Source organism: Bradyrhizobium shewense (assembly GCF_900094605.1).
Classification (GTDB): domain Bacteria; phylum Pseudomonadota; class Alphaproteobacteria; order Rhizobiales; family Xanthobacteraceae; genus Bradyrhizobium; species Bradyrhizobium shewense.
This window is the reverse complement of the sequence record NZ_FMAI01000021.1, coordinates 54,554-110,548: the sequence shown is the minus strand read 5'-3', so window position 1 is coordinate 110,548 and position 55,995 is coordinate 54,554. Positions and strand designations below refer to the sequence as shown.

Here is a 55,995-nt window from a genome sequence, read left to right as displayed (position 1 = left end):
GGCCGTTGCCGTAGGTCGCGATGAGATATTCGATGATCGCGCCCGACTCGGCGATGGTGTTGCCGTTGTCGGTGATGACGGGCGACTTGCCGAGCGGATGAATGGCGCGCAGCTCCTTCGGCGCGCGCATGTCCGGCTGGCGCTGATAGCGCACGATCTCGTAGGGCACGCCCAACTCTTCGAGCAACCACAGCACGCGCTGCGAGCGGGAATTGTTGAGGTGGTGAACGGTCAGCATCGGCGAGGTCCCCAAGTCAAGGCGTGGTGGCAAGGCGTAGTGGCTAGGCGTGCTCAGTCGCGGCGCCGTTCGTGCCAGCCCGGGATCACAATGTCGAGCCATCAGGACGGATGTTTTCACCCGGGTATATTGACGCCGGCAATTTACCCGGGTATTAAATGACCCAACGTCGTCAAAATGGCAATGATTCCAATGCAGAAGATTTTCACCGCCTTCCAGGGGCAGCGCCGCCTGGTGTCTGGGCCGGCCGGCGAGGTCGCGCTGGTCGTCAAGCGGGTGGCGCACCGGCCGGACGAGCCAATCATCATCTTCGAGGACGGCACGGGCCGATCGATCGACTTCGATCTGCGCGGCGGGGATCGCGAGGTGCTGGCGCGGTTGGCCAAGCTCGTGCCGCCCCCGGTCGAGGAGAGCACGCCACCGAGCGAGCCGCGCGGGCGCGGCCGGCCGAAGCTCGGTGTGGTCGCGCGCGAGGTGACGCTGCTGCCGCGACACTGGGAGTGGCTCGGCACGCAGCCGGGCGGCGCCTCGGTCGCGCTGCGCAAGCTCGTCGACGAGGCCAGGCGCGCTAGCGGCGACAAGGACCGCGAGCGGCAGGCGCGCGATGCGGCCTATCACTTCATGTCGACCATCGCGGGCAACCTGCCGCAGTTCGAGGAAGCCTCGCGCGCATTGTTTGCCGATGATCGGCGACGCTTCACCGGGCTGATCGCGGACTGGCCGACCGATATCCGCGACCACATCGTCAAGCTCGCCTACAGCGACCGCGCTTAAGGCGCGCGCTCTCTCACGTTCCCATCGACGGCCGGGCCGCGCATTGCGCGGCAACGGCTTCGCACGCCCTGATGAAAGGCCAATCCATGTCTGTCCCCAAGCCGCTCTGGACAACATTCCTCCGCTTCCTCGCACCCCTGATGCTGAGCAACGCGCTGCAATCGCTGTTCGGCACCGTCAGCAACGTCTATCTCGGCCAGATGATCGGCATTGACGCGCTTGCGGCGGCCTCAGTGTTCTTCCCGGTGATGTTCTTCCTGTTCGCCTTCGTCATGGGTCTGAGCACCGGCGCGACCGTGCTGATCGGTCAGGCCTTTGGCGCGGGCGAGCACGGCCGGATCAGGAGCGTCGTAGGCACGACGCTCGCGGTCGGCCTTCTGCTTTCAATCTCAGTGGCGCTGACCGGCGGGCTCTTCAGCCGTCAGCTGATGATGGCGCTCGCCACGCCCGCGGACATTCTCGACCAGGCCAGCGCCTATGCGCGCATCATGCTGCTGACGATGCCGCTCGGCTTCGTCTTCCTGCTGATGACGGCTATGATCCGCGGCGTCGGCGATGCGCTGACGCCGCTGCTGGCGCTGGCGCTGTCAACTGCGATCGGGCTGATCCTAACGCCGATGTTGATCCGTGGGTCGTTCGGACTGCCGGCGGCCGGCATCACCAGCCCGGCGTGGGCGGCTGCGATCTCGAACGCGCTCACGCTGATCGTCCTGGCGTTCTATCTGCTACGGAAGAAGCACGCGCTCGCGCCGAATGCGGCGCTTCTGGGTCACCTGCGGTTCAACGGCGCCATGCTCGGAAAAATTCTCGGCATCGGATTGCCGAGCGCTATCGGCATGGTGGTGATGGCGATCGCAGAGCTGGTGCTGCTCGGCCTCGTCAACCGCTTTGGATCGGAGGCCACTGCGGCCTATGGCGCCGTCAACCAGGTAATGGGCTACACCCAGTTCACGGCGATGTCGATTTCGATCGCGGTCTCGATCCTCGGTGCACAGGCTGTCGGCAGCGGCGACAGAGCCCGGCTCGACGGCATCGTGCGGACCGGGCTCGCTTTCAACCTCGTTTTGACCGGCGGGCTCGTGGCGCTGATCTATCTCGCGCCGCGCGCAATCCTCGGCATCTTCATCACCGATGCCGCCGTGCTCGATCTGGCAAAAGGCCTGCTCGATATCGCCCTGTGGAGCTCGGTGCCGTTTGGCCTCGCCACAGTGTTCTCAGGTGCCATGCGGGCGGCCGGCGTCGCGCTGATGCCAATGCTGCTCTCGATCTTCGCGATCCTCGCGATCGAGCTGCCGGCCGCGGTGATCCTGAGCCACACGATCGGCCTTGCGGGCGTGTGGGCCGCCTATCCCATCGTGTTCTGCGCCATGTTCGCCTTGCAGATGGGCTATTACCTCCTGGTCTGGCGCAAGCGGGCGATCCGGCGGCTGGTCTGATTTCCAGAGTATTATGCTCATCATTAAACGGTGGACCCGCAGGGCACGCTGCGTCACAATACAGGAAAAGCTAGATCAAATAGTTAGGTCACGGAGAACGATTTGACCCGCACAGCCCCGCAATTCCTGTTCGATTTCGGCAGCCCTAATGCCTATCTCAGCCACCTCGCGATCCCCGCGATCGAGCAGCGCATCGGCGTCAAGTTCGAATATGTGCCGATCCTGCTCGGTGGCATCTTCAAGTCGACCAACAACAAGTCGCCGGCCGAGACGCTCGCGGGCATCAAGAACAAGCGTGAATTCCATCAGGTCGAGACCGAGCGCTTCATCAAGCGCTTCCATGTCCAGCCCTATGTCTGGAATCCGCACTTCCCCATCAACACGCTGAACCTGATGCGCACGGCGATCGCAGCTCAGCTCGAGGGCGTATTCGAAAAATACGTCGAGGCGGCCTTTCACCACATGTGGCGCGAGCCGAAGAAGATGGACGATCCCGAGATCGCGGCGAAGGCGCTGGCCTCATCCGGGCTCGACGCCCAGAAGCTGTTCGCCCGCGCCGGGGAACCCGAGGTGAAGGGCAGGCTGATCAAGAACACCGAGGAAGCGGTCGCCCGCGGCGCGTTCGGCTCGCCGACCTTCTTCGTCGGCAACGAGATGTTCTTCGGCAAGGAGCAGCTGCGCGAGGTCGAGGAGATGGTGTCGGGAAAGTGAAGCGCGCGAATGGCGAGTAGCGAATAGCGAGTGGAAATCGTGCTCACTATTCGCTACTCCCTATTCGCCATTCGCCAAGAAAAGAACGGAGCATCCCATGCGTATCCTCGTGGTCGGCGCCGGCGCCATCGGCGGCTATTTTGGTGGCAGGCTGTTGCAAGCCGGCCGCGACGTCACCTTCCTGGTCCGGCCGCGCCGCGCCGGCGAGCTCGCAAGCGCCGGCCTCATCATCAAGAGCCCGAATGGCGATGTGACCTTGAAGAATCCGCCGACCGTGCAAGCCGACGCTCTCAAGGACAAGTTCGACGTCGTGCTCTTGAGCTGCAAGGCGTTCGATCTCGACGACGCCATCAAATCGTTTGCGCCGGCGGTCGGACCTGATACGGCGATCATCCCGATGCTCAACGGCATGAAGCATCTCGATATCCTCGATGCCAAATTCGGCAAGGAGCGCGTGCTCGGCGGCCTCTGCGCCATCGCGGCGACCCTGAACGAGAAACGCGAGGTGGTGCAGCTCCAACCGATGCAGTCGCTGAACTACGGCGAGCGCGACGGCAAGCTTTCAGATCGCGTCAAGGCGATCGACGAGGCCTTCAAGAGCGGCATCACGGGCACCGCCACCAGCCAGAACATCATGCAGGACATGTGGGAGAAGTGGGTGTTCCTGTCCTCGCTCGCGGCTTCCACCAGCCTGATGCGCACCTCCGTCGGCAACATCCTCGCCGCGCCCGGCGGCCGCGACTTCCTGCTCGGCATGCTCGATGAGACCAGCGCGATCGCCACCGCGTCGGGCTATACGCCGGGCGGGCCGTTCTTCGAGCGGGTGAAGGGCAACCTCACCGCCGAAGGCTCGCCGATGACGGCCTCGATGTTCCGCGACATCAAGGCCGGCCTGCCGGTCGAAGCCGATCACGTCATCGGCGATCTCATCGCACGCGCCGATGCCGCCAAGGTGCCGGTGCCCAAGCTGCGCATCGCCTACACGCATTTGAAGGCGTATGAGAAGCAGCGGGCGGGGTAGGCACACTCGTGTTCCACTGTCGTCCCGGACAAGCGCAGCGCAGATCCGGGACGACAAGCTGTGTCTGCGGCGACAGCTCCGCTGCTATTTCAAATGCGCGAGGTAGTGCGAGACCGCGGTGATTTCCTCGTCGCTCATGTGATAGGCGACATCGGCCATCGCGGCGACGCCGCCGCCGACCCGCTGGCCCGCTTTGTAGTCGCGCAACGCCTTGACCAGATATTCCTCGCGCTGGCCAGCCAGTCGCGCCACTCCCTTGGTGCCGGCGAAGCTGTCCGTATGGCATGAGGCGCAGCGGCGGCCGGCGGCAACTTGCGCGCCCTTTTTCGACAGGTCGGGATCTCCGTCCTCCGGTCCCTTCGGCGGCGTCAGTTGCGAGAAATAGGCGCCGAGATTGCGGATGTCCTCATTGGTGATCTCCTCGACGATCGGCTGCATCTGGTCGTTCTTGCGCGAGCCCGCGCGGAAGAACACGAGCTGCCACTGGATGAACTGATCAGGCTGGCCGGCCAGCGAGGGGATATTCTCCGTCTGCGAAATGCCGTTCTCGCCGTGACAGCCGGAGCAGACGGCAGCCTTCTCCTTGATCGCGGCATTGTCCGCAGCCTGAGCCGGGACGAATGCGAGCGCTGCAAGCGAAAGCGCGCCGATGACGTATGAAGAAAACTGGCGGCGCATCGCGGGAATTCCGATCTATCTAGCTCATTCTAGGGCGTGCGAAGCACGAGCTAAGATGCGCAATTGCGCATCCGAGAAACCATAACCCCGATTCGCGGTTATGGGTTCCGGGCTTGCGCTGGCGCGCAATCCGGAACGACAACGTGGCTTTGAAATAAAAGAGGCTGCGGCACCTTCCGGCCACCGCAGCCTCTTTCTCTTGTCGCGCTACTTCTTGCTGTAGCTGATGCGATAGATCGCGCCGGCCCAGTCGTCGGCGACGAGGATCGATCCGTCCTTGGCGAGGATGATGTCGTCAGGACGGCCGAGATAGCCCTGGTCGCCCTCGATCCAGCCGGAGGCGAAGACCTCCCGCTTGGGGTTCTTCCCGTCGGGCCCGACGATCACACGTACGATGCGCGCGCCCTGGTACTTGTGACGATTCCAGGAGCCGTGCTCGGCGATCAGGATGTTGTTCTTGTACTCGGCGGGAAACTGGTCGCCGGTATAGAACTTCATGCCGAGCGGAGCGACATGCGCGCCGAGGTTCAGCACGGGCGGCGTGAACTCGGAGCACTTGTGGCCCATCGCGAACTTGTCGTCAGGCAGATTGCCCTGATGGCAGTAGGGATAGCCGAAATGCTCGCCCATTTTGTTGATCATGTTCAGCTTGTCTGAGGGCAGATCGTCGCTGATCCAGTCGCGGGCATTCTCGGTGAACCAGAGCTTGCCGGTGCGCGGATCGACGTCGCCGCCGACCGAGTTGCGGACGCCCAGCGCCCAGATTTCGGCGTTGCCGGTCTTGGGATCGACGCGCCGGATCTGCGACACGCTGGTCGGCGGAATGCCGACATTGAAGGGAGGTCCGAACGGCAGGAAGAACCAGCCTTCCTTGTCGACCGCGATGTATTTCCAGCCATGCGCGGCATAGGACGGCATGTCGTCATAGACGACTTTGCCGTCGCCGAGCTTGTCGAGATTGGCCTCCGCATTGTCGTAGCGGATCAGCTTGTCGACCGCGATGACGTAGAGCGCGCCGTCCCTGAAGGCGAGACCGGTGGGCATGTTGAGGCCCTTGAGGACGGTCTTGACCTCCTTCTTTCCGTTGTTGTCCTTGATGGCATAGACGTTGCCGAGGCCGAACGAGCCGACGAACAGCGTGCCCTTGTCACCCCAGGCCATCTGCCGCGCGGCCAGCACGCCGGAGGCGTAGACCTCGATCTTGAACCCCGCCGGCAGCTTGATCTTCTTGACGATGTTGGCGAGCTCGGCATCGGACGCGCCGGTCGGCGGCCCCGAGGGCGGCGCGAGGCCCTTCTGCGCCTCGGTCTCGTCGCCGAGGAACCAGTCATCCGGCGGATGGGTCCAGAACTCCTTGGTGCCGGATTCGTATTTCTTCAGCGCCCGGTTCTTGTCCTGCTGCTGCGCATTACCAGCGCTGGTCCCCGCGAGAAAGGCAACCGCTGCAAGCGCCAGAACGGATTGAAAGACGGATCGATGGAATTTCATCGCGTCACTCCCCTAAGGCAGCCGTCAGGGCTGCGCATTATTTTATTTTGCTAGTCGAGAGGCGAAGTTTTAGGTCCGTCGGGACGACAGACGCAAAAAGGTTAGCACATCTGCGAACGGTGAGAAGCCGGCCGCGTGCGCCGCCGTTACGCTCCGGAAAAATTGAGACGGAATGTCAACGAACGAACGCCGCTCTCGCTGCAGCGCGGAATCAATTGGGGCGCGGATCGTTTCGCAGGCGGCAGGAGGGGGATGGTTATACAAAAACGCGAAAACAACCCCATTCACAGTAGAACGGCTCGAGCCGGCTCGCTCCCGGCGAGACTGGACAGACATCTGACGCGTCGAGCAAAACAGCAAATCCGGCGCCTACGAGGCGACCGGGTAGGGCCCGTCGTCGAACACCCCGTCATGATAGCCCTTCGAGCCGATCTCGCGTGCCAGCGGGCTGCGGAAATCGCGCTCAGTGCGCAGGCTGTCCAACACATGCGCGAAGTCGAATTCCGGCCGCCAGCCCAGCTCGCGCCGCGCGCGCTCGTTGACATAGACACGGTCGATCTCGGGGAGGAGGTTCCAGCCTCGCGCCGCATACAGCTGCGCGCAATCCGGATAGAGCTCGCGCACGACACCGGCCGCATTGCGCGCGAGCGCAGTGAGATGGCGCGGCTCAAACGGGCTGGTGGCGGAGACGATGTAGCGGGCGAAACCGATCTTCGGGGCGCGTTCGACAGCGAGCAGATGCGCGCTCACGGCGTCCGCGATGTCCAGCCGGCGATAGAGCAGCTCGTTGGCCTGCGCGTTCTCCAGCGTGTAAGCCGAGCGCATCACCGGATCGTCATCGTCTTCCGGAAAGAAGCGCGAGGTCCGCAAAACGACGACCGGCAGAGCGCGCTCGCGATAGAACAGCTCGCACAGCGTCTCCGCCATCAGCTTGGTCGTGCCGTAGATGTTCTTCGGCACCGGCGGCAGATCCTCGATGACCCAGACCGCCGCCTGTCCCGCCCCGGAGCGAAGCTGCGAGCCGAACGCGCTGGTGGTGCTGGTGAAGACGAAACTGCGCACGCTGGCGGCCGCCCCCGCCTCGAGCAGGTTGAGCGTGCCGGTAACGTTGGTGTCGACAAAATCCTGCTTGCCGTGGGTCGCCACATGCGGCTTGTGCAGCGTCGCGGTGTGGATCACGGCGGAGACGCCGTCCATCTGCGGCCGGACGAAGTCCGGGTCGACGATCGAGCCGACCGCGTCTGTGAAGGGCGATGGCTTCAGATCGATCCCGCGCACTGGGGAACCGCGAGCCCGGAGGGTCCGGAGGATGGCTTCCCCGAGGTGGCCTGCGCTGCCGGTGACCAGAATTGTCATTGCGAACCCAGGACAGCCGCCAGCGGCGTGGCCAACCACGTTTCCGTCCGGATCGGCTGGATGCTTTGGGAAAAATTGGAGCGGGCGAAGGGGCTCGAACCCTCGACCCCGACCTTGGCAAGGTCGTGCTCTACCACTGAGCTACACCCGCATCCTGTGTCGGTCGCGTGACGCGCCGGCAACGGCTGTCGTATGCCAAAACCGGGAGGGGAATGCAACAGCTACCGGCGATCTAGATTCGGTTCTTGGGGCCCCATATGGAGCCTGAATGCGGCGAAATGGCCCGAAAGTGCCCCGGAACTGGCGAATCGGCCTCGGTGGATTGAAATTCGGCCGTCGCGGCCCAATTTAGGAGCCGACAGCGAGCATAAGGTGTGGCGGCGTGCTAAAGACCCGCCATTCCGGACATAGACGAGGGGATCCCCGTGACGATCATCGACCAGGGTAATGGAGCGGCGGGCCCGGCTGCGGCCGATCTGATCAAGGACACCACCACCCAGACCTTCGTGAAGGACGTCATCGAGGAATCGAAGCGCCAGCCGGTGCTGATCGATTTCTGGGCGGAGTGGTGCGGCCCCTGCAAGCAACTCACCCCTCTGCTCGAAAAGGCGGTCAAGGCGGCCAAGGGCAAGGTCAAGCTGGTCAAGATGAACATCGACCAGCACCCGGCGATCCCGGGCCAGATGGGTATCCAGTCGATCCCGGCCGTAATCGCCTTCGTCAACGGCCAGCCGGCCGACGGCTTCATGGGCGCGGTGCCCGAGAGCCAGCTCAACGCCTTCATCGAAAAGCTGACCAAGGGTGTGACCGCGCCCGGCGAGCCCAATATCGCCGAGATCCTGCAGGAGGCCGAAGCCGTGCTCGCCGAGGGCGATGCGGCTGCGGCAGCGCAGATCTACGCCGAGGTGCTCCAGCATGATGCCACCAACATCGCGGCGCTCGCGGGCCTCGCAAAATGCTATGCCGTCTCCGGCGCAATGGAACAGGCCAAGCAGACGCTCGCCATGGTGCCGGAGTCCAAGCGCAACGACCCCGCGGTGAAGGCCGTGCAGACCGCGATTGATCTCGCCGAGCAGGCGCAATCGCTCGGACCGGTCGCCGAGCTGGAACAGAAAGTCGCCGCAAACCCGCTCGATCATCAGGCCCGATTCGACCTCGCGACCGCGCTCAACGCGCAAGGCAACCGTGCGGCCGCTACCGAGCAGCTGCTCGCGATCGTCAAGCGCGACCGCAAATGGAACGACGACGGCGCCCGCAAGCAGCTGGTGCAGTTCTTCGAAGCCTGGGGCGGCACGGATGATGCAACCGTCGAGGGACGCAAGCGTTTGTCGACGATCCTGTTTTCGTAGGCGCGGTTGACCAAGTCAGCGGGGACCGGGACCAGATGCCGATCAACATCGAATATCGCGGACCCGCCGACCTCCCGGAGATCATTCCGGTGTTTCCGCTGCCGGGCGCGCTGCTGCTGCCCCGCGGCCAGATGCCGCTCAACATCTTCGAGCCGCGCTACCTGTCGATGGTCGATGATTCCTTCCGCGACGGCCATCGCCTGATCGGCATGATCCAGCCTGATGTCACGCACTCGCCGAAGAATTCCGACAAGCCGACGCTGTTCCGCGTCGGCTGCGTCGGCCGCATCACCCAGCTCGCCGAATCCGGCGATGGCCGCTACATCCTCGAGCTCACCGGCGTCTCGCGCTTCAAGGTGGTCGAGGAGCTCGAGGTGCTCACCGCCTACCGGCAGTGCAAGGTGGATTTCTTCGCCTTCGTCGACGACTTCACCGCGCGCATGGGCGAGGACGAGGTCGACCGCGAGGCGCTGCTGGCCGTGCTAGCGGACTTCCTGAAGGCCAACAATCTCAAGGTCGACTGGGAAGGCGTCGAAAGCGCACCCAACGAAGCGCTTGTCAACGCGCTGGCGATGATGTCGCCCTATGGCCCCGCAGAGAAGCAGGCCATGCTGGAAGCGCCCGACTTGAAGACCCGCGCCGAGATTCTGATCGCGGTGACGGAGATGGACCTCGCCAAGAAGCGCACCAGCGGCGATCCTCCGCTGCAGTGAGGATGCGGGTGCTCACGCAGCGCAGACGGCTGCCTTGTCACCTCGCCTCAGCATTTTCGCAATGGCGGATGCGGGCATCGGCCGACCGAAATAGTAGCCTTGCGTTTCGACGCACCCCTCTTCGCGGAGGACGTCCAGTTGCTCCTTCGTTTCGACGCCTTCGGCGGTCGTCGTCTTGCCGAGGCTGACTGCGAAGCGAACGACTGCTCGCGCGAGATGGTGCGCGTCTGCCCTTGTGCTGGACAGTTCGTTGACGAAGCTGCGGTCGACCTTGATCTTGTCGAACGGGAATCGCTGCAGAAAGCTCAGCGATGAATAGCCGGTGCCGAAGTCGTCCAGGGCGATTCGCACGCCGAGCTCGCGCAGTTGACCAAGTGCTGCGAACACAGCTTCGCTGTCGTGCATGATCACCGTCTCGGTGACCTCGAGCTCGAGCCGGTGTGGCGAAATTCCCGAACTCGCCAGTGCATCGACAATGACCGGGACAAGCTCCTTGCTCCTGAATTGAGCGGGAGACAGGTTGATCGCGATCCTGAGATGGGCAGGCCATTTGGCGGCTTCCGCACAGGCCGTCCTCAAGACCCATTCTCCCAGCGGCACGATCAAGCCGGCCTCCTCCGCGAGCGGTATGAATTCGCCGGGCAAGACCAGGCCACGCCGCGGGTGATGCCAGCGCAGCAAGGCTTCGAAGCCGCGGATCTCGCCGGTCGCGGTATTGACGAATGGCTGGTAGTGCAGCTCGAATTCGCGGCCAGCAAGCGCATCCCGCATGTCGCGCTCCAGGTTGCGTCGCGCATGCATGAGCTGGTCGAGTTCCGGCTCGAAGAAGCGGAATGCGCCACGTCCACCACTCTTGGCCGAGTAGAGGGCGAGATCCGCGCTCTTCATGAGCACGTCGGAATCACTGCCATCGCGCGGTGCGATGGCAATGCCGATGCTGGTGCCCACCGTGACCCGGTGATCGCCAAGATCAAAGGGTTCGCAAAGCGCCTTCCTGATATTCTCGGCGAGGGTGGCGGCCTCGACGGCCGGGTTGGTCACGTAGTCGATCACGGCGAACTCGTCGCCGCCCAGTCGAGCGATCAGCGCGGTTTCCGTGGTGCACTCACGCAGACGCGCAGAAACGGCGCGCAGCAGCGAATCGCCTACCGGATGTCCAAGCGTGTCGTTGACTTCCTTGAAGCGATCGAGGTCGAGCATGAGCACGGCCAGATCGACGCCGCCGCTACGCGTAACCGCAATGGCGTGCTCCATCCGCTCCCTGAGCAGCACGCGATTTGGCAGATCGGTCAACGCATCGTGTTGCGCCATATGAGCGATCCTGGCCTCGGACCGGCGTTGCTCGGTGACATCAAGATGCGTGGCCACCCACCCGCCGCCGGCCATCGGCTGTCGCGTCACGCAGATCAACCGACCATCCGCGAACTCGTCGATTCTGCTCGAGACTGCATCGAACGGCAACGCGGCCAATTTCGACAGGAACTGCTCGGCTGCGCCCTCGCTGGTGTAGCTCTTGAGAATGCCGGTCACGACTCGATGCCTGATGATGTCGGCGTGCGGGGTCCCCGTTCGCAGCAGCTCCGGTGGCAGCCGATAGAGCAGGGCATATCGCTCGTTGCAGACCACAAGTCGCCTCTCCGCATCGAACATGCAGAGAGCCTCGACCATGTTGTTGATGGCCGTATCAAGCCTGAGCTTCTGGTCCTGCAGTTCGTTCTGCGAGCCTTCGAGCTGCTGCCGGGCAACCGAAAGCTGGTTGATGATCTCCTCGAACCTGGCGGTCCGGGTCGCCAGGCGACGATCGGCCAGCACGCCGACCAGGCTCATTCCCAGCACGGATAGCGCCACACCGGCGATAGCAAGCGCGAGGAAGGTCGGAGAAAGCGAAAGGCTATCCGTCGTCGCTCGCGTTGGATCTGGCGTGATCTGCACCGCCCCCATGGCCGTGAAATGATGCGATACGATCGCGAGTGTCAGCAGGATTGCCGCCGCAAGCGTGCCCCGGTAGCCCTGGTACCTGAGCGCGACAGCCAGCGCGGCGCAGCCGAGACACATGCCTAAAATGATCGAGACGAACACGAGGTCCACCGACCAGGCGACTCGACCCGGCACTTCAAGTGCCCACATCCCGAGATAATGCATGCTGGCAATGCCGCCGCCGATGATGACGCCCCCTGCCATCGCGCGCAACCGGCCGGACGTGCCGACTGCAACGCCGAAACCGACCGAGGTCAGGAGCATTGCTGCAGCGAGAGAAAACGCGGTCGGCACGATGCCGTAGCCCGTCGGAACGCCCGGCTCGTAGGCGAGCATCGCGACGAAATGCGTTGCCCAGATGCCGTATCCGATGGCCGCGCCGGCAATCGTGATCCAGATCCACCGCGTTCTTGCGCGCGTCGCGATCGCACGATGAAAGATGCTGACCGCGACAATACTTGCAGCGAAGCAGACCAGACCAGCGAGTACAACGAGCCGCCAATCGTGCTCGACCGCAAGGCAGGAGAAAACGCGGAACATTCAGTAGCGCTCCATCGTCGATAGTTATCGATGGTGGATCGGCTAACCGCCATTCACGTTAATTTTGTGCCGTGCCTGATTGCATGCTTACCGGCATGTTAACGGTACTCGCACAAGTTGATCTGACGAACGGCCTGAGGCCATGCCGCGACCGTGCCCGAACCGGGTGCAGGACGCGTGCAACGATCGGCAACGATATTTTAGGAATGGCCGCGGATGCGCTTGCGCCCGGTGATCATCGCGCGGACCAGACTCTCGCGCTGGAGCAGCCCCATCAGCACCACGCCCACGACGTGGAGCACGACCAGGACGATGACCGCATCCGATGAATAATGGTGGGTGTCTTCGACCCACCAGACGCCGAAGAAGGTGGTGGTGACCGACATCGCGCCCGTGATCGTCGAGACGGCGAGCGCGGCCAGCAGCGCCACCAGCATCAAGGTGCCGGCGGGATTGAGCCCGATATAGCGGCCGGTGATGCCGCGGCGCAGATTCCAGAGATAGCCTGGCGCCGCCCGAAGCCTCACTCTGATCATGCGGAATCGCGAATAGCGGCTTCCCCAAAAGCCCCAGGCCAGGCGAAAGGCGAGGAGTCCGAGCACCGCATAGCCGACGATGCGGTGAGTTCGGTCATAGACGGTGGGCGTGAACCACGCGGCCAGAACGCTGGCCGCGAGAGCCCAGTGCCAGAGGCGCAGCGGGAGGTCCCAGACCGCGACCGTCCGCGAAGCGGTTCGATCCGCGGGGGTCCGGACGGACACCCCGCGCGCTTTTGGCATCGCTTCTTCGATCAAGCGAAGACCATCCTCAAGCCTTGCTTTGCGCGGATCAATTCGCGCGGTTTGCTTCGCAGTTTACTTGGCGATCGTGTGCTTCAGGCTGAGATCTTCAGGGCTGTAGAACAGCTCGTAAAGCTTGCCTTCCTTGACGCCGTAGACCTCATAGCAGGAGCCTTCGATCTTGGAGCGCCGCACTTCGTAGCCGAGCGCCTTGGCCTTGGCTTCGGCCTCGCTGGCCGGCTTCCATGACGCCTTGTCGAGCTTGGTGCAGTCCTTGAATCCGTCGGCCATGGCCGCCGACCCCATGCCCATTCCAACCGTCAGTGCAATGGCAACAACACGAATGACCTTCACGAACGTCTCCTCCTCTGTCGTGCGCGCTACGCGAGCCGCGAAGCCGAACTGAAGGAAGCAAAGGTGATGGTGAAGTCAATCCGGTACGGGGCCAATTGGATTTAGAGTTGTTCTAACGACCGCCAAAAGATCAGCGCTGTCCGCAGGCAGCCCGCATTCGCAGGGGCGCTGCGGCCTTACGCCTCACGGCCGGGCCGGAGAATTGCGCTGCAGCCAGTCCGCCCAGCGGAGACGTCCGCGCACACCCTGACTGACGACAAAACCCATGCCGCGCGCCTTCGCCTCGGACAGGCCGATCGCCAGGATTTTCCGGTGCAATCCCCTCGCCGCCTGGTATTGCCGGGCGAAGGCAACGAGATCGAGAGCTTCGGGGCCGCCGATCTCCGCACGCACGCCGCGCTGCCCGTCGAACGCGCAAGCCAGAACGTGATCCGCGACGTCCGAGGTATCGACGGGATTGAACAGCGTCGTTGGGACAGGCCACACCGGAAGCCAGACCAGGCCCGAGAGCAACTTGTCGAGCAGGTAATAAAACGGCATCGCGCGAACGACGGACCAGGACAGGGCAGACGCACGCACCAGCCGTTCGCCGGCGAGCTTGACCCGGGCGTAGGGCAGGGTCGCCTGGTCGAGCCCGACGATCGAAACGTGAAGAAAGTGGCGCACCCCGGCCTCCCCGCAAAGCGACAGCAGCCGCTCCGTTCCCGCGACGTCGACGGCGGAGGGCGATTTGAAGAAATCCATCGGACGGATGCCGCCCCGCCGCGCGATCGGCGAGTCTGTCGCCGCATTGATGACCGTATCAACCTCACGCAGTGCCTCGCGCAAGCCGGCGCCTGTAGCGAGATCGCCGATCGCCCATTCGACATCCGACCGCGCGCCCCGCGACCGCGCCAAAACCCGGACACGATGTCCGTCGCCAACGAGACGATCGACGACGTCCTGCCCGAGATGCCCAGTGCCGCCGGTGACGAGTGTCAGTGGCATGCTTCTATTCCCATCGATCCTGCGCAGCGGTTAGACGCCGCGAATGCGTTGTCCCGTTGAAGGCTTGCAGATCGAAGCCCCGGGGTCGCATTCATGCGCGGCTCGGCGTTTCGACGCTCAGTAGCCGGCAACCGTCATCGCCACGACGGCGCTGAGCGCCATCCAGCCGAAATGCCGGCCGCGCGTGGCCCAGGCATTGGCGAAGGCGGCGAAACCGAGCACGCAGGCGAGCGTAATGACGATCCAATGCCGCGCCGGCTCGGACGCCATCCAGGGAGTCGCGAGCAGCAACAGGCCTCCGCCGATCCACGCCACCGTCGAAGTCTGCCAGACCAGGCGGATCAGGGTGCGGAGCCGTTCGGGCTCGATGCGGGCATGGGCGAAGACCTTGGTCTCGCCGAGGACGCCATGAATGAGAGCTACGGCGATGGTGGCGAGGCCGGCGCATTGCAGCAGGAGATCACGCATCATCATCTCTCCATACAGTTATGTATGGTGAGATAGGCCCTGGCCTGCGGCCTGTCAATACACTAGTGTATGGTTGTCTCCGGGAACCGACATGACCGAACAGCTCTCCGCCGACGACTGGATCCAGGAAGGTCTCAAGGCGCTCGCCAAAAGCGGCTTCACCGCGCTCAAGGCCGATCCGTTGGCAAAATCCATGGGCGTGTCGCGCGGCAGCTTCTATTGGCATTTCGCCGATCTCGGCAGGTTCCAGGCCGCCGTGCTGAAGCGCTGGCGCGAGATCGCGGCCGAGCAGATCATCGCCGATGTCGAGGCCGCCAGCGACGAACCGCTCAAGGCGCTGCTGCGGAGGTCGTTCGGCGCGCGGCTCGAGCTCGAGCGCGCGGTGCGCAATTGGGCGGCCTTCGATGCGGCCGCGCAAGGGGCCGTGCGCGCGATCGACCGCCGCCGGCTCGACTACATCGAGGGGTTGCTGGAAAAACGCGGCCTCACCCCGGCAACCGCGCAGGCTCGGGCGCAGATCCTGCATTGGACGTTCCTCGGCTTCGCCCTGTCAGGCGCGCCGGTGCCGGCAGCGCGGCTCCAGACCCTGCTCGACGAGGTCTTGACGATGGTCTCCGCGTAGATTTCTTATTTTGACGCGTTTTCTTTGCGCGAAGCGGTAACCTACTGCGCTGGAAAACGCTTTGGCAGCCGCGATGGGCGGGCGCGGAATTCTATGCTAGAGGCAGCCGATTGCCGGAGACTCCAATGAACGCGTCCACCGAACGTCCCGAAGCCAGCGTCGATCCCAAATTGCTGGAGATTCTCGTCTGCCCGCTGACCAAGGGCCCGCTAGAGTTCGATTCTGCAAAGCAGGAGCTGATCTCGCGCAGCGCCAAGCTGGCTTATCCGATCCGTGACGGCATCCCGATCATGCTGCCGGAAGAGGCGCGCAAGATCGATTGAGGCGGCGAATAGGGAATGGCGAGTAGCGAATGGATCCACTCGCCATTCGCTGCTCACCCTTCGCCCTTACAACGCCTCGCCCTTCAGCAGCCGCGGCACCTCGCCCGTCAATCCCGCGGCCTGGCGGATGAAGAGGTTCTTCAGCGGCGGAGCGCGGTCGACGAGGCCGAGGCCGATGTCGCGGACAGTGCGCAGCAGCGTCGACTGGTTGGAGAACAGGAAGTTCAGCGAGTTGGTGGCAACGCCCATCGCCATGGTGTCGAAACGGCGCCAGCGCTGGTAGCGCTCGAGCACGTCGGCGGCGCCGAGATCCATGCCGAGCCGCGCGGCATCGACCACGACTTCGGCCAGCGCGGCGACATCCTTCAGGCCCATGTTGAGGCCCTGGCCTGCAATGGGGTGGATGACATGGGCGGCATCGCCGACCAGCGCGAGGCGGGTGCCGATGAACGAGCGCGCCACGAAATAGGACAGCGGAAACGCGCGCGGCTTGTCGAGCGCCTTCACCTCGCCGAGATGCAGGCCGAAACGCTGCTCAAGCTCGGCGTGAAACTCTTCGTCGCTGAGAGCAATGATGCGCGCGGCCTCAGCTCGCCGCTCGGTCCACACCAGCGACGAGCGTTTTCCCGACAGCGGCAGGATCGCGAACGGGCCCGCCGGCAAAAAATGCTCTTCGGCGCGGCCCTCGTGATCGCGCTCATGGCCGACGGTGACGACGATGCCGGATTGATCATACTCCCAGCCATGAGTGGCGATGCCGGCGCGCTCGCGCAGCTTTGACCTTGCACCATCGGCGGCAACCAGCAGGCTGGCCGCGATCACGCTGCCGTCCCCGAGCGTCACGTCGATGCCCTCGGCGCGCGCATCGTAGGATGCGACCGTGGTGGCGCGTAGATCGATGCCCTCGGCCTCGGCACGCACCACCAGCGCATCGATCAGGCGGCGGTTCTCGACCATATGCGCAAAGGGCTCGCCCGGCGCGACATCGCCGGCAAAATTGAGGAAGACCGGACGGGTGGCGTCTTCCAGTTTCGAGTCGGTGACGACCATGTCGAGGATCGGCTGCGCCTCGCTCCTGACGTCGTCCCAGGCGCCGATCGCCTCGAACAGGCGGCGGCAGGCGGCCACGATCGCGGTGGCGCGGGGGTCGCGGCTCGGCCGCGTGGCGAGCGCGGGATCGGCGACGATGACGGGAATCTCGGGCCCGAGCCCCTGTCGCAGCGCCAGGGCCAGCGCAAGCCCTGCAAACGCGCCGCCACCAATGACAATGCTACCCTGTACCGACATACCCAAATTCCCGGTCAAATCCTGGTCTTGCTAGCAGACTTGAGGTGGGCGAAACAGTGCGGTGAAACAAGGGCGCCTCCTGTCATTCCGGGGCGCGCAAAGCGCGAACCCGGAATCCAGAGGTTATCTGGGGGAGATTCCGGGTTCGATGCTGCGCATCGCCCCGGAATGACGACAATGCGAAAGCACCATCATGTCCAAAAGCCTGATCGACCTCATTTCGATCCTCGACCTCGAGCAGCTCGAGGTGAATCTGTTCCGGGGTAACAGCCCGAAGACCAGCTGGCAGCGGGTGTTCGGCGGCCAGGTGATCGGGCAGGCGATGGTCGCGGCCTGCCGCACGGTCGAGGGCCGGCTGCCGCATTCGCTACATTGCTATTTCGTCCTGCCGGGCGATCCGCAGATCCCGATCATCTACCAGGTCGAACGCCTGCGCGACGGCAAGAGCTATTCGACCCGCCGTGTCACCGCCATCCAGCACGGCAACGCGATCTTCTCGATCATGGTGTCGTTCCATGCCGAAGAGGAGAGTGCGTTCGACCATCAGGACAAGATGCCCGACGTGCCACCGCCGGAGAAGCTCACGGCGGAGGAGCTGGCAAAGCAGCCGATGTTCAAGGAGATGCCGGAGTTCATCCGCCGCTACTATGAATCCGACCGTCCGATCGAGCTGCGCCCGGTCGAGCTCGGTCGCTATTTCGGCCAGAAGATCGACGACGGTCGCATTCACGTCTGGATCAAGACCGCCGCGAAGCTGCCCGATGATCCAGCGCTGCACATGTGCGCGCTCGCCTACGCCTCGGACTTCTCGCTGCTGGATGCGATCATGGCACGCTATGGCCGCACGCTGTTCGACAAGCGCATGATGCCGGCCAGCCTCGATCACGCGATGTGGTTTCACCGCCCGTTCCGCGCCGACGAATGGCTGCTCTACGCGCAGGATTCGCCGAGCGCGCGCGGCGGCCGCGGCTTGACCCGCGGCTCGATCTTCAAGCCGGACGGCACGCTGGTCGCCTCTGTCGCACAGGAAGGCTCGGTGCGCGAACGGAAGCCCTAGGCATTGGCGACAGTGCTGCGCTCAATGAGCACGAATTGCGTCGTGCCCCAGGTAAAATACCAGCGCAGCAGCCACGGGATCGGAATGATGAAAAGACAGCCGAGGCAAAACGCGACTGTGCGCCAAAGCAGATCAAGACCGGTGGCGGTGAAGACCATCTCGCGGCGCGTCCCGCTGACGTGGCGGCAAATCCACCGCGTCCACGCGGCCATGACCCAGGCCCAGCCGATGATCGTGAAGACCGCGAGGAACGTCAGGATCTGCCAGCCGACGAAGCCCCAGACGCTGCCTGTGAACGTCATCCGCATCGGCTGACCGCTCGAGCTGATATTGGCGACCACCCAGCGAATGAGCACCCAGGATAAAACGGCCTGAACTAGCACTCCGAAAATCTGGAGGAGGCTGTCGATATAGCCCAGACAGCCCGCCAGTCCCATCGCGATGAAGACGTACCAGATGTCTCCGACCTGTCCGGTGAAGGCGAGGTTCGGCCGCTGCGGAACGTGCATGCGCGGAAACAGCCAGCGATAATATCCTGTCCCGGTCCAGGGCGACGGGATCACCAGCAGACTGCCGATCATTACCAGGATCCACCATCCCGTGAACGACCAGACCGGCAGGTCCACCGATAGCGGACCGCCGCTGTCGATGCCCGGACTTCCACCGACCGGCAATGACGGCTGCGCTGCGGCGCCGGGGATGAGGCCCGGCACCTCGCCGGCTTTCTGCCAGCCCGCCATCCCTTCCGCCCAGACCAGCGTATCGGCGCGCACGATGCCCTGGGCGATGAGGTCGCGAAACTGCGGCTCGGGAAACGGCCCCTTCTGCTGGCCGCCCGACGCGTGAAACCAGATGCGGTTCGACATCTTGTCCGTTCGCTACAAGCGGCCAGCAGCCGTCACATGGCCGCCTGCGACCCGCGCGGCGCAAGAACGGTCTCCGATGCGAACCAGTTCATGATCCAGCGATACACCCACGGAATCGGGATGATGAGGCTGCACAGGATCGCGGCGACGATGCCGCGCCAGAGGATGCCGAGACCACTGCCCTTGAAGACGATCTCGCGCCGCGTGCCTTCGATGCTGCGGCAGAACCAGCGCATCTGGGCTGCGGCAACCCAGGCCCAACCGACGATGGTGATGATGGAGATCCCGAACAGCAGGCTCCAGCCGATATAGGCCCAGATCGAACCCGTGAAGCTCAGGCCCAGCGGCTGCTCGTTGGAGGCGAGGTTCGCGACCATCCATTTGATCAGGAGCCAGTAGAGGACGATCTGGACGATGAACAGCAGATTGCTCAGCAACTGGCTGCCGACGAAGGCGAGCGCTATGGCGAGAACGATAAAGCCGAAATACCACGGCACCAGCGTCATCGCATTGCCGGTGAAGCTGAGGTTCGGCCGCCCAGGGACCTTCACGCAGGACACGATCCATTTCGTGTACCAGACGAACGCCCACGGCGCCGGAATGACGAAGATCATTCCGATCATCAAGACGATGCTGCGCCAGGTGAACTCGAGGACGCCGAAATCGACCGCCAGCGATCCCGCCACTCCGCCTCCGCCGCCGGCATAGCCACCGGAGCCCATCATCGGCGGGCCGCCCGCCGGGATCATCGGCGGCGCGCCGCCACCCCCGACCAGGCCGGGGATTTCGGCGGCCTTCTGCCAGCCGGCCATGCCCTCGGACCACACCAGCGTATCCGGGCGCACGACGCCCTGGGCGACGAGATCGCGGAATTGCCCTTCCGGAAAGGGCCCCTGCTGCTTGCCCTCGGATGCGTAGAACCAACTCGCCATGAAGCGTCCCCTCAAAATACTTATGTACCGCTTGGCAGGCGCGGGTTCACCGCATCCATGCCAAAAGTGCATTGTGAAGGATGAACGGATGCCCTGTACAGAGGCGGCCGTTCATAAGCTCAAACGTTTTTCCGCTTCAGTCTGCAACTTTTTTATGCCATTTGCCCGGAAAGATGCCAGATTGACGCTGCGCCGGGGACATACGGCGCGGCGCATCCCGAAGAATAGGCCTGACCATGAAACTCGTCGTCGCGATCATCAAACCCTTCAAGCTCGATGAGGTCCGCCAGGCCCTGACGGCGATCGGCGTCCACGGCATGACCGTGACCGAGGTGAAGGGTTATGGCCGGCAGAAGGGCCACACCGAGATCTATCGCGGCGCCGAATATGTCGTGAACTTCCTGCCGAAGCTGCGCATCGAGATCGCGGTCGCCTCCGACGTCGCCGACAAGGCGGTCGCCGTGATCACCTCGACCGCGCGCACCGGGCAGATCGGCGACGGCAAGATCTTCGTCACGCCGATCGACCACGCGCTGCGCATCCGCACCGGCGAAACCGACAGCGACGCGCTCTAGATTTGTTTTGACGCGTTTTCTGCACGCGATCCGGTATCCGCTTCGCTCGAAAACGCTTTGATCTTCTTCGATCGCACCGGGCAACGACGCCACAATGTGCGACGCCAATTGATGCCGGGGGGAACGACATGGCGGGATATTTGCGCCGCGCAGCTGCCATGGCTGCGCCGATCGGACTTGTGTCGATCATGGCTTCGCCGGCACGCGCCGCTGCCCCCGAGATCAACACCGCCGATACCGCCTGGATGATCGTCGCCACCGCGCTGGTGCTGATGATGACGATCCCGGGGCTCGCGCTGTTCTATTCCGGCATGGTGCGCAAGAAGAACGTGCTCGCCACCATGGCGCAGAGCCTCGCCGCGGTGACTTTGATCTCCATTCTCTGGGTCGCGTTCGGCTATTCGCTGTGCTTCGTCGGCGACGGCCCGTGGATCGGCACGCTCGACCGCTGGTTTCTCGCCGGCATGACCATGGACAGCGTCAACCCGGCCGCGAAGACCATCCCGGAATCGCTGTTCATGCTGTACCAGATGACCTTTGCCATCATCACGGTGGCGCTGGTCGCGGGCTCGGTCGCCGACCGGATGCGGTTCTCCGCCTATCTCCTGTTCTCCGTCGCCTGGTTCATCTTCGTCTACATTCCGCTGGCGCATTGGGTGTGGGGCGGCGGCTTCCTCAATAGCATGGGCGTGCTGGATTTCGCCGGCGGCCTTGTCGTGCATCTGTCGGCCGGCACCGCCGGCCTCGTCGCCGCCAAGGTGATGGGGCGCCGTCACGGCTACGGCACCGAAAATCTCTCGCCGTTCGATCTTTCGCTCGCGGTGATGGGCACCGGCCTGTTGTGGGTCGGCTGGTTCGGCTTCAACGGCGGCTCGGCGGGTGCGGCCAATTCACGCGCGGTGATGGCGATCATCGCGACCCATCTTGCCGCCTGCTCCGGCGCGCTGACCTGGGGCGCGATCGAATGGTCGACGCGGCGCAAGCCTTCGGTGCTCGGCATGATCTCCGGCGCGGTGGCCGGCCTCGGCACCATCACGCCGGCCTCCGGATTCGTCGCGCCCTGGCACGGCATCGTCATCGGCATCATTGCGGGTGCGGTCTGCTATTGGGCCTGCACCTGGCTGAAGCACCGCTTCAACTATGACGATTCGCTCGATGTGTTCGGCGTCCACGGCATCGGCGGCCTGACCGGGACCCTGTTCGCCGGCGTGTTCGCGACCAGCGCCATCGGCGGCACCGCCGGCCTGCTGGAGGGCCACCCGCAGCAGCTCCTGATCCAGTTCTATGGCGTCGCCGTCACCTTCGTCTGGTCGGCTGGCGTGAGCTTCATCCTGCTCAAGCTGGTCGGCCTGTTCGTGCCCTTGCGCGTATCCCGTGAGCACGAGCTTGAGGGGCTGGATATTTCGCAGCACGGCGAAGCCCTGCAATAAGCGGCGACGCTACTTAATTACCTCTACACTGCCCGACGCATGAGCAATATTGTGTCGGTAGCCTGTCATGCTCGCATTTTGAGCAGGCATGACCACGTTTTGGGCGCGACGGAATAGCGCACTGCACCGCAATACGCGTTCATCGCGAAAACACCCGTTTTCATAGCCCGTTAGGCAACGCGCCCGATCTGGCACGGCATTTGATTCTAAGGGTCCAGGCTGTGCCCGCGTAGTGAACTTTCTCCCTCGTGGCGAACCAGTCGAGAACGCCCGGCCACGTCCGGACCGGGCCCAAGCGGGGATAGGACCCATGAAAATTGTTATGGCGATTATCAAGCCATTCAAGCTGGAAGAAGTCCGTGACGCCCTGACCGCCATCGGCGTTCACGGTCTCACGGTGACGGAAGTCAAGGGATATGGCCGCCAGAAGGGCCATACGGAAATCTATCGCGGCGCCGAATATGCCGTGAGCTTCCTGCCCAAGATCAAGATCGAGGTCGCTGTCGCCTCCGACCAGGTCGACAAGACCATCGACGCCATCACGTCCGCCGCGAAAACCGGACAGATCGGCGACGGCAAGATCTTCGTCATCAACCTCGACCACGCGGTGCGCATCCGCACCGGCGAGGCCGATGCCGCGGCCCTTTGATTTCGCGCTCAACCTTTATCCAATCAGGAGTGAATAATATGACGTTCAAGCGTCCCTATGGCGCGGGATTGGCGGCTCTCGCAGTCGGCCTGTTCGCTGCGACCGCAGCCTACGCCGAGCCAACGGTCAACAAGGGAGACAACGCCTGGATGCTGACATCGACAGTGCTGGTGCTGTTGATGACGATCCCCGGCCTCGCGCTGTTCTACGGCGGTCTCGTCCGCTCCAAGAACATGCTCTCCGTCCTGATGCAGGTGTTCTACACCGTCTGCGTCGTCACCGTGATCTGGGCCGTGTACGGCTACAGCCTCACCTTCACCGGCGGTTCCGACTTCATCGGCGGCTTCTCCAAGGCCTTCATGATGGGCGTCACCACCGATACGAAGGCCGCGACCTTCTCGGTCGACGCCAACATCTCGGAGCTCATCTATGTGTGCTTCCAGATGACCTTCGCGGCGATCACGCCCGCCCTCATCGTCGGCGCCTTCGCCGAGCGCATGAAGTTCTCGGCGATCGCCCTGTTCATCCCGCTCTGGGTCACGCTGATCTACTTCCCGATCGCGCACATGGTCTGGTACTGGCAGGGTCCGGACCTGATCCAGGATGCGGCCAAGGCGCTCGCTGCTGCCACTGATGCGGCCGCGAAGACCGCGGCGCAGGCCAAGCTCGACGAGCTCAACGCCGACGCCGGCTGGATCTTCAAGAAGGGCGCGATCGACTTCGCGGGCGGCACCGTGGTGCACATCAACGCCGGCATCGCAGGCCTCATCGGCGCTCTCCTGATCGGCAAGCGCGTCGGCTACGGCAAGGAGCTGATGGCCCCGCACTCGCTGACAATGTCGATGATCGGCGCCTCGCTGCTCTGGGTCGGCTGGTTCGGCTTCAACGCCGGCTCCAACCTGGAAGCCAACGGCGGTGCTGCGCTCGCCATGACCAACTCCTTCGTCGCCACCGCAGCCGCCGCGCTGTCGTGGATGTTCGCGGAGTGGATCATCAAGGGTCACCCGTCGGTGCTCGGCGTCATCTCCGGCGCTGTCGCGGGCCTCGTGGCGATCACCCCTGCGGCCGGCTACTCCGGCGTCATGGGCGCGATCGTCCTCGGCCTCATCGTCGGCGTGGTCTGCCTGTTCTTCTGCACCGTCGTGAAGAACGCGCTCGGCTACGATGACAGCCTCGACGTGTTCGGCGTGCACTGCGTCGGCGGCATCGTCGGCGCCATCGGCACCGGCATTCTCGTCAACCCCGCCCTCGGTGGCGCTGGCGTCATGGACTACACCGCGATCCCGCCGAAGGTCGGCGACTACGACTTCGCGGCGCAGATGATGTCCCAGATCTGGGGCGTCGGCACCACGCTGGTGTGGTCGGGCATCGGTTCGGCGATCCTCTACAAGGTCGTCGACGTGATCGTTGGTCTGCGCACCAATGTCGAGAGCGAGCGTGAAGGCCTCGACATCACCGAGCACACCGAGCGCGCCTACAACATGTAAGTCTCCTCCCGGACGTGGTCTCCTCGGAGACCACGTCCAGAACTACGGTTCGGGCACATACCCGGCAATGCCCTGACCGTTGAGGGGCTCCAGCGCAAGCTGGAGCCCCTTTCTTTTGCCTCGCATGCCGAAGAAAAAGATTGCCATTCCGCAGCGCCGGCGCAGAAATATCGACCTCAAAAACAACAAACGGGAGGTCGTCATGCATTTGGAAGGCGGATGCTATTGCGGTGAAGTGCGCTATGTGGCCGAGGGCGATCCGATGATGCAGGCCCAGTGTCATTGCCGCGAGTGCCAGTACATCTCGGGCGGCGCGCCCAACACCTTCATCGCGATGCCGGCGGCGGGCTTCAGCTACATCACCGGCCAGCCCAAGCAGTTCACGCGCAAGGACCTCGAACGCGCCGTCACGCGCGAGTTCTGCGCCGAATGCGGCACCCATCTGGTGACCAAGGTTCCGGGACTGCCGGCCGCGATCCTCAAGGTCGGCACGCTGGACGAGCCAAAGCAGTTCCATCCGCAGATGGCGATCTACACCTGCGACATGCAGGACTTCCACGCGATCCCGGCGGGGATGAAGACATTCGAGAAGCTGCCGGGGCACTAGCCGCTTGATTTCGCGGGCGCTCGTCATGCCCGGGCTTCTCCCGGGCATCCACGTTCTTTGGACGCGAAAGAAACCGTGGATGGCCGGGACAACAAGCCCGACCATGGCTCCCGGAGTGCCACGCATCCCGTTGTTATCCGGCCCCAATATTCCTGCTCTGGACGGAGGCGGCGGCCGATGGTTAATCGCGTCTTAACCTCGCCCTATCTATGGTGAACTGAACCGCTTCCCGCCGGGGCCTTCGCGCGACCGGCTGTTCCGAGAGTGCTGGCGCCCAGAATGGTCATGACCGCTTCATCCCGTGCGCCACAGGCCAGTGGAAGCTCCGATACCGGACGCTCGCCCTTCGTCCGGCTGAACGAGCTGCTGGCGCCGCATCAACCCGGCAAGCCCTTGATTTCGCTCGCGGTCGGCGAGCCCCAGCATCCCGTGCCTGATTTCGTCGGCCCGGTGCTGGCCAAGCACATCGCCGATTTCGGCCGCTATCCCATGAACCAGGGCACCGAGCCGTTCCGCCAAGCCGCAAGCACCTGGCTATCGTCGCGCTTCAAGCTGCCGCGACCACTCGATCCCAAAAGCGAGATTCTCGTCCTCAATGGCAGCCGCGAGGGCCTGTTCCTCGCCGCGATCGCGGCCGTCCGTTATGTCGGCCCACGCCCCGGCAAACCCGCGATCCTGATGCCGAACCCGTTCTATCCGGTCTATGGCGCCGGCGCGGGTGCCGCAGCTTGCGAGCCGGTCTATCTGCCGACCACCGTCGAGAACGGCTTCCTGCCTGACCTCGATGCCATCGACGAGGCGACGCTGGCACGCACGGTGGCGTTCTATCTGGCCTCGCCCGCAAATCCGCAGGGCTCGGTCGCCTCGCGTGACTACTTCACGCGCCTGAAGAGCCTCGCCGATCGATACGGCTTCATGATCCTCAGCGACGAGTGCTATTCGGAGATCTACACCCGCGAAGCACCGGGCAGTGCGCTTGAATGCGCCGGCCCCGATTTCACCCGCGTGGCTGCGTTCCAGTCACTGTCGAAGCGCTCAAATCTTCCGGGCCTGCGCGTCGGCTTCGCCGCCGGCGACAAGAAGTTCATCGGCATGTTCCTGGAGCTGCGCAACATCGCAGCGCCGCAGGTGCCGGTGCCGCTCCAGCATGTCGCGACCTTTGCCTATGGCGACGAGGCGCATGTCGAGGAGAACCGCCGGCTCTACCGGATCAAGTTCGATCTCGCCGACCAGATCATCGGCAATCGTTACGGCTATCGCCGGCCTGATGCCGGCTTCTGCGTCTGGCTCAACACGTCCGAGATCGGCGACGACGTGTCGGTGACGCTGAAACTCTTCAAGGAAGCAGGCGTGCGCGTGGTGCCCGGCAGTTTTTTAGCGCGGCAACAACCCGACGGCTTCAATCCTGGCGCAGGCTACATTCGCCTGGCGCTGGTGCAGGATGGCGAGACCACGGCGCAGGCGTTGCACCGGCTGGTCGAGACTCTGGGTTAGGCGGGGCCCATGAGCATGTCGGCAATCGAACGTGTCATTCCACTGGTCGGCCATCTGCCGCCCTCGATCCGCGAGGGACTGGCGCGGCGCGTGCGCGAGCTCACCGGCTTCGGCCTGATCGCGTTGTCGGGCGTTGCCTCGGCAGCGCTGATGACCTGGTCGGTGCAGGACCCCAGCCTGAGCCACGCGACCTCGCGGCCGATCCGCAACATTCTCGGTTATGCCGGCGCGATCGGCGCCGACCTTGCGATGCAGATCCTCGGGCTCGGCGCCATCATGCTGGTCCTGACCGTCGCGGTCTGGGGCTGGCGCATGATGACCCACCGCCCGTTCGACCGCGAGGCGCTGCGGCTCGGCTCCTGGATTCTCTGCACGGTGATCGCGGCAGGCTTCGTCAGCTGCTGGCCGCATGGCGGCGCATGGCCGCTGCCGACCGGCCTCGGCGGCGTGGTCGGCGATGCGCTCGTGCGCGCGCCCGCAGTGATTTTCGGGCCGGCCGGCACGATCTATCGCGTGGTGCTGGGCACGATCCTGTTCGCCGCGATGGCCGCGACCTTCCTGATCGCATGCGGCCTTGGCGCCCGCGAGCACGACGATGAGCTCTCGGAGATCGAGGACGACGACAAGCCGCTCGACGAGGGCGAGGAGAACGATCGGGGCTCGGTGTCGCTGGGCTGGCTGTTCCATGCGCTGATGAGCACGAAGGCGCGGCTGATCTGGCTGTGTGGCGCCGCTTACCGCTCGCTCGTCTCGAGCGGCCCGAAGACCAAGGCCGTCGCGTTCAGCCGCCAGGAGCCGAATCTGGGCGGTGGCCGCGCCGCCCCCTCGATCTCGCCGCAGTCCGAGGACGAGGACTACGAGGATCAGCACGAGGAAGAGGAAGAAAACGAGGAGGAAGAGGAGGAGCCCGCCGCGCGCGCCCCGCGCAAGAAGGCTGCCCCGAAGGCTGCTGCCAAGAAATCCTCCGACAAGTTCGAGCTTCCGTCCGTCTCCGTGCTGGCCGCGCCGAAGGCAGGCGATCGCCAGCCGCTCAGCAAGGCCGAGCTGGAAGCCAATTCGCGTTCACTCGAAGGCGTGCTGCAGGACTTTGGCGTGCGCGGCGAAATCGTGAAGGCCAATCCGGGCCCCGTGGTCACGCTGTACGAGCTGGAGCCGGCGCCTGGCATCAAGTCCTCGCGCGTGATCGGACTTGCCGACGACATCGCCCGCTCGATGAGCGCGCTGTCGGCGCGCGTCGCCGTCGTGCCCGGCCGCAACGCCATCGGCATCGAGCTGCCGAACGCGCACCGCGAAAAGGTCTATCTGCGCGAGCTGCTGATCGCCAAGGAAGCCACCGAGACGGTGGCGAAGCTGCCGCTCTGCCTCGGCAAGACCATCGGCGGCGACCCCGTCATCATCGACCTCGCGCGCACGCCGCACATGCTGATCGCCGGCACCACCGGCTCCGGCAAATCGGTCGCCATCAACACCATGATCCTCAGCCTGGTCTACCGGCTGCGCCCGGACCAGTGCCGCCTGATCATGGTCGATCCGAAGATGCTCGAACTCTCCGTCTATGACGGCATTCCCCATCTGCTCACGCCCGTCGTGACCGACCCGAAGAAGGCGGTGGTCGCGCTGAAATGGGCCGTGCGCGAGATGGAAGAGCGCTACAAGAACATGGCCAAGCTCGGTGTGCGCAACATCGACGGCTACAACACGCGCCTGCTCGAATTGAAGGCCAAGGGCGAAGAGCCGACGCGCACGGTTCACACCGGCTTCGACAAGGAGACCGGCAAGGCGATCTACGAGGAAGAGAAGCTCTCGCTCGACCCGCTGCCCTACATCGTCATCATCGTCGACGAAATGGCCGACCTGATGATGGTCGCCGGCAAGGACATCGAAGGCGCAGTGCAGCGCCTCGCGCAGATGGCGCGCGCCGCCGGCCTGCACGTGATCCTCGCGACGCAGCGTCCGTCGGTCGACGTCATCACCGGCACCATCAAGGCGAACTTCCCGACCCGCATCGCCTTCCAGGTGACGTCCAAGATCGACAGCCGCACCATCCTGGGCGAGATGGGCGCCGAGCAGCTGCTCGGCCAGGGCGACATGCTCTACATGGCGGGTGGCGGCCGCATCAGCCGCGTGCACGGACCTTTCGCCTCCGACGACGAAGTCGAGAAGGTGGTGCGTCACCTCAAGACGCAGGGCCAGCCGGAATATCTCGAGGCCGTCACGGCCGAAGAGCCCACCGAGGACGAGGACGGTGCGGTGTTCGACGCCACCGGCATGGGCGGCGATGGCGGCGGCGACCTCTTCCAGCAGGCCGTTGCGATCGTCAAACGCGACCGCAAGGCCTCGACCAGCTACATCCAGCGCCGCCTGCAGATCGGCTATAACCGCGCCGCATCCTTGATGGAGCGCATGGAACTGGAAGGCATCGTCGGACCCGCCAACCACGCCGGCAAGCGCGAGATTCTGGTCGAGGAAGAAGACAGCCATATGTGAGGCAGCCGCCTCCAGACATCATTTCACGCGAAATCGTTATCTGCTTTTGCCCGAAATCACGCTAAAAGACGCCCAGCCACCTTAGGACGACGCGTTGATCAGACATCCGGACATTCGATTCGCTGCCACCATCGCTGCGCGAAGCGCGCGCGTGGCCGGCGTGCTTCTCGTCACCGCTGCGATGGTGACGGCGTCCTCGCTCGCGCAGAATGTCCCGGTGCCGAAACCTGCACCGAAGGGCCGCGACGGCGGAGCGGCCGCCGGCGGGCCCGCAGTCACCGGAGCGACTCAGGCGCCGCCGAATCCGGTGATCCCGGATCCGCGCCGCAACGTGCCGAGCAGCATCTTCCAGACCTTCGATGCCAACCAGAAGGCGCAGGCGGCCAAGGTCAGTGCGTATCTGTCGTCGCTGTCGACGCTGGTCGGGAATTTCGTCCAGGTCGGCCCGGACGGCAGCAAGACGCAGGGCGATTTCTACATCCAGAAGCCGGGCAAGGTGCGCTTCGAATATGACGCGCCGAGTCCGATCGACATCGTCGCCGACGGATCCTCCCTGGTCGTGCGCGACCGCAAGCTCGCGACCCAGGATGTCTATCCGCTGTCGCAGACGCCGCTGCGTTTCCTGCTGTCGGATCGTATCGACCTGATGAAGGACACCAATGTCGTTGGCGTCTCAGCCGACGACGTCTTCGTCAGCGTCACCATCGAGGAGAAGCAGGCACTGGTCGGCACCAGCCGCCTGCTGCTGATGTTCGGCGCCAAGGACGGTCAGTTGAAGCAGTGGACCGTCACCGATCCGCAGGGCTACGACACCACGATCGCGGTCTACAATCTGGACTCGAGCAAGAAGCTCGATCCCGGCATGTTCAAGATCGATTTCACCAATTACGGCCCGGCACCGGGATAGGTCTCGTAGGGTGGGCAAAGGCGCACTTGCGCCGCGCCCACGATCTCTCGCCTCATGGCAGGCACGTGGGCACGCTTCCGCCTTCGCTCTTCGAGCTACGGCGGACAAGTCGCTTTGCCCATCCTGCGAGAGCGCGCTGTGGACAAGCATTTTCCCCGCACCAATCCATGCTAAGACGCATTTCCCATGCGTTTTTCCCTGACAACCTGGAACATCAATTCGGTGCGGCTACGCATCGATCTGGTCGCGAAATTCCTCAAGAGCGCGCGGCCAGACGTGCTGTGCCTGCAGGAGACCAAGTGCATCGACGATGCCTTTCCGCTGAAGCGCTTCAAGCGGCTCGGCTATGAGCACGTCGCGCTGAACGGGCAGAAGGGCTATCACGGCGTCGCCATCGTCTCGAAGATTCCATTCGAGTCCACGGACATCCGCACCTTCTGCGACAAGGTGGATTCGCGTCACATCTCCGTATCGTTCGGCGAGAAGGCCAATATCGCAAAGCCGCTGGTGGTGCATAATTTCTATGTGCCCGCCGGCGGCGACATTCCCGATCCCGCGCTGAACGAGAAGTTCGACCACAAGCTTCGCTTCCTCGACGAGATGGAGGCGTGCGGGCCGCTGCATCCGCGCGGGGAGGATCGCCACATCCTGGTCGGCGATCTCAACGTCGCCCCGCACGAGAACGACGTGTGGTCGCACAAGCAGCTTCTGAAGGTGGTCTCGCACACGCCGATCGAAACCGAAAAGCTGCAGGCCGCGCTGGCCGCCGGCGAATGGGTCGACGTCGCCCGCGAGCGGATTCCGATGTCCGAGAAAGTTTACACCTGGTGGAGCTATCGCTCCGCCGACTGGACCGTCGGCGACCGCGGCCGCCGGCTTGACCACATCTGGGTCTCGCGCGCGTTGAAAGATGCGGTCAGCGATTTCAGGATTCTGCGCGATGCGCGGAGCTGGGAGCGGCCGTCGGACCATGTCCCGGTGACCGTGACGCTGGAGGTGTGAGGTCCGTAGCCCGGATGGGGCGACAACCTCTCACGACGTCAGCTTCGCACCCGCCATCAGGATATCGCTGGCGATCTGGCTGGAGCGGACCGCGAATTCGTCGCGCAGCCGAACCGCGGCGGCGGGATCGCTTTCGAGCACGCGCTGGAACAGGCTGCGGGCGACGCGGATGACGGAGGAATGCTCCAACGCGATCGCGCTCGACGGCCGCTTCATCGGCACCACCAGCGCGAGCTCGCCGATCAACGCGCCGGGACCTGCGATCATCTCGGCGCCGGCGCCGTCATCGACCCGGAAGGCGCCGCGCTGGACCACGAAGCCGGCATCGGCGTCGTCGCCGAGATTGAACAGGGTATCGCCGCGGACGAAGTTACGCTGCTCGGAGCCGATCGCCAGCATGCGCAACGAGGCGTCTCCCAACAGGCGCAATGTCGGGACACGCTCGAGAAGCGCTACGTCGTCGTCGATTGACATTCAGATCCGAGGCTCAAAGGCATGCGATCTAAAACGATTCGCACGCCCTTCGAGCGTATCACGGCACCAGCTTGTAGCCACCGGCTTCCGTGACCAGGATTTCCGGGTTGGCGGCATCCTTCTCGATCTTCTGGCGGAGGCGGTAGATGTGGGTTTCCAGCGTGTGGGTGGTGACGCCGGAATTATAGCCCCAGACCTCCTGGAGCAGGGTCTCGCGCGAGACCGGCATCTGGCCGGCGCGGTAGAGGAAGCGGAGGATGGCGGTCTCCTTCTCCGTCAGCCGCACCTTGCGCGCATTGGCGGCGGTGAGCATCTTGGAGCCGGGCCGGAAGGAGTAGGGGCCGACCGAGAACACCGCGTCCTCGCTGGCCTCGTGCTGGCGCAGCTGGGCGCGGATGCGGGCCAGCAGGACCGCGAAACGAAAGGGCTTTGCCACATAGTCGTTGGCGCCGGATTCGAGCCCCAAAATCGTATCGGAATCGGTGTCGTGCCCGGTCAGCATGATGATCGGGGCCTTGAAGCCGCCCTTGCGCAGGGAGCGGACCACTTCGCGGCCGTCGGTGTCGGGCAGGCCAACGTCCATGAGGACGAGATCGGGGGCATTGGCCTTGGCGGCACTCGCGCCTTTGGCGCCTGTATCGACCGCGGAGGCTTCGAATTCCTCGTGTAGCGATAATTGCTCCACCAACGTGTCGCGCAGATCGGTATCGTCATCCACGATCAGGATCTTGCGGGCATTGGCCATAGGGGGTCATCCTTTTGGGGTCCGGCGCGGCGCGCATGCATGCTGCACCCAGCCGTGAGGGAAGTTTAGGGGTCGCCGTTATTATTGTTGTTCGTGTTGAAGTAGTGGGCTGTTACCGATTCTCAAGCCAGAACCACTCTAACTCAGAATAGCAGGCCGGTTTGATGAATGTCCTGTAATGAATTCGACATTGCACGTTCACATGAAAAATAAAGCAGCTTCAGTTGGTTACACCAAGAATCGAAGCGCTGGACCGCTCTCTGTGATCCGCGTTAAGCCTGCGGCCGGGAATCCGCGCCGAGGCTGGCTGACGGCGGGATCGCTGATCATACCGGTTGCGCTGGGGCGGGGCGGCATCCTGGCCAACAAGCGCGAGGGCGACGGCGGCACACCCAGAGGCAGCTTCCGCCCAAGGCGCTTGTGGTGGCGGGGCGACCGGCACAGCCGTCCGCAGAGCTTCCTGCCGGCCCGGATCGTCACCGGAGCGGACGCCTGGTGCGAGGACCCCAGTGATCGCCATTACAACCAGGGAATCCGGCTCAACGAAGGGCAGGGCGGCGACCGGCTCAAGCGGGCCGACCATCTCTATGACTTCATCATCGAAATCGACCACAACACGCGACCGCGGGTCGCCGGCCGCGGCAGCGCGGTATTCTTGCACCTGGCCCGCGACAATTTCGGCCCGACCGCGGGCTGCGTCTCCATGACGAAATCTGCGATGCTGCAATTGCTGCGGCGATTGGGGCCACGAACAAAAATCATCATCGGGTGAGCATGCATGCTCGACAGGGATCAGATCGCGGCCGCCTCGCGCGTGCTCGTTCAACATTGGCGCGACGGCACCAAGCTTGAGGTGCTGGAGCCGCGGTTGCGGCCACAGAGCCGCACGGAGGGCTACGCCATCCAGGCCGGGCTCGAAACACTGTCGCGCGGGACATTGTTCGGCTGGAAGATCGCGGCCACGAGCGTATCAGGACAGAAGCACATCAACGTCACGGGACCGCTGGCCGGTCGCATCATGAGCGACACCGTGATCGCCGATGGCGGGACCGCGTCGATGAAGGGCAACGAGATGCGCGTTGGCGAACCTGAATTCGCCTTCCGCATGGGACGCGATCTGGTGCCGCGTGCAACGCCCTACAGCGTCGATGAGGTGCTCGCCGCCGTCGACACCTTCCATCCTGCGATCGAGATTCCCGATTCCCGCTTTGCCGATTTCGCCAGAGCGGGCGAGGCGCAGCTGATCGCCGACAATGCCTGCGCGCATCTGTTCGTGCTGGGCGCGGCGACGACTGCGAACTGGCGTGCGATGGATCTCGTCGAGGAGCGGCCCCAGATCACGCTGCGCGGCGAGCGCTATGTCGGCCACGGCAAGAACGTGCTCGGCGATCCCCGCGCTGCGCTCGCCTGGCTTGCCAATGAGCTGCGCGGGCTTGGACTGACCTTGCGGGCAGGGGAGGTGGTGACCACGGGTACGTGTCATCCACCGCTGCCGATCGAAGCCGGCGATCACTTCGCGGCGGACTTTGGTGTGTTGGGGAAAGTGTCGGTGGGGTTTGTGTAAGTAGCCTCATGGTCGTCCCTGCGAACGCAGGGATCCATAGCCCCAGGGAGAAGTTTGGCGAGGATTGGGAGTTACCTGAGTTTCGCCGGTACGAAGCCCACCTATCAATCGGAGATCACGCGGTATGGGTCCCTGCGTTCGCAGGGACGACAACAACTACCTATGCCCAAAGATCGCGCTGCCCACGCGGACATGGGTGGCACCCAGCATGATGGCATTGGCGAAATCCGCGCTCATGCCCATCGAGAGATTGGTCAATCCATTACGCGCGGCGATCTTGGCGGTCAGCGCGAAATGCGCCGCCGGCGGCTCGTCGACCGGCGGGATGCACATCAATCCGGAGATCGTCAGCCCATAGGTGTCGCGGCAACTGGCCAGGAAGGCGTCGGCCTCGCCGGGGGCGATGCCGGCCTTCTGTGGCTCCTCGCCGGTGTTGATCTGGACGAAGAGTTGCGGGTGCTTGTTCTGGGATTCGATTTCCTTGGCTAACGCCTGGCAAATGCTCGGACGGTCGACCGAATGGATCGCATCGAACAGCGCGACCGCCTCTTTGGCCTTGTTGGATTGCAGCGGTCCGATCAGATGCAGCGCGATGCCCGAGTAAACAGACGTTAACGCAGGCCACTTGCCTTTGGCCTCCTGCACCCGATTCTCGCCGAATACGCGCTGTCCGGCGTCGATAACCGGGGTAATTGCATCCGCGGCGAAAGTCTTGGACACCGCGATCAGCGTCACGGAGGCGCGATCGCGTCGCGCATCCTTGCAGGCACGGGCGATTTCGGCTTCGACCGCGGCGAGCGCGTTTGGTGAATGGCCGGTTACCGGCGCGGCGTTGGCTTCTGTCATGACGTCGCTTGGCTGTGATCCTGACCGAGGTAAGTCCAATTTTACCGAGTTCAAGAAAGAGTTTTTGAACCCTTCGCTTTACCTTGGCCGACGGGGTGGGTAGCGAAGATGGCAAGAATCAGTCTCAACCGCAAACGAGCGAAACTCAAGCAGGTTCTCGGAATCCGGGCGCGGCTTGCATTGCTCGCGGTGATTCTGGTGGCGCCCTTGATGCTCGAGCGCATCCGTTCGCTCGAAGACACCCGCACCCGGCAGATCGCGCAGGCCACGGTTGAATTCACCACCGTCGCGCGACACAGCGCCGATGCGCAGCGTGAGGTGATCTCGTCGGTCGAGACCATCCTGAAATCGGAGGCCTTCATTCGCGCCTCCGCCGGCGGCGTCAGCAAGAGCTGCGACGTGCTGCGCGCGAGCCTGCCGTCGAACCTGCCCTGGATCCGCACACTTTTGATCGCGGGCGCAGACGGGCGCATCCAGTGCGCGACGAACAACATGTATGTCGGCCTCGACCTGAGCGACCGGCCCTACTTTCAGCAGGCCCAAACGAGCGGCCGCTTCGTGCTGAGCGATTTCATCCTGTCGCGGCCGATAGCAGCACCGACGGTGATGGCGGCTTATCCCGTATCGGCCTTCAGCGGCGTATCCGATGCCGTCGTCCTCGCCACGGTCAATCTCGACTGGATGTCGAAGGTCATGAGCAATCTGGGCGGCCGCGCCGGCATCACCGCCGTGCTGGTCGACAGCGCAGGCACCGTGCTGGCCGCTCCGGCCGATCAGCACAGCGCAGTCGGCCGTCCGCTCGACAACATGCCGCTGATGTCGGCGATCGCCGACAGGGCGCTGCGTTCCGACCAGGATGAAGGCTCACTGTCTTTCCTCGCCGCCGACGGCTCGCGCCGCGCGGTCAGCTACATCCGCATCTCCGGGACCAACGCCCGCCTGATCGCCAGCATCGACGAAGACAAGGTGTCCGCAGCGGTCAACCGCGACATCCGCACCGCCTATCTCCAGCTCGCTTTCGTCGTGGTGTTCGTCCTGCTCGGCGCGCTGATCGCCGCCGAAAAGCTCGTCATCAAGCCGATCGAGATGCTCGTCGACATGGCCAAGCGTCTCGGCGAGGGCGATCTGTCGGCCCGCGCGGCGCGCAATCGCCTGCCGGCCGAGTTCGTGCCGCTCGCCCGCGCGTTCAACGCGATGGCGGCACAGCTGAGCCAGCGCGAGCGCGAGCTGATCGCGAGCAACGACCGGCTGACGGTGATGGCCTCGATCGACATGCTGTCAGGGCTCGCCAACCGTCGCGGCTTCCAGAGCCGGCTCGACTTCGAGTGGATGCGCGCGCAGCAATATGGCAGCGACCTCGCGCTGCTGATGATCGACGTCGACCATTTCAAGCTGTTCAACGACACCTATGGCCATCTCGAAGGCGATTCCTGCCTGACGAGGCTCGGCGAGTCGCTGTCCGGCATCGCCGCCGACACGATGGGCTTTGCGGCACGCTATGGCGGCGAGGAGTTCTGCCTGCTGCTGCCGAACACCGATGTGAACCGCGCCGTGGAAATCGGCGAGCTGGCCCGCGCGGCCGTGCTGAAGCTGTGCCTGCCGCACATCACCTCAGCCCACATGATCGTCACCGTCTCGATCGGCGTTGCCGCGACGAAGCCGAACGAGGCCTTGCGTCCCGGCGACCTGATCGAAGCCGCCGACGCCGCGCTCTACGCCGCAAAACACCGCGGCCGCAACAATGTCGTCGAGCACGGCGTGCAGGCAATCGAGACCGGCGCCACCGAAATGATGATGGCGGGCTGATCGTCAGTCAAGACCAACGTCGTCGTCTCCACGCCCCGCAACAGGCTATCCCGCAGTCCCCACGCGATCGAGCTCGGTCTCCGTCACCACGCGATTGCGGCCGCTGCCCTTGGCGAGATAGAGCGCGCGATCGCAGCGCTCGATGAGATCGGTGATCGCTTCGCCGGCCCGGTACTGCGCCACGCCGATCGACACACTGATGCTGGGCAGAACCTCGCCGGTGGAGCGGCGGGTGATCGTGCACTCGGCGAGCGCGTGCCTGATGCGCTCGGCGATCTCGGCACAGGTGGCGAGATCGGCATCCGGCAGCACCGCGATCAGCTCCTCGCCGCCATAGCGGGCCGGCAGATCCTGCTCGCGAACCTTTTCACGCAGCACCTTCGCCATCAGGCGCAGCACCTGGTCGCCGACACCGTGGCCGAAATTGTCGTTGAAAGTCTTGAAGTGGTCGATGTCGAGCATCAGCACGCTGAGCGGCTCGCCCCACGCGGCGGTCGCCTGTGCCTTGCGCAGGAATTCGTCGAGCGCCCGCCGGTTTGCGAGTCCCGTCAGCGTGTCGGTCCGGGCGCGCTCCTCGGACCTCGATAGCGAATCGCGGATCACGTCGAGCTCGCGGGTCTTTTCCGCAAAGCCTGCTTCCAGCCGTGTCGCCCGTGTGGCGGCCCGCGCCAGCTCGTTCATGAGCTGGGCAACCAGCGCCTTCGGATCGACGCCGGCCTTGCCCTGGTCCGCCACCTCGCTGATGCCCTGCATCTGTGAATGATTGTCGGCGATCGCGGTCGCCAGAAACTCCTTCGCGGCCCCCATGAGCGCCTGCAGCCGCTCGGACGTGTCGACCACGGCGGCACTCACCTGGGGCGCGACATAGGTCTTGAACAGGTCTTGATTGGTTCGGGCGTCGAAAGGACGATTGTGGTCGATCAGAAGATCAATCGCGTTGCGCAGATCCTCATGGCCGTCCCCGAAATACAGGAACCAGACGGCAAAATTGGCCGGGGTCGGCGCAATCCGCTGTTCGGCCATGCTCCGCATCGCCCGTCCGGCAATGGACGCGGCATAGTCGTAATCGGGCTCGTCGAAGCTGGAATCCATCGCACTCATGCGGTCTCGTCGGGCCGCAAATTGGCATTGACCCCTTAATCACACCCCAACGCCGACCTTCGTAGTTATGCGGAGGCGCCGGCAAAGTTCCAAACCGCGGCAACCCATTGACCCCCTAAGGACTTCTATGGCCTAGTCCGCCGTCTTGAGACGGCCGAACCCACGAAAACCGCAACGATTCCATGACCTCCGAACGCTATAACGCCCGCGACGCCGAACCGCGCTGGCAACGCCTCTGGGACGAACAGGCGATCTTCGTCTCCAAGAACGACGATTCGCGGCCGAAATACTATGTGCTCGAGATGTTCCCCTACCCGTCCGGGCGCATCCATATCGGCCATGTCCGGAATTATACGCTCGGCGACGTGCTGGCCCGCTTCATGCGCGCCAAGGGGTTCAACGTGCTGCATCCGATGGGCTGGGACGCTTTCGGCCTGCCGGCCGAGAATGCCGCGATCGAGCGCAAGGTCGCGCCGAAAGCCTGGACCTACGACAACATCGCCGCGATGAAGAAGCAGCTCCGCTCGATCGGGCTGTCGCTGGACTGGTCACGCGAATTCGCGACCTGCGACCCCAGCTACTACAAGCATCAGCAGAAGATGTTCCTGGACATGCTCGGCGCCGGCCTCGCCGAGCGTGAGAAGCGCAAGCTCAACTGGGATCCGGTCGACATGACCGTGCTCGCCAACGAGCAGGTGATCGACGGCCGCGGCTGGCGTTCCGGCGCCGTTGTCGAACAACGGGAAATGAGCCAATGGGTCTTCAAGATCACGAAGTACTCGCAGGAGCTGCTGTCCGCGCTCGATGGGCTCGATCGCTGGCCTGACAAGGTGCGGTTGATGCAGCGCAACTGGATCGGCCGCTCGGAAGGGCTGCTGGTCCGCTTCGCGCTGGATGCGGCGACGACGCCGGCCGGCGAGAGTGAGCTGAAGATTTTCACGACGCGCCCGGACACGCTGTTCGGCGCCAAATTCATGGCGATCTCGGCAGATCATCCGCTGGCGCAGGCAGCCGCCGCGAAGAACCCCGAGCTTGCGGAGTTCATTGCCGACATCAAGAAGATCGGCACTGCGCAGTCGATCATCGACACCGCGGAGAAGCAGGGCTTTGACACCGGCATCCGCGCGGTGCACCCGTTCGATCCGTCCTGGAAGCTGCCGGTCTATGTCGCGAATTTCGTGCTGATGGAATACGGCACCGGCGCGATCTTCGGCTGCCCGGCGCATGACCAGCGCGACCTCGACTTCGTCAACAAGTACAACCTCGGCAATACGCCAGTGGTGTGCCCCGAGGGCCAGGATCCGAAGTCGTTCGTCATCACCGACACCGCCTATGACGGCGACGGCCGCATGATCAATTCGCGCTTTCTCGACGGCATGACCATCGAGCAGGCCAAGGACGAGGTCGCAAAACGTCTGGAAAGCGAGCTGCGCGGCAACGCGCCGGTCGGCGAGCGCCAGGTGAATTTCCGCCTGCGCGACTGGGGCATTTCGCGCCAGCGCTATTGGGGCTGCCCGATTCCCGTCATCCATTGCCCGAAATGCGACGTGGTGCCGGTACCGGACGCCGATTTGCCGGTGACGCTGCCTGACGATGCGACCTTCGACAAGCCGGGCAACGCGCTCGACCATCACCCGACCTGGAAGCACGTCACCTGCCCCAAATGCGGGGCTAAGGCTCAGCGCGAAACCGACACCATGGACACCTTCGTGGATTCGTCCTGGTACTTCGCGCGCTTCACCGATCCCTGGAACGAGACCGCGCCGACGACGCCTGCCGTCGCCAACCGGATGCTGCCGGTCGACCAATATATCGGCGGCGTCGAGCACGCGATCCTGCATCTGCTCTACAGCCGCTTCTTCACCCGCGCGATGAAGGCGACCGGGCACATCGCGCTGGACGAGCCGTTCGCCGGCATGTTCACGCAAGGCATGGTGGTGCACGAGACCTACCAGAAGGCCGACGGCACCTATGTGCAGCCGGCCGAGGTCAAGGTCGAGGTCGGCGGCAATGGGCGCCGCGCAACGCTATTGACGACGGGCGAAGACATCCAGATCGGCCCGATCGAGAAGATGTCGAAATCGAAGAAGAACACGGTCGATCCCGACGACATCATCGAGACCTACGGCGCCGATGTCGCCCGCTGGTTCATGCTGTCGGATTCCCCGCCCGACCGCGACGTGATCTGGAGCGACGAGCGCGTCCAGGGTGCCTCGCGTTTCGTCCAGCGGCTGTGGCGGCTAGTGAACGATTCCATCGAACTCGGCAAGGCCGCGCCGGCGGCCCGGCCGGCCAGCTTCGGCACGGACGCGACTGCCTTGCGCAAGGCCGCCCATGGTGCGCTCGACAAGGTCACCACCGGAATCGAGCGGCTGCACTTCAACGTCTGCCTGGCCCATATCCGCGAATTCGCCAATAGCTTCTCGGAGATCCTGCAGCGAGCTGGCCAGCCCGCCCCTGATTTGGCTCCAGATTTGGCTTGGGCGATCCGCGAAGCCGGCCAGATCCTGGTCCAGCTGTTCTCCCCGATGATGCCGCACCTTGCCGAAGAATGCTGGCAGGCTCTGGGCCAGAGCGGGCTGGTTTCCGAGGCCAATTGGCCGCAAATCGAACGCGATTTGCTGGTTGAAGACAGCGTGACCCTCGTGGTCCAGGTCAACGGCAAGAAGCGGGGTGACGTCACAGTTGCAACAGCGGCCCAGAATCCGGAAATCGAGGCTGCCGTTTTGGCTCTCGATGCGGTAAAACTGGCCCTGGACGGCAAGCCCGTCCGCAAGGTGATCATCGTCCCCAAGAGGATCGTAAATGTTGTCGGCTAGGATCCGCATCGCAGCCCGCTTGCTTGCGGTCGCGGCATTGGCGGCGCTGACGGCTGGTTGCTTCCAGCCGATGTATGCCGAGCGTGGCGACGGCACCCCCGGCTTGCGCGAGAAGCTGATGGGGGTCGAGCTCCCGCCGATCGCCAAGCCCAATGCCTCCCGCGAGGCCCGTGTCGGTGTCGAAGTCCGCAATGCTCTCGCCTTCAAGCTCTACGGCACTGCGACGGGAATGCCGCCGACCCATCGGCTGGACATCCGCTTCACCTCCAGCCGTTCTTCGCTGATCGTCAGCGCCACGACGGGATTGCCGACCAGCGAAAACCTCGGCATCGACGCCCAGTACAATCTGATCGAGGTCGCGACCGGTAAGGCGGTGATGACCGGCACCACGTTCTCGCGCGTGTCCTATGACATGCCCGGGTCCTATCAGCGCTTCTCCCGCACCCGCGCCGTCCGCGACGCGGAGGATCGTGCCGCCAACGAGATCGCCGAGAACATCACGACCCGGCTCGCCTCGTTCTTCACCGCTGGCACGTAGTGCATTCCCGTCATTCCGGGGCGCCCGCAGGGCGAACCCGGAATCCAGAGATTGTAGATCGAGATTCCGGGTTCGCGCTTCGCGCGCCCCGGAATGACAGTTGGGCTCGATGGTCGCGCTGCGTGGAAAAGAGATCGACGCCTTCCTCGCCCGCCCTGATGCGGGCCGTCCGATCATCCTGCTCTACGGTCCCGATGCCGGCCTGGTGCGCGAACGCGCCGATGCGCTGATCGCCTCCGCCGTCGATGATCCCAACGATCCGTTCTCGCTGGTCAAGCTCGACGGCGACGAGCTCTCCGCCGAGCCCTCGCGCCTCGTCGACGAAGCCATGACGGTGCCGCTGTTCGGCGGCCGCCGCGCCATCCGCATTCGCGCGGGCTCGCGCAGCTTTGCCAGCGGTATCGATACGCTGGCGGAGATGTCGGTGAAGGATTGCCGCGTCGTAATCGAGGCCGGCGAGCTGCGCCCGGAATCGCCGCTGCGAAAAGCCTGCGAGAAGGCCAAGGCCGCGGTAGCAATCGGCTGCTATCCCGACACCGAGCGCGACCTCGCCAAGCTGATGGATGACGAATTGCGCATCGCCAATTTGCGCATCGCGCAGGACGCCCGCGCGGCGCTGATGTCGTTCCTCGGCGGTGACCGCCAGGCCTCGCGCAACGAGCTGCGCAAGCTGACGCTCTACGCCCACGGCAAGGGCGAGGTCACACTCGATGACGTGATGGCGGTGGTCGCCGACGCGTCCGAGCTGAAGCTCGACCCGATCGTCGACGGCGCCTTTGCCGGACGGCCCGACATCGTCGAGGCCGAATTCGCAAAGGCCATGATCGCCGGCACCTATCCCGGCGTGATCATCTCCGCCGCGCAGCGTCAGGCTGCGTGGCTGCACAAATCCGCGCTCGCGATCGCCGACGGCCAGCCTGCCTCCGCCGTGCTCGACGGCGGCTATCCGCGCCTGCATTTCTCACGTAAGCCCGCGGTCGAAACGGCGCTACGAAATTTCAGCGTGGCGCGGCTCGCCGCCATCATCGAGCAGCTCGCGACGGCGGCTCTCGACACCCGCAAGCAATCCACGCTGGCCGCCGCCATCGCCCAGCGCACATTGATGGCGATCGCCGCGAACGCGAAGCGGCGGGGCTGAGCCACGCTGTCATCCCCGCGAACGCGGGGATCCATGATCACAGGAAGTGGTTTGGCGAAGACTTGCAGTCCGGTACTGCGCCCCGGTCCGATCGCTAAATCACGCGGTATGGGTCCCCGCGTTCGCGGGGACGACAGCGAGGGCTTGGCCTACAGCGCGCCCTTCGCCAGCCGCTTCATCACCTCGTCGAGCTGATCGAGGTTGCTGTAGCTGATCTGCACCGAGCCGCCGGGGTCGCGGTGATTGACGGTGACCTTGAGACCGAGCGCGTCGCTGACGCGCTTCTCCAGATCGATCGTATCGGGGTCCTTTTCCTTAGCCCCGGTCGTGCGCGCCTTCTGCGGCTTGCGCTCGGGCACGCCCTCTTCATGCGCGAGCGCTTCGGCCTGGCGGACGTTGAGGCCCTCCTCGACGATGCGCTTGGCGGCCGCGAGCGGATCGGGCACGCCGATCAGCGCACGGGCGTGGCCGGCTGTCAGCTCGCCGGTTGCGATGAAGGCCTGCACCTCGGCCGGCAGCTTCGTCAGCCGCATCATGTTGGCGACGTGGCTGCGGCTCTTGCCGACGACCTTTGCGATGTCGTCCTGGCTGCGTTTGAACTCGTTGGCGAGCGCGTGATAGCCCTGCGCCTCTTCGATCGGGTTGAGGTCCTCGCGCTGCACGTTCTCGACGATCGCGAACTCCAGTGCATCGCTGTCGCTGATGTCGACCGGAACGATCGGCACCTCGTGCAGGCCGGCCATCTGCGAGGCGCGCCAGCGCCGTTCGCCGGCGATGATCTCGAAGCGGTCCTGTGCCCCCTTCACCGGACGCACCACGATCGGCTGGATCACGCCGTGCTGCCTGATCGACTCGCTGAGCTCCTTCAGCTCGACGTCCGAAAAGGTGCGGCGCGGATTGCGCGGATTGGCCTTGATGAACTCGATCGGCACCTTGCGCTGCGCGCGCGGCCGATCGACATGCTGAGCCTCGCCGCCGACATCACCGATCAGACTTGCAAGACCCCGGCCCAGTCGCGAACGCGCTTCGTCGGCCATCGCCAGCTCCCTTGGATTCACGGTGCAGCACTCCAGAACTGAATTTCGAAACTAGTAGGATGGGTAGAGCGAAGCGAAACCCATCGCTGTTAGCGCGTATGATGATGGGTTTCGCTGCGCTCTACCCATCCTACGGGTCGGCGCTAATGCGTGACGCGCAGCTCACGCTCGCGCTGAATCACTTCGGTGGCGAGCCGCAGGTACGCTTCGCTGCCGACGCATTTGAGATCGTAGACCAGCACCGGCTTGCCGTAGGACGGCGCTTCGGAGATGCGCACGTTGCGCGGGATCATGGTCTTGTAGACCTTCTCGCCCATGAACTGCCGGACGTCGGCGACGACCTGGTTGGAGAGGTTGTTGCGCGAGTCGAACATGGTCAGCACGATGCCGTGGATCGACAGGTTCGGATTGAGCGTCGAGCGCACCTGCTCCACCGTCTGCAGCAATTGCGACAGACCTTCGAGCGCGAAGAACTCGCACTGCAGCGGCACCAGGATCGCATCGGACGCCGCCATCGCGTTCACCGTGAGCAGGTTGAGCGAGGGCGGGCAGTCGATCAGCACATAGGTGTAATCGGCATCCGGCGAGACGTTGTTGTTGAGCGCGCCGATCGCGTCGCGCAGCTTGAAGGCGCGGCCGGGCGTGGTGCCGAGTTCGAGCTCGAGGCCGGAGAGATCCATGGTCGAGGGCGCGATGTGCAGCCGCGGCACCGCGGTCGACACCACGGCCTCGCGGAGCGGGGCTTCACCAATCAGCACGTCATAGGTCGAGCATGAGCGGTTGCGGCGATCGATGCCGAGGCCGGTCGAGGCGTTGCCCTGCGGATCGAGATCGACGATCAAAACACGCTCGCCGATCGCAGCGAGCGCTGTGCCGAGGTTGATCGCTGTGGTTGTTTTTCCCACGCCGCCCTTCTGATTCGCCAGCGCCAGGATGCGCGGATGGCCATGCGGCACCTCGCTGGTCGGTTCTTGGGTCTGCTCTTGCTGCGGCTCGTCAATCACGGTCATCGAAATTTCCCCACTCAACCCCTGAGCGCCTCAGCTGCGCCGTTCGGCGGCACCGAGCTCCACGATCCAGCCGTCACCCGTGCGGCTTTGGTGGAGTCGAGGCTCGATATTCCAATATTTAGCGGCTTCGGTCAATTCAGCCTCTACATCTTGACCCTTAAGAAATAACGCCTTCGCGCCCTGGCGCATCAGCGGCTCCGCAAAGCCGATGAGTTGATGTAGCGGAGCCAGCGCACGCGCGGTGACGCAATCGACGGGGCCAGTGATTCTATCCACATTATCCCCGATCTCAGCGAGATGTACGACTCCCGGAGATGCGGTGACGCGAATTGCTTCGCGCAAAAAGGCGGCCTTCTTGGCGATTCGCTCGACGAGATGGACGCTGGCGCCCGGGGTCCCGGCCATGGCACAGGCCAGCACGACGCCGGGAAAACCGCCGCCGCTGCCGAGGTCGGCCCAGCGCTTTGCGGCGGGCGCGAGATCGACGAGCTGGAGCGAGTCGGCGATGTGCCGGGTCCAGAGCTGCGGCAAGGTCGACGGCGCGACCAGATTGGTCTTGGCCTGCCACTCCCGCAGCAGTGCGATGTAGCGATCAAGCCGGGCTTCCGTTTCATGTGAAACGGGCGCGAGCTTCAGCGCCGCGATCTTGTCAGCGGCGATGATCGCATCGAGTGATTGATCATTGGCACTGGCCTTGTCGATCTTTGGTCCGGGCTGTGACGGCGCGGCTCGCCGTCCTGCCCCCTCGCCCGCCTCAGGTCGTTGCGATGAAGATCTACCGCCTGCCGGCCCGCGTTGTTTCACGTGAAACGCCTATGCAATCGCTTTCGAGGTCTTGCGGGCCTCGCGGCGGAGATAGGCAGCAAGGATGCCGAGCGCGGCCGGCGTCATGCCGTCGATCCGGCCCGCCTGTCCGACCGTGAACGGCCGCGCCTTCTCCAGCTTGGCCCTCACCTCGTTGGAGAGCCCGGGCACCTCCTGGTAATCGACCTCAGACAGCACCATCCCCTCGTCGCGCCTGAAGGCCTCGACGTCGGCGCTCTGGCGCTCGAGGTAGACATCGTACTTGGCGTCGATCTCGAGATGGGTGGCGATAGCAGGGTCGATGGCGGACAGCTCCGGCCAGATCGCGCGGACCTGGCTCCAGCTGATATCCGGATAGGCCATCAGCGAGAACGCCGACCGGCGCTGGCCATCCCGGTTCAGGGACAGTCCGTGCTTGATCGCCTCGTTCGGAGTGATCGCCAGCGACTTCGACAGCGCCCTGGCCGCGTTCAGGGCGTCCATCTTGGCGCGGTGATGCTGAGTCCGGGCACTGCCGACGCACCCCAAAGCGATCCCCTTCTCGGTCAGACGCTGATCGGCATTGTCCGCCCGCAAGGTCAGGCGATACTCGGCCCTGGAGGTGAACATCCGATAGGGCTCGCTGATCCCGCGGGTGACGAGGTCGTCGATCATCACGCCAAGATAGCCGTCAGCGCGGTCAAACACGGTCAATGCAGCCCCGCTCGCAGCCAGTGCCGCGTTCAGGCCGGCCACGATGCCCTGCCCGGCGGCCTCTTCATAGCCGGTGGTGCCGTTGATCTGTCCGGCCAGGAACAGCCCGCGCAGCCGCCTGGTCTGCAGGGTCGGATCGAGCTCGCGGGGATCGATGTGGTCGTATTCGATGGCATAGCCCGGGCGAACCATCTTCACCCGCTCCAGACCAGGGATGCTGGCGAGGATCGCGAGCTGGACCTCCTCTGGGAGCGAGGTCGAGATGCCGTTGGGATAGACGGTGCTGTCGTCGAGGCCTTCCGGCTCCAGGAAGATCTGATGACCGTCGCGGTCGCCGAAGCGGACGATCTTGTCCTCGATCGAGGGGCAATAGCGGGGACCAGAGCTCTTGATCTGGCCGGAGTACATCGGCGAGCGATGGACATTGGCCCGGATCACCTCATGGGTCGCGGATGTGGTCCGGGTGATGCCGCACTGGATCTGCGGGGTCGTGATCCGCTCGGTCATCACCGAAAACGGCTCCGGCGGCTCGTCGCCGGGCTGCATCTCGACCGCAGACCAGTCGATCGTGGTGCCGTCCAGACGGGGCGGAGTGCCGGTCTTAAGCCGCCCCAGGGTGAAGCCGGCGCGCTCAAAGGAAGCGGAAAGACCCATGGCGGGCGCCTCATCGACGCGGCCGGCCGGCCAGTTCTTCTCTCCGAGATGAATGAGACCACGGAGGAAGGTGCCTGTGGTGACAACTACGGCCCCCGCCCGAAGCTCTTGACCGTCGGCCAGACGGAGACCGGTGACGCGGCCATCGGCCACGATCAGCTCGTCAGCCTCGCCCTCGATGACGGAAAGACCTTCGGTCTCCTGGATCGCGGCCTGCATTGCGGCGGCATAGAGCTTCCGGTCGGCCTGGGCCCGAGGACCACGGACGGCGGGACCTTTGCGGCGATTGAGCACGCGAAACTGAATGCCGCCGGCATCGCCGACGCGACCCATCAGACCGTCGAGCGCATCAACTTCGCGAACCAGATGACCCTTGCCGAGGCCACCGATCGCGGGATTGCAGGACATTGCACCGATGGTGGAGAAACGATGCGTCACCAGCGCGGTCGCAGCACCCATCCTGGCAGAGGCGGCCGCGGCTTCGCAGCCGGCGTGGCCACCGCCAATCACGATGACGTCGAAGCTCTCTCGCCCTGTTCGCATGGCGGACTTCTAGCTCAGTGTCGGGAAAGCCGGAAGAAGAAACTGGTGAGGCGGATGTTTGACGTGAAACACGGACCAGGGCCGAAGCGATTTCGCGAAAACAACCCCATGCACAGTAGAACGGGCGTTGAGTTGTCTCGTGTTTCACGTGAGACGAAACGGAGTTCGTCAGCGGGCTGTAGCTAAGTCCGACGAAGACAACGACTTAACTGGGATTGCGTCGCCACGGTAGACGCATTTGACGAACACCGGCCTCGCCACCCGTCATTGCGAGCGTAGCGAAGCAATCCAGAATTCCTCCGCAGAAGCAGTCTGGATTGCTCCGTCGCAGGGGCTCCTCGCAATGACGGGGCGAGAGTTAGCGGCGCTGAAACGGTCCTTTGTACGCGGATAGAGAGGAACCCATTCGCCTGCGACCTCACTTTCAGCCCAGCAGTGTTTCACGTGAAACATCCGGGCCTGCAGGCCGGATCGAGCGCCGCGAGAGCTAGAGGCTTCGCGCTGTGCCCATCCGAACTCCAAAGGGGTTCAAGATATCGAGCAACAACGAGCCGTGGGATGTTTCACGTGAAACACAAGAAATGGAACAAGCGCTAGTTCTACAATGAAGAACTAGATCTACTTTCCTATGCAGAACTTTTGGAAGATGGCTCCGAGGACGTCTTCGACATCCACCCGGCCCAGCAACCGGCCCAAGGCGTAAGCGGCGGCGCGCAGCTCTTCGGCTGCAAGCTCCTCGCCGTGTTCTACAAGGTCCAGACTCCGGCGCAAGCTCTCTGACGTCCGGACCAACAGATCCCGCTGGCGAGCCCGGGTCACCAGCGCGCCCTCGGTGGTTCCGAAAAACTCCGAAGCGAATTTCACCAGCGCATCCACCAGTTCCGGGACACCATCCCCCCGACTCGCCGAGATCCCGAACTCGGAGCGCGGTACGACGCCCTCGCTCAGGTCGATCTTGTTGCGGACGATCCAGGCCGGGCCACCGGACCGACCGCCCTCGCCGGACGTCCAAGACGATCTCATCGCACTGGGATCGACGTCCTGCTCCCCCTCGACCAGCCACAGCACGAGGTCGGCGTCCTCGGCCCGCGCTCGCGCACGGCGCACGCCCTCCTGCTCGACCGGATCATCGGTCTCGCGAATGCCGGCGGTGTCGATCACAGTGACGGGATAGCCATCAAGATCGAGCTGGACCTCGATCACGTCGCGCGTCGTGCCGGCATGCGGCGAGACGATCGCGACCTCGCGGCGCGCGAGCTGATTCATCAGCGTCGACTTGCCGACATTCGGCTCGCCCGCGATCGCAACCACGAGGCCCTCGCGCAGACGTTCAGAATGTCCCTGTGCCGCAAGGACTTTTGTGATTTCGTCGTGCAGGGCCTTGATCGCTTTCACTGCCGGCGCCCTGAGCTCTGCCGGCACATCGCCCTCATCGGAAAAATCGATGCCGGCCTCGATCAGCGCCGAGGCCTCGATGATGCGCTCGCGCCAGTCGCGCGCGCGGTCGCCGAGCAGCCCTTGCAACTGCCGCAGCGCCTGACGGCGCTGGCGGTCGGTGTCAGCGTGGATGAGATCGTCAAGGCCCTCGGCTTCGGTGAGGTCGAGCTTGCCATTCTCGAAGGCGCGCCGCGTGAACTCGCCCGGCTCGGCCGCCCGAGTATTCGGAATTAAAGAAATTGTGGCGAACAGCACCGAGAGCACGGCGCGGCCGCCATGAACGTGGAATTCGGCGACGTCCTCGCCGGTCGCGCTGGCCGGCCCCGGAAACCACAGCACGACCGCATCGTCGATCGGCTGGCCCGCGCCGTCACGAAGCAGCCGGCGGCTGGCCTGCCTCGGCGCCGGCAGCTTCCCCGCCAAGGTCGTCAACGCCAGGCCGGCTTGCGGACCCGAGACGCGCACCACGGCGATCGCACTCGGCGCCCGGCCGGACGACAGCGCAAAGATGGTCTGGTCTCGCGGATGCATGGCCTATTTGTCCGGCTCGCGCCGAAAAGGCAAACGGCCCATTCATGGACCGCGGCGGTCCATTTTGCTGCGCCTTTGCCGCAGCAAAGCCGCACAACGAAAAAAGGGCGCCCGAAGGCGCCCTCTGATTTCATATTGCACCGCACTCAGGTGTTCATCGAGTCGAAGAACTCCGAATTGCTCTTGGTCGAGCGCAGCTTGTCGAGCAGGAAGTCGATCGCGTCCATCGTGCCCATCGGGTTGAGGATGCGGCGGAGCACGTACATCTTCTTGAGCACCTGCGGATCGGTGATGAGCTCCTCCTTGCGGGTGCCGGAGCGCGAGATGTCGATCGCCGGGAAGGTGCGCTTGTCCGAGACCTTGCGGTCCAGGATCAGCTCCGAGTTACCGGTGCCCTTGAACTCTTCGAAGATGACTTCGTCCATGCGGCTGCCGGTATCGACCAGCGCGGTTGCGATGATGGTCAGCGAGCCGCCCTCCTCGATGTTGCGGGCCGCACCGAAGAAGCGCTTCGGGCGCTGCAGCGCGTTGGCGTCGACACCGCCGGTCAGCACCTTGCCGGATGACGGCACCACGGTGTTGTAGGCGCGGCCGAGGCGCGTGATCGAATCGAGCAGGATCACGACGTCGCGGCCGTGCTCGACCAGGCGCTTTGCTTTTTCGATCACCATCTCGGCGACCTGGACGTGACGCACCGCCGGTTCGTCGAAGGTCGACGACACGACCTCGCCCTTCACCGAGCGCTGCATGTCCGTGACTTCTTCCGGACGCTCGTCGATCAACAGCACGATCAGATAGCATTCGGGGTGATTGTGCGTGATCGAGTGCGCGATGTTCTGCATCAGCACGGTTTTACCCGTGCGCGGCGGCGCGACGATCAATGCGCGCTGGCCCTTGCCGATCGGCGCGACGATGTCGATCACGCGTGCAGACAAGTCTTTCCGCGTCGGATCGTCGATCTCCATGCGGAAACGCTGATTCGGAAACAGCGGCGTGAGGTTGTCGAAATTGACCTTGTGCTTGGCCTTTTCCGGGTCCTCGAAATTGAGCGTGTTGACCTTCAGCAGCGCGAAATAGCGCTCGCCCTCTTTCGGGCTGCGGATGTGGCCTTCGATGGTATCGCCGGTGCGCAGGCCGAAACGGCGGATCTGCGACGGCGAAACGTAGATGTCGTCCGGGCCCGGCAGATAATTCGCATCGGGCGAGCGGAGGAAGCCGAAGCCGTCGGAGAGAACCTCGACGACGCCCTGGCCGACAATATCGGTCTCGGCGAGCGCGAGCTGCTTGAGGATGGCGAACAGCAGCTCCTGCTTGCGCATGGTGCTGGCATTCTCGACCCCATTCTCCTCCGCGAACGAGACGAGCTCGGCCGGCGTTTTGGACTTGAGGTCTTCGAGTTTAATTTCCCGCATTGGGGTGGTCCTGTGGGGTAACCTTGGGAGGGGTGCGAGGAGGCTCTGAAATGCGGACGTGAGAAGATAAGGTCCGCAGGTCTGGCAAGGTTAAGTGCCGATGAGGCTTCAAACCTGATGCGGTGTCCGGCCTCTGGAAAGCTCAGACACAACCACATCCGCCTGCGTTGGGTGGGATAGCGACAATATAGAAAATCGCTCCCTTCTCCGCAAGCCGAAGCGCTGAGCTAATCGTCGCGCGTCTTGCCTAGAACGGCTTCACGATCACCATGATGACGATGAAAATCATCAGGACGGTCGGCACCTCGTTGATAATTCTATAGAATTTCTGGGTTCGGGGGCGCCGGTCGGCGGCGAAATCCTTCAGCCAGCGGGAAAAAAAGCCGTGGACCGCGGACATCGCCAGGACCAGTGCCAGTTTTACGTGCAGCCAGCCGAACGAGAACCAATGGCCGGACCAGGCGAGATAGAGCCCGGCGAGCCAGGTGACGGTCATGGCCGGGTTGATGATGGCCTTGAGCAGCCGGCGTTCCATGATCTTGAACGTTTCGGACTGCTTCGAGCCGATTTCGGCCTCGCTGTGATAAACGAACAGCCGCGGCAGATAGAGCATGCCCGCCATCCAGGCGATGACGGCAATCACGTGCAGCGCCTTGATCCAGAGATAGACGTCTTCAAACATTTTCTGTTTCCGGATTTCTGACCCAGCCGAGGGAACGCTGGGGATAGTAAGAACTCGTTAAGGTCTTGCCTGCACACATATCCGTCCGTAGCGCCTTCCTCAAATCTAGAATCTTAGATTCTTAAGGTTTGAGTCTATGTGACCGTGGATTGGACTCACACAATTCCGTCCGCGCGTTCACGCGCGCTTGTTCACATCCATCAACATATCCCTGATCGCTCTGGCGACTTGCGATAAGTCGGCCAGCTTCAAAGGCTTGCGCCTTTCTGTCGGCAGCTTATCAAGGGGGTTGTCCGCGCAATCCCGTTTCCCTGCAGCGAGGGCGCCGGACTTGTCCTGACGGGCAGCGGTGTGAAGAAAATTGGCACTTGTCCCGCCCCTGGTGTCGCGCAACCCTTTCCGAGGGGTTAAGCTCCACAGAAATCCACAAATCACCCCGCCTTCATCCAAAGAGTTTTCGTGCCAACCTCGAACAATTATTTCCATCTGCACCTCGTGTCCGACTCCACCGGCGAGACGCTGATCACCGTGGCACGGGCCGTCGCCGCCCAATACGCCAACGTCACCCCGGTCGAGCACGTCTATCCGCTGGTGCGCAGCCAGAAGCAGCTCGACCGCGTGCTCGACGAGATCGAGGAAGCGCCGGGGATCGTGCTGTTCACGCTGCTGGAGAAGGATCTGGTCTCCAGGCTCGAGGACAAGTGCAAGGAGATCAATGTTCCGAGCCTGTCGATCATCGGCCCGGTGATGCAGCTGTTCGAAGCCTATCTCGGGGCTGCGACCACGGGCCGCGTCGGCGCCCAGCACGTCCTCAACGCGGAATATTTCAAGCGCATTGATGCGCTGAACTACACCATGATCCATGACGATGGTCAGCATGTCGAAGGCCTCGACGATGCCGACGTGGTGCTGGTTGGTGTGTCCCGCACTTCCAAGACGCCGACATCGATTTATCTGGCCAATCGCGGCATCCGCACCGCCAACGTGCCGCTGGTTCCCGGCATTCCGGTGCCCTCGCAATTGGAGACGCTGACGCGGCCGCTGGTCGTCAGCCTGCACGCGACGCCGGAACGCCTGATCCAGATCCGTCAGAATCGCCTGCTTTCGATGGGGACCGATTCCGGCAACGACACCTATACCGACAGGCAGTCGGTCACCGAGGAAGTTGCGTTTGCGCGCAAGCTCAGTGCCAAGCATGATTGGCCGCTGCTGGACGTCACGCGACGCTCGATTGAGGAAACCGCGGCGGCGATCATGAAGCTCTACAGCGATCGCCAGCGCAACCGGCCTTCCGGATAGCTTTCGCGATGGGTCTGTGGCTCGGCAAATCTCCGTTGATCCTGGCCTCACAAAGCAGCGCCCGAAAAATGCTGCTGGCCAATGCGGGGCTGGAATTCAAGGCTATTACCGCCGATATCGACGAGCGCGGTATTCAATTAGCTTCAGCGCTTTCAAATCCGCGCGAGATCGCTCTGCTGCTGGCGCGCGAAAAAGCCAAGGCGATCTCGGCCAATCATCCCGGAAGCTACGTGATCGGGGCCGATCAGACACTGGCTCTTGGCAATCGTCTTTTCAACAAGCCCGCAGGCCGTCCGCAGGCATTGGCGCAATTGCGCGATCTCGCCGGCAACAGCCATGAGCTGAATTCCGCCGTGGCCGTGGCGTATGACGGCAAGATTGTTTTCGAAAACGTCGCGGTCGCACGTATGACCATGCGCGAGATGACTGAGGACGAGCTTTCAGCCTATCTGGACGCTGCCGGCGACGCCGTCACCACCAGCGTCGGCGCCTATCAGCTGGAAAGCCTGGGCATTCATCTGTTCGAGCGCATCGAGGGCGATCATTTCACCATTCTTGGCCTGCCGCTGCTGCCGCTGCTTGCATTCCTGCGAGGCGAGCAGCTAGTTGCGGTGTGAATGACAGACATGGCTGAGCGCTGATGCGGATCCTGGGACTGACCGGCTCGATCGGAATGGGAAAATCCACCACCGCGAAATTGTTCGCGGAGGCTGGCGTGCCCGTCTACGATGCCGATGCTGCCGTGCATCAGCTCTATGAGGGCGAAGCGGCGCCCGCGATCGAGGCCGCCTTTCCCGGCACCACCGTGAACGGCAAGGTGGACCGGCCAAAACTGTCGGCGCGCGTCGTGCATGATCCCGCCGCCATCAAGCAGCTCGAGCAGATCGTCCATCCGATGCTCGGCGCCTCCCGGCAAAAGTTTTTTGCCGAGGCGGAAGCTGCCAAGGCGCCGGTCGTGCTGCTGGACATCCCGCTCCTGTTCGAGACCGGTGGCGAGAAGCGGGTCGATGCCGTGGTCGTGGTCTCGACCTCGCCGGAACTCCAGCGCGAGCGGGTGCTGGCGCGCGGCACCATGGACGAAGCCAAGCTCGACGCGATCATCGCCAAGCAGACGCCGGACGCCGAGAAGCGCAAGCGGGCCGATTTCGTGGTGGATACGTCACACGGACTTGACCCGGTGCGCGCGCAAATCGCCCACATCCTGGCCGAGGTCGTTAAGATGCCGCAGCGACGGGCCTGATTCGCCGCCGCACACGGCTCTCAAGACGCTGCTCTCAAGCCACTGATCTCAAGACATGCGCGAAATCGTTCTCGATACCGAAACCACCGGCCTCGATCCGCTGCGCGGCGATCGTCTGGTCGAAATCGGCTGCGTCGAGATCCTCAACCGCATGCCGACCGGGCAGACGTACCACGTCTATATCAATCCTGAACGGGACATGCCGGCGGAAGCCTTTGCGGTGCACGGGCTGTCGGCCGAATTTCTGTCGACCAAGCCGCTGTTCCACGAGGTCGTCGATGCGTTTCTGGAGTTCATCGGCGATGCGCCGCTGGTGATCCACAACGCCTCGTTCGACATCGGCTTCATCAATGCCGAGCTCGACAAGATCAAGCGCGCGGCGATCCCGCGCGAGCGGCTGGTCGATACGCTGCTGCTGGCGCGCCGCAAGCATCCCGGCGTGTCCAACCGGCTCGATGACCTCTGCTCGCGCTATGCGATCGACAATTCACACCGCACCAAGCACGGCGCGCTGCTGGACGCCGAGCTGCTGGCCGAGGTCTATGTCGATCTGGTCGGGGCGCGGCAGTCGCAGCTGCTCCTGGCGTCGGACGCTCAGGAGATTCGCGTCAATGCGGCTGGCGATGCGCCGCGGCGGCAGCGGCTGGTGCCGCTCGCGCCGCGGGTTTCCGATGCCGAGCGTGAGGCCCACAAGGCCTTCATCGCAACGCTCGGCGACAAGGCGGTCTGGAACGAGTTTTTGCCCGCTCCAGCTCCTCCGGCTGGTTAGGCCTGGCCGCTCGGCTGAGCGGCCATTTGCCGCTCCATGTTCTGGCGGTAGAGACCGACGAAGTCGACCGGATCCAGCATCAGGGGCGGGAACCCGCCGTCGCGCACCGCGGTCGCGATGATCTCGCGGGCGAACGGGAACAGCAGGCGCGGGCACTCGATCATGACCAGCGGATGCAGATTCTCCTTCGGCACGTTGGCGATGCGGAACACGCCGGCATAGGCGAGCTCGAACGAGAACATGATCTTGCCCGCGGTCTCGGCCTTGCCTTCGACCGACAACGTCACCTCGAACTCATGTTCGCTGAGATTGTTAGCGCTGACATTGATCTGGATGTTGATCTGGGGGGGCTGGCTCTGCTGCTGGAGCGAGCTGGGCGCGTTCGGGTTTTCGAACGAAAGGTCCTTGGTATATTGCGCCAGCACGTTGAGCTGGGGAGCCTGGGCCGCCTCGGGAGGGGTGCCGTTACCATTGGTCATGAGAGTCTCTCCTTACCCGATTTGGGCTGAATTTCGCGGCGGTTGGCTAACATAGGGCCGCCTCATTCCACAAGGACGAACGGTCCCGGAGGCGGGATTCCGGCCGCGCCGCAACTGCCGCGTTCATCCTGCCTTTTCCGTAAAACTGCGCCTTAAATGATTGAAGATGCGCGATTTCCGGGCAGGATCGGGTTTCCCCTTAAGCATAAAACGCGCTACACTCGGTGCTGTGCCAAAAGGCGCCATTGGCCGGGCAAGATTTCGTGCCTACATCCCACGGACCTGACGCGGACCTAAAATGGTGATGTAGACTTGCCGTTCCCGTATGGAACGGTCTACTGGCCGGATTGATTTTCCCGGCGACGACCCCAAAGCGTAGACCCAGAGCAAAGACCAGAAAGCGAATCCGACGTGGACATCTACACCATCATCTTCCTGGCGCTGGCGGTCTTCATCTTTCTGCGGCTGCGCAGTGTGCTCGGGCAGCGGACCGGCAACGAGCGGCCGCCGTTCGATCGGACTGCCGCCCGCAATGCGCTCGGGGGTACCCAGGACAACAACGTCGTGACCATGCCGGGCAAGGTCATCGATCAGGCCCCGCTGGCGCCGACCGCCGAGCCGACCCCGCCCTCCGATCGCTGGAAGGGCCTGACCGAGCCGGGCACCGCGCTGGCGCAGGGCCTTGATGCCATCGTCGACAAGGATTCCACTTTCGACCCGCGTCATTTCATCTCGGGCGCCCGCGGCGCCTACGAGATGATCGTGCTGGCCTTTGCCAATGGCGACCGCCGCGCGCTGCGCGACCTGTTGTCGTCGGACGTCTATGAGAGCTTCGAGGCCGCGATCAAGGAACGCGAGAAGAACGAGCAGAAGACCGAGACCCGCTTCGTCTCGATCGACAAAGCCGAGCTCGTCGGCGCCGAGCTGCGCGACCGTACCGCCCAGCTCACGATCCGCTTCGTCTCACAGATGATCTCGGCCACCCGAGACAAGGCCGGCAACATCGTCGACGGCAGCGCCGACACGGTCGCCGACATCACCGACATCTGGACTTTCGCCCGCGATATCACCTCTCGCGATCCGAACTGGAAGCTGGTTGGCACCGGAAGCGCGAATTAAGGTCTTTCTGAAGACCGGCGCGACGGCGCTTTGCGCAGGTGTCGTCGTGCTGTCGTCGTTTTCGCTCGGCGCCGAGGCCGCGCGGCGCCACTATCGCAGCCATCACCATCATCCCCCGCAATTGGCTGCGGCTCCGCCGCGGGCCTTGCCCTATCCGCAGCTCCCGCTGCCGTTCGAAATTCCGGGCGCGCAATATCTGCCGCTGGCCTGGGCGGACGTGAAGGGCTGGAGCGATGACAATCATCTCGCGGCGTACAAGACGTTCCGCGCCAGCTGCAAGCCGATCAATGCACAAACCGGCGCGGCGGAGCCGAAGGCGCTGGCAGGCTCGCTGAGCGAACCTTGCCGGGCGGCGAAATCGCTCGAGCTCACCGACGACGCGAAAGCAAAGACCTTCTTCGAGGAGAATTTCGCGCCGCTGCGGATCTCGCGCCTCGGCGAGCCCGACGGTTTCGTCACCGGCTATTACGAGCCGGTGCTGGAGGGATCGCGCACGCAGACCGAGGTCTACAATGTTCCGGTCTACCGCCGTCCCTCGAATCTGTTCGTGCGCGGCTACAAGCAGGATTCGGTGAGCCTGCCCAACAAGGGACCGGTCTATCGCAAGATCGGCCGCCGCAAGCTGGTGCCCTATTACGACCGCGGCGAGATCGAGGACGGC

At 63.9% G+C, this 55,995-nt stretch carries 56 protein-coding genes and 1 tRNA gene (2 of these 57 only partly in view); 31 read left to right on the top strand and 26 right to left on the bottom strand.

The genetic code is table 11. The features are described from left to right. On the bottom strand, positions 1–238 hold the 5' end (the start) of the coding sequence (locus GA0061098_RS31720; RefSeq protein WP_091965393.1) for a glutathione S-transferase family protein. The gene continues 428 nt to the left of window position 1, outside the view; only the first 238 of its 666 coding nucleotides appear in the window; its start codon is at positions 236–238; its stop codon lies off the left edge, out of view. A 177-nt stretch (positions 239–415) separates the two neighbouring features. Here GA0061098_RS31720 and GA0061098_RS31715 point away from each other — a divergent pair, with 177 nt between their 5' ends. From GA0061098_RS31715 to panE, 4 genes are all read left to right on the top strand, one after another. Beyond that, positions 416–1,012 carry a DUF2239 family protein gene (locus GA0061098_RS31715; protein ID WP_091965392.1) on the top strand — a complete coding sequence of 199 codons (597 nt, stop codon included), beginning with the start codon at positions 416–418 and terminating at the stop codon, positions 1,010–1,012. A gap of 86 nt (positions 1,013–1,098) precedes the next feature. Then, positions 1,099–2,448: an MATE family efflux transporter gene (locus GA0061098_RS31710; protein ID WP_208610702.1), complete on the top strand. Its 1,350-nt coding sequence runs from the start codon at positions 1,099–1,101 to the stop codon at positions 2,446–2,448. Positions 2,449–2,550: 102 nt separating this feature from the next. Continuing rightward, entirely contained in the window at positions 2,551–3,159 is a 609-nt protein-coding gene (locus GA0061098_RS31705; protein ID WP_091965390.1) for a 2-hydroxychromene-2-carboxylate isomerase, read from the top strand. Positions 3,160–3,256: 97 nt separating this feature from the next. Then, on the top strand, positions 3,257–4,180 hold the full coding sequence (gene panE / locus GA0061098_RS31700) for a 2-dehydropantoate 2-reductase (RefSeq protein ID WP_091965389.1): 924 nt from the start codon (positions 3,257–3,259) through the stop codon (positions 4,178–4,180). A gap of 84 nt (positions 4,181–4,264) precedes the next feature. On the opposite strand, the gene GA0061098_RS31695 is transcribed toward panE, so the two are convergent. From GA0061098_RS31695 to GA0061098_RS31680, 4 genes are all read right to left on the bottom strand, one after another. After that, complete coding sequence (locus GA0061098_RS31695) at positions 4,265–4,858, bottom strand: c-type cytochrome (RefSeq protein WP_091965388.1); 594 nt, start codon at positions 4,856–4,858, stop codon at positions 4,265–4,267. A 207-nt stretch (positions 4,859–5,065) separates the two neighbouring features. Then, entirely contained in the window at positions 5,066–6,346 is a 1,281-nt protein-coding gene (locus GA0061098_RS31690; RefSeq protein ID WP_091965387.1) for a PQQ-dependent sugar dehydrogenase, read from the bottom strand. 369 nt (positions 6,347–6,715) lie between these two features. After that, positions 6,716–7,702, bottom strand: coding sequence for an NAD-dependent epimerase/dehydratase family protein (locus GA0061098_RS31685; protein WP_165637722.1), 987 nt, complete (start codon positions 7,700–7,702; stop codon positions 6,716–6,718). A 76-nt stretch (positions 7,703–7,778) separates the two neighbouring features. Then, a tRNA-Gly gene (locus GA0061098_RS31680) sits at positions 7,779–7,853 on the bottom strand. A 274-nt stretch (positions 7,854–8,127) separates the two neighbouring features. Here GA0061098_RS31680 and trxA point away from each other — a divergent pair. After that, complete coding sequence (gene trxA, locus GA0061098_RS31675) at positions 8,128–9,051, top strand: thioredoxin (RefSeq protein WP_165637721.1); 924 nt, start codon at positions 8,128–8,130, stop codon at positions 9,049–9,051. A gap of 35 nt (positions 9,052–9,086) precedes the next feature. After that, positions 9,087–9,764 (top strand): LON peptidase substrate-binding domain-containing protein, encoded by a 678-nt coding sequence (locus tag GA0061098_RS31670; protein WP_091965384.1) that lies wholly within the window; start codon positions 9,087–9,089, stop codon positions 9,762–9,764. Between the two features lie 12 nt (positions 9,765–9,776). Here GA0061098_RS31670 and GA0061098_RS31665 read toward each other — a convergent pair whose 3' ends face one another. Further along, positions 9,777–12,197: a bifunctional diguanylate cyclase/phosphodiesterase gene (locus GA0061098_RS31665; protein ID WP_283808014.1), complete on the bottom strand. Its 2,421-nt coding sequence runs from the start codon at positions 12,195–12,197 to the stop codon at positions 9,777–9,779. Between GA0061098_RS31665 and GA0061098_RS47040 the strand changes: the two genes are divergently transcribed. After that, entirely contained in the window at positions 12,174–12,305 is a 132-nt protein-coding gene (locus GA0061098_RS47040; protein WP_283808015.1) for a hypothetical protein, read from the top strand. The two genes, GA0061098_RS31665 and GA0061098_RS47040, sit on opposite strands and share 24 nt — an antisense overlap. A gap of 176 nt (positions 12,306–12,481) precedes the next feature. On the opposite strand, the gene GA0061098_RS31660 is transcribed toward GA0061098_RS47040, so the two are convergent. The 4 genes from GA0061098_RS31660 to GA0061098_RS31645 all read right to left on the bottom strand — a co-directional run bounded on the left by GA0061098_RS31660 (position 12,482) and on the right by GA0061098_RS31645 (position 14,869). After that, positions 12,482–13,075 carry a cytochrome b/b6 domain-containing protein gene (locus GA0061098_RS31660; RefSeq protein WP_208610701.1) on the bottom strand — a complete coding sequence of 198 codons (594 nt, stop codon included), beginning with the start codon at positions 13,073–13,075 and terminating at the stop codon, positions 12,482–12,484. Positions 13,076–13,135: 60 nt separating this feature from the next. Continuing rightward, on the bottom strand, positions 13,136–13,414 hold the full coding sequence (locus GA0061098_RS31655; protein WP_018323571.1) for a PepSY domain-containing protein: 279 nt from the start codon (positions 13,412–13,414) through the stop codon (positions 13,136–13,138). 183 nt (positions 13,415–13,597) lie between these two features. Then, positions 13,598–14,401 (bottom strand): SDR family oxidoreductase, encoded by an 804-nt coding sequence (locus GA0061098_RS31650; protein WP_091965382.1) that lies wholly within the window; start codon positions 14,399–14,401, stop codon positions 13,598–13,600. A gap of 117 nt (positions 14,402–14,518) precedes the next feature. Beyond that, positions 14,519–14,869 (bottom strand): hypothetical protein, encoded by a 351-nt coding sequence (locus tag GA0061098_RS31645; protein WP_091965420.1) that lies wholly within the window; start codon positions 14,867–14,869, stop codon positions 14,519–14,521. A gap of 91 nt (positions 14,870–14,960) precedes the next feature. Between GA0061098_RS31645 and GA0061098_RS31640 the strand changes: the two genes are divergently transcribed. Then, a complete protein-coding gene (locus GA0061098_RS31640) occupies positions 14,961–15,491 on the top strand; it encodes a TetR/AcrR family transcriptional regulator (RefSeq protein WP_091965381.1) in 531 nt (176 codons plus the stop codon). 125 nt (positions 15,492–15,616) lie between these two features. Continuing rightward, entirely contained in the window at positions 15,617–15,814 is a 198-nt protein-coding gene (locus GA0061098_RS31635) for a Trm112 family protein (protein ID WP_028139353.1), read from the top strand. Between the two features lie 66 nt (positions 15,815–15,880). On the opposite strand, the gene GA0061098_RS31630 is transcribed toward GA0061098_RS31635, so the two are convergent. Further along, positions 15,881–17,101 (bottom strand): ubiquinone biosynthesis hydroxylase, encoded by a 1,221-nt coding sequence (locus GA0061098_RS31630; protein WP_091965380.1) that lies wholly within the window; start codon positions 17,099–17,101, stop codon positions 15,881–15,883. A gap of 193 nt (positions 17,102–17,294) precedes the next feature. Between GA0061098_RS31630 and tesB the strand changes: the two genes are divergently transcribed. Then, complete coding sequence (tesB, locus tag GA0061098_RS31625; protein ID WP_091965379.1) at positions 17,295–18,158, top strand: acyl-CoA thioesterase II; 864 nt, start codon at positions 17,295–17,297, stop codon at positions 18,156–18,158. Here the strand turns inward: tesB and GA0061098_RS31620 are convergent. Both GA0061098_RS31620 and GA0061098_RS31615 read right to left on the bottom strand, forming a co-directional pair. After that, positions 18,155–19,024: a DUF4339 domain-containing protein gene (locus GA0061098_RS31620; protein WP_091965378.1), complete on the bottom strand. Its 870-nt coding sequence runs from the start codon at positions 19,022–19,024 to the stop codon at positions 18,155–18,157. The genes tesB and GA0061098_RS31620 overlap by 4 nt on opposite strands. A gap of 32 nt (positions 19,025–19,056) precedes the next feature. Continuing rightward, positions 19,057–19,956: a DUF4339 domain-containing protein gene (locus tag GA0061098_RS31615; RefSeq protein ID WP_091965377.1), complete on the bottom strand. Its 900-nt coding sequence runs from the start codon at positions 19,954–19,956 to the stop codon at positions 19,057–19,059. Positions 19,957–20,192: 236 nt separating this feature from the next. On the opposite strand from GA0061098_RS31615, the gene GA0061098_RS31610 reads away from it, so the two are divergent. The 9 genes from GA0061098_RS31610 to xth all read left to right on the top strand — a co-directional run bounded on the left by GA0061098_RS31610 (position 20,193) and on the right by xth (position 30,594). After that, a complete protein-coding gene (locus GA0061098_RS31610; RefSeq protein ID WP_018323564.1) occupies positions 20,193–20,531 on the top strand; it encodes a P-II family nitrogen regulator in 339 nt (112 codons plus the stop codon). Positions 20,532–20,659: 128 nt separating this feature from the next. Then, positions 20,660–21,961, top strand: coding sequence for an ammonium transporter (locus GA0061098_RS31605; protein ID WP_091965376.1), 1,302 nt, complete (start codon positions 20,660–20,662; stop codon positions 21,959–21,961). Positions 21,962–22,271: 310 nt separating this feature from the next. Further along, positions 22,272–22,610 carry a P-II family nitrogen regulator gene (locus tag GA0061098_RS31600; protein WP_008142813.1) on the top strand — a complete coding sequence of 113 codons (339 nt, stop codon included), beginning with the start codon at positions 22,272–22,274 and terminating at the stop codon, positions 22,608–22,610. Between the two features lie 38 nt (positions 22,611–22,648). Continuing rightward, complete coding sequence (locus GA0061098_RS31595) at positions 22,649–24,097, top strand: ammonium transporter (protein ID WP_091965375.1); 1,449 nt, start codon at positions 22,649–22,651, stop codon at positions 24,095–24,097. Positions 24,098–24,299: 202 nt separating this feature from the next. Next, on the top strand, positions 24,300–24,704 hold the full coding sequence (locus GA0061098_RS31590; protein WP_091965419.1) for a GFA family protein: 405 nt from the start codon (positions 24,300–24,302) through the stop codon (positions 24,702–24,704). Positions 24,705–24,983: 279 nt separating this feature from the next. After that, positions 24,984–26,198 carry an aminotransferase class I/II-fold pyridoxal phosphate-dependent enzyme gene (locus tag GA0061098_RS31585; protein WP_091965374.1) on the top strand — a complete coding sequence of 405 codons (1,215 nt, stop codon included), beginning with the start codon at positions 24,984–24,986 and terminating at the stop codon, positions 26,196–26,198. Between the two features lie 9 nt (positions 26,199–26,207). Continuing rightward, a complete protein-coding gene (locus tag GA0061098_RS31580; protein WP_091965373.1) occupies positions 26,208–28,685 on the top strand; it encodes a DNA translocase FtsK in 2,478 nt (825 codons plus the stop codon). Positions 28,686–28,836: 151 nt separating this feature from the next. Then, positions 28,837–29,592, top strand: a complete 756-nt coding sequence (locus GA0061098_RS31575; RefSeq protein WP_091965372.1) for an outer membrane lipoprotein carrier protein LolA — start codon at positions 28,837–28,839, stop codon at positions 29,590–29,592. 186 nt (positions 29,593–29,778) lie between these two features. Beyond that, positions 29,779–30,594 (top strand): exodeoxyribonuclease III, encoded by an 816-nt coding sequence (xth, locus tag GA0061098_RS31570; RefSeq protein WP_091965371.1) that lies wholly within the window; start codon positions 29,779–29,781, stop codon positions 30,592–30,594. A 30-nt stretch (positions 30,595–30,624) separates the two neighbouring features. On the opposite strand, the gene GA0061098_RS31565 is transcribed toward xth, so the two are convergent. Next, positions 30,625–31,068, bottom strand: coding sequence for a cyclic nucleotide-binding domain-containing protein (locus tag GA0061098_RS31565; protein ID WP_018323556.1), 444 nt, complete (start codon positions 31,066–31,068; stop codon positions 30,625–30,627). Between the two features lie 58 nt (positions 31,069–31,126). After that, positions 31,127–31,813: a response regulator transcription factor gene (locus GA0061098_RS31560; RefSeq protein ID WP_007598630.1), complete on the bottom strand. Its 687-nt coding sequence runs from the start codon at positions 31,811–31,813 to the stop codon at positions 31,127–31,129. 178 nt (positions 31,814–31,991) lie between these two features. Here GA0061098_RS31560 and GA0061098_RS31555 point away from each other — a divergent pair, with 178 nt between their 5' ends. Beyond that, on the top strand, positions 31,992–32,585 hold the full coding sequence (locus tag GA0061098_RS31555) for a L,D-transpeptidase family protein (protein WP_091965370.1): 594 nt from the start codon (positions 31,992–31,994) through the stop codon (positions 32,583–32,585). Positions 32,586–32,591: 6 nt separating this feature from the next. Further along, complete coding sequence (locus GA0061098_RS31550) at positions 32,592–33,377, top strand: 2-keto-4-pentenoate hydratase (RefSeq protein ID WP_091965369.1); 786 nt, start codon at positions 32,592–32,594, stop codon at positions 33,375–33,377. 156 nt (positions 33,378–33,533) lie between these two features. Here the strand turns inward: GA0061098_RS31550 and GA0061098_RS31545 are convergent, their stop codons facing one another. Further along, positions 33,534–34,223: a YggS family pyridoxal phosphate-dependent enzyme gene (locus GA0061098_RS31545; RefSeq protein WP_028139366.1), complete on the bottom strand. Its 690-nt coding sequence runs from the start codon at positions 34,221–34,223 to the stop codon at positions 33,534–33,536. Positions 34,224–34,331: 108 nt separating this feature from the next. Here GA0061098_RS31545 and GA0061098_RS31540 point away from each other — a divergent pair, with 108 nt between their 5' ends. Further along, a complete protein-coding gene (locus GA0061098_RS31540) occupies positions 34,332–36,029 on the top strand; it encodes a diguanylate cyclase domain-containing protein (RefSeq protein ID WP_091965368.1) in 1,698 nt (565 codons plus the stop codon). 45 nt (positions 36,030–36,074) lie between these two features. Here GA0061098_RS31540 and GA0061098_RS31535 read toward each other — a convergent pair whose 3' ends face one another. Continuing rightward, positions 36,075–37,121, bottom strand: coding sequence for a GGDEF domain-containing protein (locus GA0061098_RS31535; protein WP_208610704.1), 1,047 nt, complete (start codon positions 37,119–37,121; stop codon positions 36,075–36,077). Positions 37,122–37,312: 191 nt separating this feature from the next. Between GA0061098_RS31535 and leuS the strand changes: the two genes are divergently transcribed. The 3 genes from leuS to holA all read left to right on the top strand — a co-directional run bounded on the left by leuS (position 37,313) and on the right by holA (position 41,625). Continuing rightward, positions 37,313–39,949 carry a leucine--tRNA ligase gene (gene leuS, locus GA0061098_RS31530; RefSeq protein ID WP_091965367.1) on the top strand — a complete coding sequence of 879 codons (2,637 nt, stop codon included), beginning with the start codon at positions 37,313–37,315 and terminating at the stop codon, positions 39,947–39,949. Continuing rightward, positions 39,936–40,487, top strand: coding sequence for an LPS assembly lipoprotein LptE (gene lptE / locus GA0061098_RS31525; protein WP_091965366.1), 552 nt, complete (start codon positions 39,936–39,938; stop codon positions 40,485–40,487). The genes leuS and lptE overlap by 14 nt, the downstream gene beginning before the upstream one ends. 109 nt (positions 40,488–40,596) lie before the next feature. Beyond that, entirely contained in the window at positions 40,597–41,625 is a 1,029-nt protein-coding gene (gene holA, locus GA0061098_RS31520; protein WP_091965417.1) for a DNA polymerase III subunit delta, read from the top strand. A gap of 149 nt (positions 41,626–41,774) precedes the next feature. Here the strand turns inward: holA and GA0061098_RS31515 are convergent, their stop codons facing one another. The 8 genes from GA0061098_RS31515 to GA0061098_RS45700 form a co-directional block, all read right to left on the bottom strand. After that, positions 41,775–42,662, bottom strand: a complete 888-nt coding sequence (locus GA0061098_RS31515; protein WP_165637720.1) for a ParB/RepB/Spo0J family partition protein — start codon at positions 42,660–42,662, stop codon at positions 41,775–41,777. A gap of 143 nt (positions 42,663–42,805) precedes the next feature. After that, positions 42,806–43,672 carry a ParA family protein gene (locus tag GA0061098_RS31510; protein WP_091965364.1) on the bottom strand — a complete coding sequence of 289 codons (867 nt, stop codon included), beginning with the start codon at positions 43,670–43,672 and terminating at the stop codon, positions 42,806–42,808. 30 nt (positions 43,673–43,702) lie between these two features. Then, positions 43,703–44,335 (bottom strand): 16S rRNA (guanine(527)-N(7))-methyltransferase RsmG, encoded by a 633-nt coding sequence (rsmG, locus tag GA0061098_RS31505; protein WP_208610703.1) that lies wholly within the window; start codon positions 44,333–44,335, stop codon positions 43,703–43,705. 150 nt (positions 44,336–44,485) lie between these two features. After that, entirely contained in the window at positions 44,486–46,366 is a 1,881-nt protein-coding gene (gene mnmG / locus GA0061098_RS31500; protein ID WP_091965362.1) for a tRNA uridine-5-carboxymethylaminomethyl(34) synthesis enzyme MnmG, read from the bottom strand. Positions 46,367–46,984: 618 nt separating this feature from the next. Then, positions 46,985–48,334 carry a tRNA uridine-5-carboxymethylaminomethyl(34) synthesis GTPase MnmE gene (gene mnmE, locus GA0061098_RS31495; protein WP_091965361.1) on the bottom strand — a complete coding sequence of 450 codons (1,350 nt, stop codon included), beginning with the start codon at positions 48,332–48,334 and terminating at the stop codon, positions 46,985–46,987. Between the two features lie 146 nt (positions 48,335–48,480). Further along, positions 48,481–49,746 (bottom strand): transcription termination factor Rho, encoded by a 1,266-nt coding sequence (gene rho / locus GA0061098_RS31490; RefSeq protein ID WP_008133567.1) that lies wholly within the window; start codon positions 49,744–49,746, stop codon positions 48,481–48,483. Between the two features lie 247 nt (positions 49,747–49,993). Then, entirely contained in the window at positions 49,994–50,428 is a 435-nt protein-coding gene (gene hemJ, locus GA0061098_RS31485; RefSeq protein WP_091965360.1) for a protoporphyrinogen oxidase HemJ, read from the bottom strand. 177 nt (positions 50,429–50,605) lie between these two features. Beyond that, on the bottom strand, positions 50,606–50,914 hold the full coding sequence (locus GA0061098_RS45700; protein ID WP_245323710.1) for a hypothetical protein: 309 nt from the start codon (positions 50,912–50,914) through the stop codon (positions 50,606–50,608). On the opposite strand from GA0061098_RS45700, the gene GA0061098_RS31475 reads away from it, so the two are divergent. The 4 genes from GA0061098_RS31475 to dnaQ are packed head-to-tail and all read left to right on the top strand — an operon-like array spanning position 50,888 to position 53,736. Next, positions 50,888–51,727, top strand: a complete 840-nt coding sequence (locus GA0061098_RS31475; protein ID WP_018323540.1) for a pyruvate, water dikinase regulatory protein — start codon at positions 50,888–50,890, stop codon at positions 51,725–51,727. The genes GA0061098_RS45700 and GA0061098_RS31475 overlap by 27 nt on opposite strands. Before the next feature lie 8 nt (positions 51,728–51,735). Next, positions 51,736–52,344 (top strand): Maf family nucleotide pyrophosphatase, encoded by a 609-nt coding sequence (locus tag GA0061098_RS31470; RefSeq protein WP_091965359.1) that lies wholly within the window; start codon positions 51,736–51,738, stop codon positions 52,342–52,344. A gap of 23 nt (positions 52,345–52,367) precedes the next feature. After that, positions 52,368–52,967, top strand: a complete 600-nt coding sequence (gene coaE / locus GA0061098_RS31465) for a dephospho-CoA kinase (protein WP_091965358.1) — start codon at positions 52,368–52,370, stop codon at positions 52,965–52,967. Between the two features lie 55 nt (positions 52,968–53,022). Then, positions 53,023–53,736 carry a DNA polymerase III subunit epsilon gene (gene dnaQ, locus GA0061098_RS31460; protein WP_091965357.1) on the top strand — a complete coding sequence of 238 codons (714 nt, stop codon included), beginning with the start codon at positions 53,023–53,025 and terminating at the stop codon, positions 53,734–53,736. Here the strand turns inward: dnaQ and secB are convergent. Beyond that, complete coding sequence (gene secB, locus GA0061098_RS31455) at positions 53,733–54,215, bottom strand: protein-export chaperone SecB (protein ID WP_091965356.1); 483 nt, start codon at positions 54,213–54,215, stop codon at positions 53,733–53,735. The two genes, dnaQ and secB, sit on opposite strands and share 4 nt — an antisense overlap. 411 nt (positions 54,216–54,626) lie before the next feature. Between secB and GA0061098_RS31450 the strand changes: the two genes are divergently transcribed. Both GA0061098_RS31450 and mltA read left to right on the top strand, forming a co-directional pair. Beyond that, on the top strand, positions 54,627–55,334 hold the full coding sequence (locus tag GA0061098_RS31450) for a Tim44/TimA family putative adaptor protein (RefSeq protein ID WP_091965355.1): 708 nt from the start codon (positions 54,627–54,629) through the stop codon (positions 55,332–55,334). Next, positions 55,312–55,995, top strand: partial view of a murein transglycosylase A gene (mltA, locus tag GA0061098_RS31445; protein ID WP_165637719.1) — the start only. Its footprint extends 855 nt past the window's final position; the window shows 684 of its 1,539 coding nt (coding positions 1–684); its start codon is at positions 55,312–55,314; its stop codon lies beyond the right edge, outside the window. Before GA0061098_RS31450 ends, mltA begins: the two co-directional genes overlap by 23 nt.

What these genes read in the sequence shown, in the direction of transcription:
- GA0061098_RS31715 (WP_091965392.1), top strand. Translation starts at nt 416, where the DNA reads ATGGCAATGATTCCAATGCAGAAGATTTTCACCGCCTTCCAGGGGCAG.
- GA0061098_RS31710 (WP_208610702.1), top strand. Translation starts at nt 1,099, where the DNA reads ATGTCTGTCCCCAAGCCGCTCTGGACAACATTCCTCCGCTTCCTCGCA.
- panE (WP_091965389.1), top strand. Translation starts at nt 3,257, where the DNA reads ATGCGTATCCTCGTGGTCGGCGCCGGCGCCATCGGCGGCTATTTTGGT.
- GA0061098_RS31695 (WP_091965388.1), bottom strand. Translation starts at nt 4,858, where the DNA reads ATGCGCCGCCAGTTTTCTTCATACGTCATCGGCGCGCTTTCGCTTGCA.
- GA0061098_RS31690 (WP_091965387.1), bottom strand. Translation starts at nt 6,346, where the DNA reads ATGAAATTCCATCGATCCGTCTTTCAATCCGTTCTGGCGCTTGCAGCG.
- GA0061098_RS31685 (WP_165637722.1), bottom strand. Translation starts at nt 7,702, where the DNA reads ATGACAATTCTGGTCACCGGCAGCGCAGGCCACCTCGGGGAAGCCATC.
- GA0061098_RS31670 (WP_091965384.1), top strand. Translation starts at nt 9,087, where the DNA reads ATGCCGATCAACATCGAATATCGCGGACCCGCCGACCTCCCGGAGATC.
- GA0061098_RS47040 (WP_283808015.1), top strand. Translation starts at nt 12,174, where the DNA reads ATGAAAGATGCTGACCGCGACAATACTTGCAGCGAAGCAGACCAGACC.
- GA0061098_RS31650 (WP_091965382.1), bottom strand. Translation starts at nt 14,401, where the DNA reads ATGCCACTGACACTCGTCACCGGCGGCACTGGGCATCTCGGGCAGGAC.
- GA0061098_RS31645 (WP_091965420.1), bottom strand. Translation starts at nt 14,869, where the DNA reads ATGCGTGATCTCCTGCTGCAATGCGCCGGCCTCGCCACCATCGCCGTA.
- GA0061098_RS31640 (WP_091965381.1), top strand. Translation starts at nt 14,961, where the DNA reads ATGACCGAACAGCTCTCCGCCGACGACTGGATCCAGGAAGGTCTCAAG.
- GA0061098_RS31635 (WP_028139353.1), top strand. Translation starts at nt 15,617, where the DNA reads ATGAACGCGTCCACCGAACGTCCCGAAGCCAGCGTCGATCCCAAATTG.
- GA0061098_RS31630 (WP_091965380.1), bottom strand. Translation starts at nt 17,101, where the DNA reads ATGTCGGTACAGGGTAGCATTGTCATTGGTGGCGGCGCGTTTGCAGGG.
- tesB (WP_091965379.1), top strand. Translation starts at nt 17,295, where the DNA reads ATGTCCAAAAGCCTGATCGACCTCATTTCGATCCTCGACCTCGAGCAG.
- GA0061098_RS31620 (WP_091965378.1), bottom strand. Translation starts at nt 19,024, where the DNA reads ATGTCGAACCGCATCTGGTTTCACGCGTCGGGCGGCCAGCAGAAGGGG.
- GA0061098_RS31615 (WP_091965377.1), bottom strand. Translation starts at nt 19,956, where the DNA reads ATGGCGAGTTGGTTCTACGCATCCGAGGGCAAGCAGCAGGGGCCCTTT.
- GA0061098_RS31610 (WP_018323564.1), top strand. Translation starts at nt 20,193, where the DNA reads ATGAAACTCGTCGTCGCGATCATCAAACCCTTCAAGCTCGATGAGGTC.
- GA0061098_RS31605 (WP_091965376.1), top strand. Translation starts at nt 20,660, where the DNA reads ATGGCGGGATATTTGCGCCGCGCAGCTGCCATGGCTGCGCCGATCGGA.
- GA0061098_RS31600 (WP_008142813.1), top strand. Translation starts at nt 22,272, where the DNA reads ATGAAAATTGTTATGGCGATTATCAAGCCATTCAAGCTGGAAGAAGTC.
- GA0061098_RS31595 (WP_091965375.1), top strand. Translation starts at nt 22,649, where the DNA reads ATGACGTTCAAGCGTCCCTATGGCGCGGGATTGGCGGCTCTCGCAGTC.
- GA0061098_RS31590 (WP_091965419.1), top strand. Translation starts at nt 24,300, where the DNA reads ATGCATTTGGAAGGCGGATGCTATTGCGGTGAAGTGCGCTATGTGGCC.
- GA0061098_RS31585 (WP_091965374.1), top strand. Translation starts at nt 24,984, where the DNA reads ATGGTCATGACCGCTTCATCCCGTGCGCCACAGGCCAGTGGAAGCTCC.
- GA0061098_RS31580 (WP_091965373.1), top strand. Translation starts at nt 26,208, where the DNA reads ATGAGCATGTCGGCAATCGAACGTGTCATTCCACTGGTCGGCCATCTG.
- xth (WP_091965371.1), top strand. Translation starts at nt 29,779, where the DNA reads ATGCGTTTTTCCCTGACAACCTGGAACATCAATTCGGTGCGGCTACGC.
- GA0061098_RS31565 (WP_018323556.1), bottom strand. Translation starts at nt 31,068, where the DNA reads ATGTCAATCGACGACGACGTAGCGCTTCTCGAGCGTGTCCCGACATTG.
- GA0061098_RS31560 (WP_007598630.1), bottom strand. Translation starts at nt 31,813, where the DNA reads ATGGCCAATGCCCGCAAGATCCTGATCGTGGATGACGATACCGATCTG.
- GA0061098_RS31555 (WP_091965370.1), top strand. Translation starts at nt 31,992, where the DNA reads ATGAATTCGACATTGCACGTTCACATGAAAAATAAAGCAGCTTCAGTT.
- GA0061098_RS31550 (WP_091965369.1), top strand. Translation starts at nt 32,592, where the DNA reads ATGCTCGACAGGGATCAGATCGCGGCCGCCTCGCGCGTGCTCGTTCAA.
- GA0061098_RS31545 (WP_028139366.1), bottom strand. Translation starts at nt 34,223, where the DNA reads ATGACAGAAGCCAACGCCGCGCCGGTAACCGGCCATTCACCAAACGCG.
- GA0061098_RS31540 (WP_091965368.1), top strand. Translation starts at nt 34,332, where the DNA reads ATGGCAAGAATCAGTCTCAACCGCAAACGAGCGAAACTCAAGCAGGTT.
- GA0061098_RS31535 (WP_208610704.1), bottom strand. Translation starts at nt 37,121, where the DNA reads ATGGATTCCAGCTTCGACGAGCCCGATTACGACTATGCCGCGTCCATT.
- leuS (WP_091965367.1), top strand. Translation starts at nt 37,313, where the DNA reads ATGACCTCCGAACGCTATAACGCCCGCGACGCCGAACCGCGCTGGCAA.
- lptE (WP_091965366.1), top strand. Translation starts at nt 39,936, where the DNA reads ATGTTGTCGGCTAGGATCCGCATCGCAGCCCGCTTGCTTGCGGTCGCG.
- holA (WP_091965417.1), top strand. Translation starts at nt 40,597, where the DNA reads ATGGTCGCGCTGCGTGGAAAAGAGATCGACGCCTTCCTCGCCCGCCCT.
- GA0061098_RS31515 (WP_165637720.1), bottom strand. Translation starts at nt 42,662, where the DNA reads ATGGCCGACGAAGCGCGTTCGCGACTGGGCCGGGGTCTTGCAAGTCTG.
- GA0061098_RS31510 (WP_091965364.1), bottom strand. Translation starts at nt 43,672, where the DNA reads ATGACCGTGATTGACGAGCCGCAGCAAGAGCAGACCCAAGAACCGACC.
- mnmG (WP_091965362.1), bottom strand. Translation starts at nt 46,366, where the DNA reads ATGCGAACAGGGCGAGAGAGCTTCGACGTCATCGTGATTGGCGGTGGC.
- mnmE (WP_091965361.1), bottom strand. Translation starts at nt 48,334, where the DNA reads ATGCATCCGCGAGACCAGACCATCTTTGCGCTGTCGTCCGGCCGGGCG.
- rho (WP_008133567.1), bottom strand. Translation starts at nt 49,746, where the DNA reads ATGCGGGAAATTAAACTCGAAGACCTCAAGTCCAAAACGCCGGCCGAG.
- hemJ (WP_091965360.1), bottom strand. Translation starts at nt 50,428, where the DNA reads ATGTTTGAAGACGTCTATCTCTGGATCAAGGCGCTGCACGTGATTGCC.
- GA0061098_RS45700 (WP_245323710.1), bottom strand. Translation starts at nt 50,914, where the DNA reads ATGGAAATAATTGTTCGAGGTTGGCACGAAAACTCTTTGGATGAAGGC.
- GA0061098_RS31470 (WP_091965359.1), top strand. Translation starts at nt 51,736, where the DNA reads ATGGGTCTGTGGCTCGGCAAATCTCCGTTGATCCTGGCCTCACAAAGC.
- coaE (WP_091965358.1), top strand. Translation starts at nt 52,368, where the DNA reads ATGCGGATCCTGGGACTGACCGGCTCGATCGGAATGGGAAAATCCACC.
- dnaQ (WP_091965357.1), top strand. Translation starts at nt 53,023, where the DNA reads ATGCGCGAAATCGTTCTCGATACCGAAACCACCGGCCTCGATCCGCTG.
- secB (WP_091965356.1), bottom strand. Translation starts at nt 54,215, where the DNA reads ATGACCAATGGTAACGGCACCCCTCCCGAGGCGGCCCAGGCTCCCCAG.